The 55015-nt window shown below is 63.5% G+C and carries 55 protein-coding genes, 2 tRNA genes and 1 pseudogene (1 of these 58 cut by a window edge); 30 read left to right on the top strand and 28 right to left on the bottom strand.

Features of this window, described 5'->3' with window-relative positions; translation table 11 throughout:
• The 3 genes from NKI41_RS21685 to NKI41_RS21675 form a co-directional block, all read right to left on the bottom strand.
• Positions 1–9, bottom strand: the 5' portion of a protein-coding gene (locus NKI41_RS21685; protein WP_352454571.1) for an ABC transporter permease. Its footprint begins 879 nt before the window's first position; the window shows 9 of its 888 coding nt (coding positions 1–9); its start codon is at positions 7–9; the stop codon falls past the left edge of the window.
• Complete coding sequence (locus tag NKI41_RS21680) at positions 6–1043, bottom strand: ABC transporter ATP-binding protein (protein ID WP_352454570.1); 1038 nt, start codon at positions 1041–1043, stop codon at positions 6–8. The genes NKI41_RS21685 and NKI41_RS21680 overlap by 4 nt, the downstream gene beginning before the upstream one ends.
• Positions 1044–1168: 125 nt before the next feature.
• Positions 1169–2209, bottom strand: a complete 1041-nt coding sequence (locus tag NKI41_RS21675; RefSeq protein WP_352685097.1) for an ABC transporter substrate-binding protein — start codon at positions 2207–2209, stop codon at positions 1169–1171.
• A 147-nt stretch (positions 2210–2356) separates the two neighbouring features.
• On the opposite strand from NKI41_RS21675, the gene NKI41_RS21670 reads away from it, so the two are divergent.
• The gene (locus NKI41_RS21670; RefSeq protein ID WP_352470336.1) at positions 2357–3406 is read left to right on the top strand and encodes a LacI family DNA-binding transcriptional regulator; all 1050 of its coding nucleotides are present in this window, start codon (positions 2357–2359) and stop codon (positions 3404–3406) included.
• A 12-nt stretch (positions 3407–3418) separates the two neighbouring features.
• On the opposite strand, the gene NKI41_RS21665 is transcribed toward NKI41_RS21670, so the two are convergent.
• Positions 3419–4003, bottom strand: a complete 585-nt coding sequence (locus NKI41_RS21665; protein ID WP_352685094.1) for a TetR/AcrR family transcriptional regulator — start codon at positions 4001–4003, stop codon at positions 3419–3421.
• Positions 4004–4109: 106 nt separating this feature from the next.
• Between NKI41_RS21665 and NKI41_RS21660 the strand changes: the two genes are divergently transcribed.
• The 3 genes from NKI41_RS21660 to NKI41_RS21650 all read left to right on the top strand — a co-directional run bounded on the left by NKI41_RS21660 (position 4110) and on the right by NKI41_RS21650 (position 6966).
• Positions 4110–4925, top strand: coding sequence for an oxidoreductase (locus tag NKI41_RS21660; RefSeq protein WP_352685092.1), 816 nt, complete (start codon positions 4110–4112; stop codon positions 4923–4925).
• Positions 4926–5011: 86 nt separating this feature from the next.
• Positions 5012–5959 (top strand): alpha/beta fold hydrolase, encoded by a 948-nt coding sequence (locus NKI41_RS21655; protein ID WP_352685090.1) that lies wholly within the window; start codon positions 5012–5014, stop codon positions 5957–5959.
• 5 nt (positions 5960–5964) lie between these two features.
• Positions 5965–6966: an NADP-dependent oxidoreductase gene (locus NKI41_RS21650; protein ID WP_352685087.1), complete on the top strand. Its 1002-nt coding sequence runs from the start codon at positions 5965–5967 to the stop codon at positions 6964–6966.
• Here the strand turns inward: NKI41_RS21650 and NKI41_RS21645 are convergent.
• Entirely contained in the window at positions 6959–7888 is a 930-nt protein-coding gene (locus NKI41_RS21645) for a sugar kinase (protein WP_352685085.1), read from the bottom strand. The two genes, NKI41_RS21650 and NKI41_RS21645, sit on opposite strands and share 8 nt — an antisense overlap.
• A gap of 157 nt (positions 7889–8045) precedes the next feature.
• On the opposite strand from NKI41_RS21645, the gene NKI41_RS21640 reads away from it, so the two are divergent.
• Together NKI41_RS21640 and NKI41_RS21635 are read left to right on the top strand one after the other, a co-directional pair.
• Positions 8046–8492 carry a FixH family protein gene (locus NKI41_RS21640; RefSeq protein WP_352470464.1) on the top strand — a complete coding sequence of 149 codons (447 nt, stop codon included), beginning with the start codon at positions 8046–8048 and terminating at the stop codon, positions 8490–8492.
• Between the two features lie 7 nt (positions 8493–8499).
• Positions 8500–9699 (top strand): cytochrome-c peroxidase, encoded by a 1200-nt coding sequence (locus NKI41_RS21635; RefSeq protein ID WP_352685083.1) that lies wholly within the window; start codon positions 8500–8502, stop codon positions 9697–9699.
• Between the two features lie 24 nt (positions 9700–9723).
• Here NKI41_RS21635 and NKI41_RS21630 read toward each other — a convergent pair whose 3' ends face one another.
• The gene (locus NKI41_RS21630; RefSeq protein ID WP_023676441.1) at positions 9724–10176 is read right to left on the bottom strand and encodes an Lrp/AsnC family transcriptional regulator; all 453 of its coding nucleotides are present in this window, start codon (positions 10174–10176) and stop codon (positions 9724–9726) included.
• A 162-nt stretch (positions 10177–10338) separates the two neighbouring features.
• Between NKI41_RS21630 and putA the strand changes: the two genes are divergently transcribed.
• Positions 10339–13947: a bifunctional proline dehydrogenase/L-glutamate gamma-semialdehyde dehydrogenase PutA gene (putA, locus tag NKI41_RS21625; RefSeq protein WP_352685081.1), complete on the top strand. Its 3609-nt coding sequence runs from the start codon at positions 10339–10341 to the stop codon at positions 13945–13947.
• 69 nt (positions 13948–14016) lie between these two features.
• Here the strand turns inward: putA and NKI41_RS21620 are convergent, their stop codons facing one another.
• The 3 genes from NKI41_RS21620 to NKI41_RS21610 are packed head-to-tail and all read right to left on the bottom strand — an operon-like array spanning position 14017 to position 17993.
• Entirely contained in the window at positions 14017–15306 is a 1290-nt protein-coding gene (locus NKI41_RS21620; protein WP_352685078.1) for an energy transducer TonB family protein, read from the bottom strand.
• Positions 15307–15342: 36 nt separating this feature from the next.
• Positions 15343–15774 (bottom strand): hypothetical protein, encoded by a 432-nt coding sequence (locus NKI41_RS21615; RefSeq protein ID WP_352470344.1) that lies wholly within the window; start codon positions 15772–15774, stop codon positions 15343–15345.
• 5 nt (positions 15775–15779) lie between these two features.
• Positions 15780–17993: a TonB-dependent hemoglobin/transferrin/lactoferrin family receptor gene (locus tag NKI41_RS21610; protein WP_502901227.1), complete on the bottom strand. Its 2214-nt coding sequence runs from the start codon at positions 17991–17993 to the stop codon at positions 15780–15782.
• Positions 17994–18194: 201 nt separating this feature from the next.
• On the opposite strand from NKI41_RS21610, the gene hemP reads away from it, so the two are divergent.
• The 5 genes from hemP to NKI41_RS21585 are packed head-to-tail and all read left to right on the top strand — an operon-like array spanning position 18195 to position 22339.
• Positions 18195–18401 (top strand): hemin uptake protein HemP, encoded by a 207-nt coding sequence (hemP, locus tag NKI41_RS21605; RefSeq protein WP_352451949.1) that lies wholly within the window; start codon positions 18195–18197, stop codon positions 18399–18401.
• 9 nt (positions 18402–18410) lie between these two features.
• Positions 18411–19469 (top strand): hemin-degrading factor, encoded by a 1059-nt coding sequence (locus tag NKI41_RS21600; protein ID WP_352685073.1) that lies wholly within the window; start codon positions 18411–18413, stop codon positions 19467–19469.
• Between the two features lie 11 nt (positions 19470–19480).
• Positions 19481–20389, top strand: coding sequence for a heme/hemin ABC transporter substrate-binding protein (locus NKI41_RS21595; protein WP_352685070.1), 909 nt, complete (start codon positions 19481–19483; stop codon positions 20387–20389).
• Positions 20390–20394: 5 nt separating this feature from the next.
• Positions 20395–21492, top strand: coding sequence for a FecCD family ABC transporter permease (locus NKI41_RS21590; RefSeq protein WP_352685068.1), 1098 nt, complete (start codon positions 20395–20397; stop codon positions 21490–21492).
• A gap of 10 nt (positions 21493–21502) precedes the next feature.
• Entirely contained in the window at positions 21503–22339 is an 837-nt protein-coding gene (locus tag NKI41_RS21585) for a heme ABC transporter ATP-binding protein (RefSeq protein WP_352685065.1), read from the top strand.
• Positions 22340–22512: 173 nt separating this feature from the next.
• On the opposite strand, the gene rirA is transcribed toward NKI41_RS21585, so the two are convergent.
• Positions 22513–22974, bottom strand: a complete 462-nt coding sequence (gene rirA / locus NKI41_RS21580; protein WP_023676431.1) for an iron-responsive transcriptional regulator RirA — start codon at positions 22972–22974, stop codon at positions 22513–22515.
• A gap of 191 nt (positions 22975–23165) precedes the next feature.
• Here rirA and NKI41_RS21575 point away from each other — a divergent pair, with 191 nt between their 5' ends.
• The 3 genes from NKI41_RS21575 to NKI41_RS21565 all read left to right on the top strand — a co-directional run bounded on the left by NKI41_RS21575 (position 23166) and on the right by NKI41_RS21565 (position 25617).
• Positions 23166–24470, top strand: a complete 1305-nt coding sequence (locus NKI41_RS21575; RefSeq protein WP_352685063.1) for a DUF445 domain-containing protein — start codon at positions 23166–23168, stop codon at positions 24468–24470.
• 82 nt (positions 24471–24552) lie between these two features.
• On the top strand, positions 24553–24981 hold the full coding sequence (locus NKI41_RS21570) for a phasin family protein (RefSeq protein WP_352685061.1): 429 nt from the start codon (positions 24553–24555) through the stop codon (positions 24979–24981).
• A 138-nt stretch (positions 24982–25119) separates the two neighbouring features.
• Positions 25120–25617, top strand: a complete 498-nt coding sequence (locus tag NKI41_RS21565; protein ID WP_023676428.1) for a MaoC family dehydratase — start codon at positions 25120–25122, stop codon at positions 25615–25617.
• Between the two features lie 30 nt (positions 25618–25647).
• Here the strand turns inward: NKI41_RS21565 and NKI41_RS21560 are convergent, their stop codons facing one another.
• Positions 25648–27051, bottom strand: a complete 1404-nt coding sequence (locus tag NKI41_RS21560; protein WP_352685059.1) for an aminotransferase-like domain-containing protein — start codon at positions 27049–27051, stop codon at positions 25648–25650.
• 106 nt (positions 27052–27157) lie between these two features.
• On the opposite strand from NKI41_RS21560, the gene NKI41_RS21555 reads away from it, so the two are divergent.
• The gene (locus tag NKI41_RS21555) at positions 27158–28066 is read left to right on the top strand and encodes a DMT family transporter (RefSeq protein WP_352685057.1); all 909 of its coding nucleotides are present in this window, start codon (positions 27158–27160) and stop codon (positions 28064–28066) included.
• A gap of 43 nt (positions 28067–28109) precedes the next feature.
• On the opposite strand, the gene NKI41_RS21550 is transcribed toward NKI41_RS21555, so the two are convergent.
• Complete coding sequence (locus NKI41_RS21550; protein ID WP_502901226.1) at positions 28110–29561, bottom strand: MFS transporter; 1452 nt, start codon at positions 29559–29561, stop codon at positions 28110–28112.
• A 139-nt stretch (positions 29562–29700) separates the two neighbouring features.
• On the opposite strand from NKI41_RS21550, the gene NKI41_RS21545 reads away from it, so the two are divergent.
• On the top strand, positions 29701–30594 hold the full coding sequence (locus tag NKI41_RS21545; RefSeq protein ID WP_352685131.1) for a LysR family transcriptional regulator: 894 nt from the start codon (positions 29701–29703) through the stop codon (positions 30592–30594).
• A gap of 19 nt (positions 30595–30613) precedes the next feature.
• On the opposite strand, the gene NKI41_RS21540 is transcribed toward NKI41_RS21545, so the two are convergent.
• The 3 genes from NKI41_RS21540 to NKI41_RS21530 are packed head-to-tail and all read right to left on the bottom strand — an operon-like array spanning position 30614 to position 33045.
• On the bottom strand, positions 30614–31654 hold the full coding sequence (locus NKI41_RS21540) for a zinc-dependent alcohol dehydrogenase family protein (RefSeq protein WP_352685055.1): 1041 nt from the start codon (positions 31652–31654) through the stop codon (positions 30614–30616).
• Positions 31655–31687: 33 nt separating this feature from the next.
• Complete coding sequence (gene maiA / locus NKI41_RS21535) at positions 31688–32338, bottom strand: maleylacetoacetate isomerase (protein ID WP_352500892.1); 651 nt, start codon at positions 32336–32338, stop codon at positions 31688–31690.
• On the bottom strand, positions 32335–33045 hold the full coding sequence (locus tag NKI41_RS21530; protein ID WP_352614016.1) for a fumarylacetoacetate hydrolase family protein: 711 nt from the start codon (positions 33043–33045) through the stop codon (positions 32335–32337). Before NKI41_RS21530 ends, maiA begins: the two co-directional genes overlap by 4 nt.
• Before the next feature lie 372 nt (positions 33046–33417).
• Here NKI41_RS21530 and NKI41_RS21525 point away from each other — a divergent pair, with 372 nt between their 5' ends.
• Complete coding sequence (locus tag NKI41_RS21525) at positions 33418–34440, top strand: acyltransferase family protein (RefSeq protein WP_352685053.1); 1023 nt, start codon at positions 33418–33420, stop codon at positions 34438–34440.
• Between the two features lie 19 nt (positions 34441–34459).
• Here NKI41_RS21525 and NKI41_RS21520 read toward each other — a convergent pair whose 3' ends face one another.
• Complete coding sequence (locus NKI41_RS21520) at positions 34460–34957, bottom strand: GNAT family N-acetyltransferase (protein WP_352685051.1); 498 nt, start codon at positions 34955–34957, stop codon at positions 34460–34462.
• Positions 34958–34976: 19 nt separating this feature from the next.
• Entirely contained in the window at positions 34977–35741 is a 765-nt protein-coding gene (locus NKI41_RS21515) for a copper homeostasis protein CutC (protein WP_352685049.1), read from the bottom strand.
• Between the two features lie 241 nt (positions 35742–35982).
• Here NKI41_RS21515 and NKI41_RS21510 point away from each other — a divergent pair, with 241 nt between their 5' ends.
• Positions 35983–36438: a carboxymuconolactone decarboxylase family protein gene (locus NKI41_RS21510; protein WP_352470362.1), complete on the top strand. Its 456-nt coding sequence runs from the start codon at positions 35983–35985 to the stop codon at positions 36436–36438.
• Between the two features lie 27 nt (positions 36439–36465).
• Here NKI41_RS21510 and NKI41_RS21505 read toward each other — a convergent pair whose 3' ends face one another.
• On the bottom strand, positions 36466–37374 hold the full coding sequence (locus NKI41_RS21505; protein WP_352685047.1) for a LysR family transcriptional regulator: 909 nt from the start codon (positions 37372–37374) through the stop codon (positions 36466–36468).
• 128 nt (positions 37375–37502) lie between these two features.
• Here NKI41_RS21505 and NKI41_RS21500 point away from each other — a divergent pair, with 128 nt between their 5' ends.
• The 4 genes from NKI41_RS21500 to NKI41_RS21485 all read left to right on the top strand — a co-directional run bounded on the left by NKI41_RS21500 (position 37503) and on the right by NKI41_RS21485 (position 40177).
• Positions 37503–38006 (top strand): nuclear transport factor 2 family protein, encoded by a 504-nt coding sequence (locus NKI41_RS21500; protein ID WP_352614021.1) that lies wholly within the window; start codon positions 37503–37505, stop codon positions 38004–38006.
• Between the two features lie 59 nt (positions 38007–38065).
• The gene (locus NKI41_RS21495; protein ID WP_352685045.1) at positions 38066–39049 is read left to right on the top strand and encodes an alpha/beta hydrolase; all 984 of its coding nucleotides are present in this window, start codon (positions 38066–38068) and stop codon (positions 39047–39049) included.
• Positions 39046–39600 (top strand): nuclear transport factor 2 family protein, encoded by a 555-nt coding sequence (locus tag NKI41_RS21490; RefSeq protein WP_352685043.1) that lies wholly within the window; start codon positions 39046–39048, stop codon positions 39598–39600. The genes NKI41_RS21495 and NKI41_RS21490 overlap by 4 nt, the downstream gene beginning before the upstream one ends.
• Before the next feature lie 130 nt (positions 39601–39730).
• Positions 39731–40177 (top strand): nuclear transport factor 2 family protein, encoded by a 447-nt coding sequence (locus NKI41_RS21485; protein WP_352685041.1) that lies wholly within the window; start codon positions 39731–39733, stop codon positions 40175–40177.
• Between the two features lie 56 nt (positions 40178–40233).
• On the opposite strand, the gene NKI41_RS21480 is transcribed toward NKI41_RS21485, so the two are convergent.
• On the bottom strand, positions 40234–40665 hold the full coding sequence (locus NKI41_RS21480; RefSeq protein WP_352539722.1) for a cupin domain-containing protein: 432 nt from the start codon (positions 40663–40665) through the stop codon (positions 40234–40236).
• Between the two features lie 69 nt (positions 40666–40734).
• A complete protein-coding gene (locus tag NKI41_RS21475; protein WP_352685039.1) occupies positions 40735–41565 on the bottom strand; it encodes an AraC family transcriptional regulator in 831 nt (276 codons plus the stop codon).
• 84 nt (positions 41566–41649) lie between these two features.
• On the opposite strand from NKI41_RS21475, the gene NKI41_RS21470 reads away from it, so the two are divergent.
• A complete protein-coding gene (locus NKI41_RS21470) occupies positions 41650–42849 on the top strand; it encodes an amidohydrolase (protein ID WP_352685037.1) in 1200 nt (399 codons plus the stop codon).
• Here NKI41_RS21470 and NKI41_RS21465 read toward each other — a convergent pair.
• The 7 genes and pseudogenes from NKI41_RS21465 to NKI41_RS21435 all read right to left on the bottom strand — a co-directional run bounded on the left by NKI41_RS21465 (position 42788) and on the right by NKI41_RS21435 (position 48990).
• Positions 42788–44794, bottom strand: a complete 2007-nt coding sequence (locus NKI41_RS21465; protein WP_352685035.1) for a xanthine dehydrogenase family protein molybdopterin-binding subunit — start codon at positions 44792–44794, stop codon at positions 42788–42790. The genes NKI41_RS21470 and NKI41_RS21465 overlap by 62 nt on opposite strands.
• A gap of 53 nt (positions 44795–44847) precedes the next feature.
• A pseudogene (locus tag NKI41_RS21460) lies at positions 44848–45045 on the bottom strand (hypothetical protein); the annotation flags it as partial.
• Complete coding sequence (locus tag NKI41_RS21455; protein WP_352685033.1) at positions 45045–46034, bottom strand: FAD binding domain-containing protein; 990 nt, start codon at positions 46032–46034, stop codon at positions 45045–45047. The gene NKI41_RS21455 and the pseudogene NKI41_RS21460, both read right to left, overlap by 1 nt.
• A complete protein-coding gene (locus NKI41_RS21450) occupies positions 46031–46516 on the bottom strand; it encodes a (2Fe-2S)-binding protein (RefSeq protein WP_352685032.1) in 486 nt (161 codons plus the stop codon). The genes NKI41_RS21455 and NKI41_RS21450 overlap by 4 nt, the downstream gene beginning before the upstream one ends.
• 879 nt (positions 46517–47395) lie before the next feature.
• Positions 47396–47599: a cyclophilin-like fold protein gene (locus tag NKI41_RS21445; protein WP_352470375.1), complete on the bottom strand. Its 204-nt coding sequence runs from the start codon at positions 47597–47599 to the stop codon at positions 47396–47398.
• 66 nt (positions 47600–47665) lie between these two features.
• Positions 47666–48712 carry an alpha/beta hydrolase gene (locus NKI41_RS21440; RefSeq protein WP_352685030.1) on the bottom strand — a complete coding sequence of 349 codons (1047 nt, stop codon included), beginning with the start codon at positions 48710–48712 and terminating at the stop codon, positions 47666–47668.
• Positions 48713–48762: 50 nt separating this feature from the next.
• Positions 48763–48990, bottom strand: coding sequence for a hypothetical protein (locus NKI41_RS21435; protein ID WP_352685028.1), 228 nt, complete (start codon positions 48988–48990; stop codon positions 48763–48765).
• A gap of 186 nt (positions 48991–49176) precedes the next feature.
• On the opposite strand from NKI41_RS21435, the gene NKI41_RS21430 reads away from it, so the two are divergent.
• Positions 49177–50082 (top strand): LysR family transcriptional regulator, encoded by a 906-nt coding sequence (locus tag NKI41_RS21430; protein WP_352539727.1) that lies wholly within the window; start codon positions 49177–49179, stop codon positions 50080–50082.
• A 257-nt stretch (positions 50083–50339) separates the two neighbouring features.
• Here NKI41_RS21430 and NKI41_RS21425 read toward each other — a convergent pair.
• Positions 50340–50414: transfer RNA gene (locus NKI41_RS21425), tRNA-Asn, on the bottom strand.
• Positions 50415–50634: 220 nt separating this feature from the next.
• On the opposite strand from NKI41_RS21425, the gene NKI41_RS21420 reads away from it, so the two are divergent.
• The 5 genes from NKI41_RS21420 to NKI41_RS21400 all read left to right on the top strand — a co-directional run bounded on the left by NKI41_RS21420 (position 50635) and on the right by NKI41_RS21400 (position 54847).
• Positions 50635–50895, top strand: coding sequence for a hypothetical protein (locus NKI41_RS21420; RefSeq protein WP_023676401.1), 261 nt, complete (start codon positions 50635–50637; stop codon positions 50893–50895).
• Positions 50896–51376: 481 nt separating this feature from the next.
• Positions 51377–51450: transfer RNA gene (locus NKI41_RS21415), tRNA-Cys, on the top strand.
• A gap of 89 nt (positions 51451–51539) precedes the next feature.
• Complete coding sequence (locus tag NKI41_RS21410) at positions 51540–52208, top strand: protein-L-isoaspartate O-methyltransferase family protein (RefSeq protein ID WP_352685026.1); 669 nt, start codon at positions 51540–51542, stop codon at positions 52206–52208.
• Positions 52209–52395: 187 nt separating this feature from the next.
• Positions 52396–53787: a TolC family outer membrane protein gene (locus NKI41_RS21405; protein WP_352470406.1), complete on the top strand. Its 1392-nt coding sequence runs from the start codon at positions 52396–52398 to the stop codon at positions 53785–53787.
• 199 nt (positions 53788–53986) lie between these two features.
• On the top strand, positions 53987–54847 hold the full coding sequence (locus NKI41_RS21400; protein ID WP_352685024.1) for a DUF2497 domain-containing protein: 861 nt from the start codon (positions 53987–53989) through the stop codon (positions 54845–54847).
• Positions 54848–55015: the final 168 nt, after the last annotated feature.

Raw genomic sequence — 55015 nt, 5'->3', positions numbered from 1 at the left:
GACGGTCACGCCATCGCTCCCGGTATCGCGTGAACCTTCGCTGCTGGTGCATATGCGGTCATCCGCTGACCGGCGGCAAGCTCGGCGCAGCCGCCGGCCAGCGCTGCCGGAATGCAGACAAGAACCTCTTGCCCGCCGTCAAGCGCCAGCGTCAAAAGCCAGTTCTCGCCGCGGAACGCTTTGGCGCGCAGTATTCCTTCGAGAGCCACTCCGTCTCCCCCGACGAGCTTCGCATCAAGATGGAAGCTTTCGGCGCGGATCATCAGGGTTTCGCGTGATGCTTCGGCGCCGTCGATTCTGCGCGCCGAGCCCGGGGCCACAATGTTGGCCTCGCCCATGAACTCCGCGACGAAGCGGGTCGATGGACGATCATAAATCCGCTGCGGCGTATCTATCTGCTGGATGCGGCCAGAATTCATCACCGCAATCCGGTCAGACATAATCAGCGCTTCGCGCTGGTCGTGGGTTACATAGATCGTGGTGATCCGTAGATGATCATGCAGACGCCGGATCTCATACTGCATGGTCTCGCGCAGGTTCTTGTCGAGCGCCGACAGCGGCTCGTCCATCAACATCACGCGCGGTTCGAAGACGATAGCCCGCGCCAATGCCACCCGTTGACGTTGGCCGCCGGATAATGCGGCAATATTGCGCTCCGCCAGACCATCCAGCTTCACGCGGGCCAAGGTATCAAGCGCCCGCTGACGCGCCTCCGCTCTCGGTACCTTGCGCAGCACCAGCGGATACGCGACGTTCGCCAGGACATTCATGTGGGGAAACAAGGCGTAATTCTGGAATACTATGCCGATGTCTCGTTTATTGGGCGGCAGGCGGGTGATGTCTCGATCGCCCAAGAAAAGTTTACCGGAATCCGGCCGGACAAAACCGGCCAGAGCCATGAGTAACGTGGTCTTGCCCGATCCCGATGGTCCTAACAGCGTGAGGAATTCGCCAGCCTGAATGTCGAGCGAAACATCATCCAGTGCGACGTAGGACCCATAAGCCTTGTGCACGCTTTCGATGGTGATCGCGAGCGACTTCATCATGTGCTCCAGCCTTGAAGCGCATCGCGTTCGACCGGCTTCACGCGACGCGCTTTAGGTTCTTGTTTTCATGCATGTCGTTGTCGCGCTGCACATTTTTGCGCGACATGCGTCAGAGCTGAGAGTCAGCGAGCCATCATTTCATCGAAGGCTCTTTGGGCAGCCTCGCCATTCTTGACCCACCATTCTGAATTGGAAAACACCGAAGTGCCAGCATTTTCAGGCGCGGTCGCAAGGGTCTTCAGACGGTCCTCGGGAATAAGGCCACCCTCATATGCCGCAGGATTGACTGGGCCGTAGGCAATGAAATCGGTCAGCTTGGCAACCCGCGCGGGCCGCGTCATCGCTGCGATGAGCTTCATCGCGGCTTCCTTGTTCGGCGCTCCCTTCGGCACCCCAAGACAGTCCGTGCCGATGACCGAACCCTTGAACGTGTAGTCAGCCGCGCCGCCATCTGCTTTCACGGTTTGGGCGCGTCCGTTCCAGGTAATGACCAAATCCGCCTCGCCGTCTTTCAGCAACTGCGCCGACTGGGCGCCCGAGGTCCACCACACGGCGACATCTGGTTTGATCGCTTCAAGCCGCTTGATGGCGCGCTCTAGCCCTTCCGGGGTGCTGAGCACGGAATAGACGTCCGCCGGTGCCACGCCATCGGAGAGAAGCGCGATCTCGATCGAGTCTTGCGCATTGGCGCGCAACGCGCGACGGCCAGAAAATTTGGCAACATCCCAGAATTCCGCCCACGTCTTCGGCGGGTTCTCGCCATAGGTCTTGGTGTTCCACGACATGACGGTGCCATAGGAGTCAAACGGATAGCAGTAGTCGGACTTCGCACCCTCCGGCACGGATTTCGGATCGATGATCTTGTAGTCGAGTGGCTCCAGCAGCGATTGTGCGGCCGCCTGGGCACCTTCCGGTGAGCCCAGGTGAATGACGTCGGTCGTGACCGCACCCGAGGTGACCTGCATCTTCAAGGCGGCCAGGCCGTCGCTTAGGGTCTCCTCGCGGACATCATAGCCAAGCTCTTTTGCAGCAGGGGCCCACATGGCCTCCTTCATGGCGTTGCCATAGTCGCCACCCGCGGTCGTGATTGTGACCGTCTGCGCATGCACGGGCAGGGCAGCCGAGATTGCGAATGCTGTTAAGGAAATGCGTAGCCAGGACATAGGTTCTCCTCCCCAACTTTTATGGAATATCGCTTGAAAGAGCCATTATTTTGTAATCGTAACGTTACGATTACATCTGAATGCGCCGGAGTCAAGCTGCTTCCTGCGGGAGTTTGGATTGACCGGGATGTCGAATTCGGTAACGTTATGGCGGTCAGCAAATCAGCCGGCGCTTTCGCAAATGAAGTCGGGCGAACAATGGCCAATCTAAAGCAGATCGCCGCTGAACTTTCCCTGTCGGTGACCACGGTATCCCGCGCTCTGAAGGATGGGCCGGAGGTGCAGCCCTCGACCATAGCCCGCGTCAAGGAGGCGGCCAAGCGGGTCGGCTATCTACCAAATCATCATGGTCGCGCGCTCAAAACCGGTCGAACGCAGACGCTGACGGCAGTACTCCCGATGGAAACACGAGACCATCTGTCCGATCTATTAAAGCTTCCTTTAATCGAAGGCATGACGCTGGCGGCGCGGCAAGCCGGTTATAGTCTGTCCATCTATTCCACCACTCCCGACGACGATCCCGTTGAGAGTGTGCAGCGGCAGCTTCAGGCGCACAGCGCAGACGGCCTGGTCATCACGCGCCTGGTGTCGGCTGATCCGCGCGTCAAGCTGCTGCTGGATAAACGCATGCCGTTCGTCGCGTTTGGAAGAACCGACCTGGATATCGCGTATCCTTACGTCGATGTCGACAATGAACAGATTGCCTATGAGGCGACCCGGCGGCTCATGGATAAGGGCTGTCGACGTATTGCGCTGCAACTTCTCGTTCCGGAGGACCAGGCGAGTGCCACGCGTCTTTCCGGGTATGGAAGGGCAATGGCCGAGGCTGGCATTCCGATCGACCCATCGTTGATCGGTCATGGCATGTTCACCATGGAATCGAGCGCAGGCTGGTTCGATCGCTTGCTGGCGTCATCAGATCCGCCAACGGGCTTGGCGTGCGCCAACGAACTGGGCCTTCTGGGAGCGTTGCACGCTCTCGGCAAGCGGGGTCTCACACCAGGCCGCGACGTCCACATCGTCACCCGTGACAGCACGCGGCTGGCACGCTTCCTGCCGGCAAAGATCGGAGTTCATTCCGTGGATATGGCGGGTGTTGGACGCAAACTTATCGAAGTCCTGGAGAGCCGGATCATCAATCCGCTTGGGCCGGTGGAGACAGTCTTGGTGCAAGGCAGATTCGAGCCGGCCGAATAATCCGGGCTGCCCTCAGGAGGCCGCCTCGTCTTGAACCGGCCGGATCAGCGCCTTTGCGGCAGCTGCTCCCGCCGCTAGGATACGATCCGATAATTCCGTTCCTTCCACTGCGCGCGCGAGTTGAAGCGCGCCGATGAGCGTTGCAAACATGCCCAACGCAGCGCCCTCGGGATCGTTCGTCTGCGGCAGAGCTTCAGCTATCTGGCGCACCAGGGATTGAGCGCGCTTGGCATAGAGGGCTCGCGTTTCAGGCGGCTGCCGCGCGATTTCCGGCAACAACGCGGCCGAAGCGCAACCCTTTCCAGGATTGTCCCGGTGCTCGGCCGATAGATACGTCTCTATGGCCATTTCCGGACCGCCGGCGGCCAATGCTTCCTGCACTTCATGCGACTGCGCGTCCAAGGCCGCCGCCACGCTTTCACGGACGAGCTCCGCCTTCGACTGGAAGTGCGGATAGAAGGCGCCGTTCGTCAGCCCGGCGTCGCTCATGATGGTTGCCAGCCCGGACGCCGCGATGCCGTCAGATCGAAAACGTTCGGCGGCGACCTCCATGATCCGGCTGCGTGACGCGTCTTTTCGGCCCTTTTCGTAGCGCATGGTCTTTCTTTCCTGTCCTGCTATTGCATTATGCTCATAATCTGATATTATGATCATAATTCAATTCGCGGAAATAAGCTAGACCTCTCGAACCTGGAACATCAAAATGAATGGGAATTCTGAAAAGACCGCAATCGTGACCGGAGCCTCCTCGGGCATCGGCCGTGCCAGCGCCGAGGCCTTGGCGCGGGCGGGTTTCATTGTCTTCGGGACAAGTCGCCGCAAGACCAGTAATGGTCCGGGCGGAGTGACCATGCTGGCATGCGACGTGACCGATGATGCGGCCGTCAATGCGCTCGTTGCCAACGTGCTCGCGCAGACCGGCCGGATCGATCTCCTGGTCAACAATGCCGGTGTCGGTCTGCTAGGAGGCGCCGAGGAATCCTCGGTCGCACAGGTACAAGCCCTGTTCGACGTCAATCTGTTCGGCGTCATGCGGATGACCAATGCGGTGTTGCCGTCGATGCGGCGGCGCGGCGAAGGGCGCATCATCAATATCGGCTCCATTCTGGGACTGGTACCCGCGCCATACTCAGCTCATTACTCGGCGGTCAAGCACGCGCTCGAAGGCTATTCGGAATCGCTCGACCACGAGGTGCGCGCCTTCAACGTCCGCGTTTCCGTCATCGAGCCGGCATTCGTCCGCACCGTCTTCGACCAGAACGGCATCGAGCCGGATTCGCTGTTGAAGGAATACGATCGGGCTCGAGCCGGGCTCAAGGCGCTGCTGGGCGATGTGATGCCCAAAGCCGATCGGCCGGAAGTGGTGGCGGATGTGGTTGTCAAGGCAGCGACCGATGCCCGCCCGCGACGGCGCTATACCGCTGGCAACGCAGCGCGCCAGGTCAGCCTGCTGCGCCGCTTTGCCCCCGCGGGGATTTTCGACAAGAGCCTGCGCAAGCAGTTCCGACTGCCGGTCTGAACAACGGCGAGCCAGAGGATTTCACGCACATGCGACTAGCAACCACAACACATTTGGCCAGGCCCTACGAAACGGAGACGCCAAGCATGACACATAGATCCAATCGGTCGCCGCGTTCACCGGCATTGTTCCAGGACGCGCCAACGCTCTCGATCGATGTCGGGGGCATAGCTTTTGCGTACAGGGAACTCGGGCCCAGGACGGGCGTGCCAGTGATCCTGCTCAACCATCTGGCTGCTCAGCTGGACAATTTTGATCCGCGCATCGTCGATGGCCTCGCTGCGACCCGGCGGGTAATTGCCTTCGACAATCGCGGAATCGGTGCTTCGGGTGGCAAAACTCCGTCGACCATTTCCGGCATGGCGCGGGATGCGGTCGCCTTTGTCCGGGCGCTGGGGTTCGAAGAAGTCGATCTCTTCGGCTTTTCACTCGGCGGCTTCGTGGCGCAAGAGATTGTGCTGACCGAGCCCAAGCTTGTGCGCAAACTCATCCTGGCTGGCACGGGGCCGGCCGGTGGGCAAGGCATCGACAAGGTGACGCCGCTGACGATCGTGGACATGATCAAGGGCGCGCTGACTTTTCGGGATCCGAAGTACTATCTCTTCTTCACAAGAACGCCGAATGGGCGCCGCGCCGCAAACGCATTTCTGCAACGGCTGAAAGAGCGCCGGAATAACCGGGACAAGGCGATATCGCTGAGCGCGTTCGGCGCGCAACTCAAGGCGATCAAGGCCTACGGACTCCAGGCGCCACAAGACCTGAGCACCATCCGCATTCCCACTTTGGTTGCGAATGGCGACCAGGACAGGATGGTGCCGAGCAGCAATACCTACGATCTCGCCGGGCGTATCCCGGGGGCGCATCTGGTCATCTATCCGGATGCCGGGCATGGCGGGGTATTTCAGAACCACGCCGGTTTTGTCCCGAAGGCGCTGTCCTTCCTCGAGGCTGAGGCCTTGCCGCAGGGCGGCCATGCAGCTGAAAACGTTCGGCTTGTTTCGTCCCGAACAGCAACAGACATTCTTGGAAAGTAACTGCCATGAAGGCATTCGTTGTCGATAAGTATAATAAAAAGGGCGCCCTGCGGCTGGCCGAAATGCCGGAGCCGGAGCTCCAGGACAGCGATGTCTTGGTCGAGGTCCATGCCGCAGGGGTGAACCTGCTCGATTCCAAGGTCAAAACCGGAGAATTCAAGCTCATCCTGCCCTACCGCCGGCCCTTCATCCTGGGCCACGACGTGGCTGGGAAGGTTATCCGCGTAGGATCGCAAGTCAGCAAGTTCAAGGCCGGCGACGAGGTCTATGCGCGGCCGCGCGACGGCCGGATTGGGACATTCGCCGAATTCATTGCCGTGAATGAGGCCGACGTAGCCTTGAAGCCCGAGAATCTCAGTATGGAAGAGGCGGCGTCGATTCCCCTGGTCGGTCTCACCGCCTGGCAGACGCTCATCGAACGGGCAAACCTGAAGAAGGGACAGAAGGTCTTCATTCAGGCTGGTTCCGGCGGCGTCGGGACATTTGCTATTCAGTTGGCCAAGCACCTCGGCGCGACCGTTGCGACAACCGCGAGCGCGGCAAGTGCCGATCTGGTCAAAAGTCTCGGCGCCGATGTCGTCGTCGACTACAGGAAAGACGACTTCGAGAAAGTTCTGTCGGGCTACGATGTCGTTTTGAACAGCCAGGACGCCAAGACACTGGAAAAATCCCTGAGGGTGCTGAAACCGGGTGGCAAGCTCATCTCCATCTCCGGTCCACCGGATGCCGAATTTGCCAGGGAAAAGGGACTGAACTTGATGCTGAGGCTGGTGCTGCGCTTCCTGAGTCGCGGAATTCGGGCCAAAGCCAAGCGCCGCGGCGTGCAGTTTTCGTTCCTGTTCATGTGGGCGCAGGGCGATCAGCTGAGCAAAATCACCGCTCTCATCGAAGCCGGCGCGATCCGCCCGGTTGTGGATCGGGTCTTTCCATTCGAAGCGACCAATGACGCCCTGGCCTATGTCGAAACAGGACGCGCCAAGGGCAAGGTCGTCATCAAGGTCAGATAGCGGGTGCCTCGAACGCACCCTTGAGCGTCTCGAACGGCGCCAGGGCGCCGCGCACCTGCACGACGGCGGCGGCGACGCGATGAGCGCGCAGCACGGCTTCTGCCGGGGCATGGCCGGCAAGGCGGGCGGCGAGGTAGGCGCCGTTGAAGGAGTCGCCGGCGCCGGTGGTGTCGACCGGGGTGGCGACGTGCACCGCCGGAACCGATTGCAAGGTTCCGTTTTGCGCGATCAGCGCCGGTTCCTCACCGTTCTTGACGACGACTTCGCCGGCCAGCTTTCGCAGCCGTTCGGCTGTTTTCTGCGGTGTCGTATCACCAAACAGCATCTGCTCGTCGGGAAAGGTCGGGAGCGCGATGTCGGCGACGGCAAGTGCCTCGAGGATCGCGGCCTGCGCGTCCTCGCGCCGGTGCCACAGCCGCGGCCGGTAATTGGGATCGAAGGCAATCAGCGAGCCGGCCGCGCGCGCCGTGGCCACGGCCGTCAGCAGTACCTTGCGTGGAGCCTCGTCGAGAATTGCCAAAGTTATACCGGAAAAATAGACAAGCGCCTGGTTTTCAAGGCTTTTCTGCAAAGCGGCTGGGTCCGAAGCCAACTGCCTTGCGGCCGCATCGGCCCGCCAATAGGTGAAAGAACGTTCGGCGCCGGTCAGCGTGATCGCATAGAGGCCGGGGCGGGCGCCCGCTATCACCGGGCTGGCGCCGATGCCGATGCCGCTCTCGGCCAGGAACTTGATCTGGTCGCGCGAGAACGGGTCGTCGCCGAAGGCCGACACATAGGTCGCCGGCCGCTCGCCGCTCAAGGCATGCAGCGCCCATAACGTGTTGAACGTGTCGCCGGCAAAGCCCATGCGCCAGTTCGGCCCGGCCTGGCCCGAAAGCTCGAGCATGCACTCGCCGATCGAGGCGATGCCGTTTCCTGCCATGAAGCACTCCTCCATCCTGCAATTGCGGTGCTGTAGCTTTTTGCAGCCGGCAGCGCCATGCTTGGCGACGGCGGATTCTTGCACTGGGCTCGATTTCCCACAGGGGCGTGGGACGCGATCTGCCCAGCGAAACGTTATCCGCAGAACAGGAATGGGTTTGGCATCGTTATGGCGTTATCTTCTTGGAGGCCTCGGCCTGGCTGCCTTGCTCGCCGGAGTGCTGGCAATCGTCTATCTGACGGCGCCGCATGCACCCCAACCAAGTTCGGACGTCGGCCGTTCCAAGACGACGGCGAACAAGCTGTTCGTGGCGACTTTCGAGCCCGAGAAAGGCGTCATCCGGCAGGGCGAACTGGAATCCTGGCTGCTCACGCTCAAAACCGTCGAGGGTGCGCCGGTGGAAGGTGCTGCGATAACGATTTCCGGCGGCATGCCGCAGCACAAGCACGGTCTGCCGACGAGCCCGCAGGCGACCGATTACCTCGGCGCGGGGCGCTATCGCATCGACGGCGTCAAATTCACGATGAGCGGGTGGTGGCAATTGCATTTTGCCATTTCCGCTGCGGCCGGTTCGGACACTGTCGTCTTCAATGTGGTGCTGTGAGCCACTGATGAGCCAGTTTCCCAGTCTTCTCGCGTTGGTGGTGGTGGCCCTGCTTGCCGGCTGCGGCAGACCGGAGTTTTCCGATGCCGAAAAGCAGACCATCGCCTCGCTGGCACTATCCAAGCTGCCGCCGCTGAAGCCCGACACCACCAATCGCTTCGCCGATGTGCCGGCCGCCGCGGCACTCGGCTCGACGCTGTTCTTCGACACCGGGATGAGCGGCGACGGCACGGTATCGTGCTCGACCTGCCACAAGATCGACCGCCAATTCCAGGACGACTTGCCGCAAGCGGTCGCCGTCGGCCGCACCAACCGTCGTACCATGCCGTTGGCCGGCGTCGCGCATGATTCCTGGTTCTTCTGGGACGGGCGGCGCGACAGCCTGTGGGCGCAAGCGCTGACACCGCTCGAAAATCCGCTGGAGCAGGCCGGCAACCGCGCCGCCTTCGCGCATTACATCAAGGCCCGCTTCGGCGAGCGCTACGAGCGCATCTTCGGGCCGCTGCCGGACCTTTCGGGCGTGCCGGCCAATGCCGGCCCGCTCGGCACCGATGCCGAGAAGGCGGCCTGGAACGCCATGCCCGCCAGTCAAGCCGAGGAGGTCAACCGCGTCTTTGCCAACATCGGCAAGGCGATCGCCGCCTTCGAGCGCTCGATCGCGCCGCCGCAGACACGCTTCGACCGCTTCGCCATCGACCTGGCTGCGGGCGCCGAGCCGAAAGGCGACGCCGCCTTTTCGCCGGAGGAAATCCTCGGCCTGAAATTGTTCATCGGCAAGGCCAATTGCGTGACCTGCCACAACGGCCCGCGTTTTACCGACGGCAGCTTCCACAACACCGGCGTGCCGCCGGTCGCGGGCCTGCCACCGGATCGCGGCCGCGTCGAGGCGGTGGCGCAGGTCGAGGCCGATCCGTTCAACTGTTTCGGCGCCTTTCGCGACGGCGATGCCAGCGCCTGCCGCGAGTTGCGCTTCATGGTCAAGACCGGGCCGGAACTCGTCCGCGCCTACAAGACGCCGTCGCTGCGGGGTGCCGCCACCCGGCCGCCCTACATGCACGCCGGGCAGTTTTCCTCCCTCGACGAGGTGGTGGCGCATTATTCGAAGGCACCGGCAAGCGTCGAGGGCACATCCGAGATCCACCCGCTGCAGCTTTCGGACCGCGAACGCGCGGCGCTGGTGGCGTTTTTGAAGACACTGGCGGAGTGAGGGCGGGACAACAACAGCGCTCTCCTACCGATCCTTCACCGTCTCCATCGCGACAAACGTCGAGGTCTGGGCAACGTGCGGCAGGGCGGAGATGCGCTCGCCAAGCACACGGCGGTAGGCGGCGATGTCGGTAGTGCGGACCTTCAGCAGATAGTCGAAGCTCGATGCCATCATGTGGCACTGCTCGATCTCCGGCACCGCCTGCACGGCGCGGTTGAAGGCGTCGAGCGCGGCCGAGCGGGTGTCGGACAGTTTCACCTGGACGAAGGCGACATGGCCTTCGCCCATGCGCTCACGGTCGATGATTGCCTGGTAGCCCCTGATGAAGCCGTCCTTCTCCAGCCGTTTGACTCGTGCCTGCACCGGCGTCTTCGACAGACCGACTTTCGCCGCCAGTTCCGACATGGAAAGCCGGCCATTGCTGCCCAGAGCCGACAGGATGTTCCTGTCGATGCGGTCCAATTGGTCTTCCGTCACTGAATTCCTGGTCGAATTGGAGGTGATCAGTCCTAATGATAGATCGATCGATCTGTTCTGTCGACTTCTTTGGACCGACTGCAATCCCTACTTATGTTAGCTTGCGCCGTTCGGTCCGGTGACCGTCGGCCCGCTCCCTTATGCTCGCTCTACAGGACCGCCATGCCAGCGCTCGACACCATCCGCCAGCAGATCCGTGCCAATTATTTGCCCGACGAAGACCAGGCGGTGAAGCGGCTGGCCGAGGCGGCCGGGCTGTCCGCGCAAGACCGCAAGGCGATTTCGGCGCGTGCCGCCGATCTAGTGCGGGCGGTGCGCGGCTCGTCCGATCCGCGGCTGATGGAGGTCTTCCTGTCCGCCTATGGCCTGTCGACCAAGGAGGGCGTGGCGCTGATGTGCCTGGCCGAGGCGCTGCTGCGGGTGCCAGACACCGAGACGATGGACGACCTTATCGCCGACAAGATCGCGCCGCACGACTGGTCGGCGCATGCGGGCGGCTCGAGCTCGATCTTCATCAATGCGTCGACCTGGGCGCTGATGCTGACCGGCCGCGTGCTCGACGAGGGCGAGGGCGGCATCGAAGGCACGCTGCGCGCCATGGTGCGCCGGCTTGGCGAGCCGGTCATCCGCAAGGCCGTCGCCGCCGCCATGCGCGAAATGGGCGAGCAGTTCGTGCTCGGCCGCACCATTGCCGAGGCGGTCAGGCGCGGCCGACCGATGACGCAGAAGGGCTATCTCTATTCTTTCGACATGCTGGGCGAGGCGGCCCGCACCGAGGCCGACGCGCTGCGCTACCTCAAGGCATATGCCGATGCCATCTCTTCGCTCGATGCCGGCGCCAACGGCCCCGACATCCGCCAGAACCACGGCATCTCGGTAAAACTGTCTGCGCTGCATCCGCGTTATGAAGTGACGCAGAAGGAAAAGATGCTGCCCGTCATGGCCGAGCGGCTGTTGTCGCTGGCGCTGGCGGCGCGCCATTCACGCATGGGCCTCAACATCGACGCCGAGGAAGCCGACCGCCTCGATTTGTCGCTCGACGTCATCGAGCGGGTGCTGGCCGAACCGGAGCTTGCCGGCTGGAACGGTTTTGGCGTCGTCGTGCAGGCCTATGGCCCGCGCGCGGCCTTCGTCATCGACTGGCTCTACGAGCTGGCGAGGAAATACGACCGCAGCATCATGGTGCGGCTGGTCAAGGGTGCCTATTGGGACACCGAGATCAAGCGGGCGCAGACGCTCGGGCTCGACGGCTATCCGGTTTTTACCCGCAAGGCCAACACCGACGTCTCCTACCTGGCCTGCGCCAAGAAGCTGTTGGCGATGACCGACCGCATCTACCCGCAATTTGCCACCCACAACGCCCACACCGTCGCCGCGATTCTGTCGATGACGGAGCGCGATACGTTCGAATTCCAGCGGCTGCATGGCATGGGCGAGGCGCTGCATGAGACGGTGCGGCGGGCCGAAGGCACTCGCTGCCGCATCTATGCGCCGGTCGGTGCTCATTCCGACCTGCTCGCCTATCTGGTCCGCCGGCTGCTCGAAAACGGCGCCAATTCCTCCTTTGTCCACCAGCTCACCGACGAGGAAGTCGAGCCCGAGGACATTGCCCGCGACCCGCTCGAAACGGTGGAGAAACAAGGTCCCGCCGCCAATCCAGCGATCGTGCCGCCGTCGGCAATCTTCGGTCCAGGCCGGCGCAATTCCAAGGGCTTCGATATCACCGACACGCTGACGCTGGCTGCGATCGACAAGGCGAGGGCCGAGTTCGCCGGGCCGGAGCGCTGGCACGCCAAGCCGGTCAGCCGCGCGGCCGGCTACGGCAAGCAGCGTCCGGTCGTCAATCCGGCAAAACCTTCGGAAGTGGTCGGCACGGTCAGCGAGGCCGGCGCCAAGCAGGTCGAGACCGCCGTGCGCATCGCCGTCGAGGCACAACCGGCATGGGCAAGACGGCCGGTCGCCGAGCGCGCTGCCATCCTCAACCGGGCGGCCGATCTCTACGAAGCAAACGCCGTCGAGTTCTTTGCACTCTCCGCCCGCGAGGCCGGCAAATCGCTCGCCGACGGCGTCGCCGAAGTGCGCGAGGCGGTCGATTTCCTGCGCTACTATGCGGCTGAGGCCGCCAATGCCGAGGCGGGCACCGAGGCGCGCGGCGCCATCGCCTGCATCTCGCCGTGGAATTTTCCGCTCGCCATCTTCACCGGGCAGATCGCGGCGGCACTCGTCACCGGTAATTCGGTGATCGCCAAGCCGGCCGAACAGACGCCGCTGATCGCCTTCCGCGCTGTCCAGTTGCTGCGCGAGGCCGGCGTGCCGGAGGATGTCATCCAGCTTCTGCCCGGCGACGGCCCCTCGGTCGGCGGCCCGCTGACCGCTGACCCGCGCATTGCCGGCGTCTGCTTCACCGGCTCGACCGAGGTCGCCAAGCTGATCGAAAAGCAGCTCGCCGACACCGCCGCGCCCGACGCCATGCTGATCGCCGAGACCGGCGGCCTGAACGCCATGATTGTCGATTCCACTGCGCTGCCCGAACAGGCGGTGCGCGACATCCTGGCCTCCGCCTTCCAGAGTGCCGGCCAGCGCTGCTCGGCATTGCGCATTCTCTACGTGCAGAAGGACGTCGAGAAGAAGATGCTTGAGATGCTGAAAGGCGCGATGGAAGCGCTCAGCCTCGGCGACCCGTGGCGGATATCGACCGATGTCGGTCCGGTCATCGATGACGAGGCGCAAGCGTCGATCCGTGACTATTGCACCAAAATGGGCCTGCAGGGCCGGCTGATCGCCAAGCTCGAAGCGCCGAAGGACGGCCGCTTCGTTGCGCCGCACGTCTTTCGGGTCAAGGGCATCGAGGAGTTGGAGCGCGAGGTGTTCGGGCCGGTGCTGCATGTCGCCACCTTCGATGCCGACGAGATTGATGCGGTGATCGCGGCGATCAACCGCAAGGGCTATGGCCTGACCTTCGGCCTGCACACCCGCATCGAAGGCCGCGCCCAGCATTTCGTCGATGGCATCCATGCCGGCAACATCTACGTCAACCGTAACCAGATCGGCGCCGTCGTCGGCGCGCAGCCGTTCGGCGGCGAGAGCCTTTCCGGCACCGGGCCGAAGGCCGGCGGCCCACATTATCTTCGACGCTTCCGCAAGGGACCGGAGGCCGGCACCCATCTTGCCGAAGGCCGCAAGGTGACTGCGACCGAGCTCGCCGACAATCTGCCGGACCCGGCGCTTGGCGGCTGGTCGACGCGTCCGGATCGTGTCGCCATCCTGAGGAAACATCTGCGCGGCAAGGGTGCCGCCGCCATCGGCACCGCCGCCGCCATCGATTTCGGCCAGGTCGACCTGCCCGGGCCGACCGGCGAGGCCAACACGCTGTCGCTGTCGCCGCGCGGGCGCGTGCTGTGCCTCGGTCCCGACGCGGATACGCTGCTTGCGCAGACGATCCAGGCGCTGGCCGCCGGCAATGCCGTGCTCGCCGTCGCACCCGGCGCGCCGGCAGCGCTGTCGGCGCTGACCGGCAAGGGCCTGCCGCTGGCGGCCATCGACGGCCGGCCGGACCCGGTCGAAGCGCGCTCGCTGCGGGTCGATGTCGTGGCCTTTTCCGGCACGCCCGAGGCCGCGCGCATCGTGCGCAAGGTCATCGCCGAGCGCGCCGGCCCGATCGTGCCGCTGATCAGCGAAGTCTATTATCCGGCCGCCTACGCCCACGAGCGCGCCGTCTGCGTCGACACCACGGCGGCGGGCGGCAATGCCAGCCTGCTGGCCGCTGCGTAGGTTTCGCCAGGGTTCGCGCATCGCGGGGCAGGGGTGGCGCCGACTTTGGTATCCGCATGAGGACGATCGTTACCTGATACCGAGCGGCACTTCGAACTGCCAAGCCGAGCGACCGGCTCCTTCCGGAATAGGAGGAAACGGAGAAGCCCGGCGGACTGCGTCGAGTGCGGCTTTGTCCAGCGCGGCAACACCCGAACTGCCCGTCAGCCTGGCTGACCGGACGCTGCCGTTCGAGCCGACGGTAAAGGCAACGGTTGCTGTGCCGGTGGCGCGCGTGCGTGTCGAATTGAAGGCCCGCACCAGTTTTGACCTGATCTTGCCGGGATAGTTCGTGACGGCTGCATTGCCGATGCCTGATTTGCCGCCTCTGCTGGCGGTCAGGATCTTGCCGTCCTTCCTGCCGTCGGCCATGCCGCGCGCGACATCCGTTTCGTCACGGCCGCCGGAGCCGGCTTCTTTCTTCTTGGTGTCGGCTTTTGCCGCAGCCTTGCCCGCCTTCCTGCGCAGGGGCGGCTTTTCGGTTTCAGTCGGTTCGGCTTTTTTGACCGGCTTGTTCTTTGCGGTTGCCTTCTTCGGCTGCTTGGGCTCCGGCCTGTCCGGCTTCGGTTCTTCCGCCGCGCCGACTGTCTCGGTCGTCTGAACCGTTTCGGCCGGCGCCGGGTCGGCTGGTGCCGGCGCACTCGTCTCGGCAGGTTCGGCCGTTTCGACCGCGCTGACTGGCGGCGGCACGGCATTGTCGTCGGCAGGCACCAGCCTGTCGGTTGCAAGAACGTCGGGCGATGGGTCCTGGCGCGCCGGCTGCGCAGGTGCTGGCTCGGTGCGATCGGCAGGCACAGCGATTTCCGTGGCGGCCTCGTTGACCGGCTCAACCACTTCTTTGTCCGATGTCTCCGCCGCATCGGTGACCGGCTGGAGCGTCTCCTCTGCCGCGGCCGCCTGCGCCTCGAGCGTTTCGACCGGCTTGGCGTCCAGCATGGTCACCATCGTCACGTTGGCCACTTCCGGATCGTCTCCGACATCGCCGGCCGCCTGCTGCGGGTCGGCGCCGAGCAGCATTTCGCCTTGCTGGTCGGCACCTTCGATGCTTGGCCGATCGTCCGGCAGCGTGAGAAAGGCCAGCGCCACGGCTACGTGGAATGCGCAAGAGCAGGCGATCGCCACCGTCCAGTTGCGGCGCCGCCGCGTCTGTCGTGCCTGCCGCAATGGCTCCGCAGGCACCGTCGGCAAGTCGCCGTCGGCATCGGCGATGTAACTGTCTTCCGGCCTGTCGCGCAGCGAAACACGCAGCGCCTCGCGCGGGATGGCGAAGTCCGGATCGTCCGGCTCCGGCGGCAGGAAACCGGCTAGTGGCCACGCCACGGCGTTTCGCGCGAATGCGGGTTCCGGTCCCAAAATTCAGACCCCGAAGGCGATGCCGGTCCTGGTCTGCGTCTTCAGCCCGCGCATGCAGGCATTCGGCTCGGCGCCGGCGCATTCCGTGGCGCTGTTGATCAACACGCGGCTGACCTTGCCGCAATCCGTGCCGGCAAGATCGAAACGCGTCACCTTGGTCTTGCCTGCCGGCAGCTCCTTGAAGTCGAGCACGGTCAGCCGGTCGACGACGCCGGCCTCGTTGAACAATGCGATCTCGAATGCCGCCTTGGAAAGGTCGGCGCCGAGATTGTTGGTGACCACGAAGGTCAGGCGGCAGCCCTTGTCGGAAGGCTGCGCGCCGTTGAGCTCGAGGATCAGCGCCGGTGCTTGCTGTTGTGTCCACGCCGGAGCCGCAACAAGCGACATTGCCAGCACCGCGGCGAACAGACGAAGGGATGCTGTGATGCCTGTCATTGTTGTCAGCCTCCAAACCTCATCGTCGCCGCCAGCTTCAGGGTGACGCCTGGCTCGTAGACAACACTGGTGGTTGATGCGTTCAGCGGGTTGGCGTATTTGACGTCGAACAGATTGTCGGCGCGGAAATCGACCTTGAAATTGTCGGTTGCCTGGTAGCTGGCGAAGGCATTAACCAGCGTGTAGTCCTTGGCGACGGCGTTGCCCTGCGGCTTGCCGTTGTATTGCACCTCGCCGCCGACGGTCAGCCTGTCCTCGAGGAAGCGAAAGCCGAGTTGCCCGGTGACCTGGGAGGAAGGGACGGTGACAAGGTCCGCCCGTTCGCCTTCATAGGAAATCGTATGGCCGTCGGTGAACGACGCCGAAAGCCCGGCAAAGCCCCAGGCGGCATCATAGACGCCCTCCATCTCGAAACCGTGGATCTTGGCCTTGGCGAAGTTCTGATACTGGAAGCAGATCGGGATGCCCGGGCCGAACGGGCAGCCGCTGGTCGGGTCGAACGGTGATAGCGTTACGCCATCAATGTAGTCGTCGACGTTGTTGTTGAAATAGGCCGCCTTCAGCCGCAGCGCGTCATCAGCCTCGATGACGCCGTTGGTGCTGTAATTGACGCCAAACTCCACGGTCTTGCCGGTTTCGGGCTTGAGATTGGGATTGGGGAGGAACGGGAAGCTGACGCCGGCTGGATGGTTGCCGCTGATCAGGGTCTCCGACAGCGACGGAGAACGATAGCCTTCAGCGTAGGTGCCGTAGAATTGCAGCCCGGAAAGGCTGGCGCTCTCGAAGGGCGAAATGCCCACTGTGATGCGTGGCGACAGCCGGTCGCCAGAGGTTTCGCCGACATCGCTGTCAAGCTTGTAGCTGTCGTAGCGCAGCCCGGCGATGATCTCGAGCCAGTCCCAGGTGAGCTTGTCCTGAACGTAAGCGCCGGAGACGTTCCTGTTGCCCGAGGGCGTATAGAAGCTGTCGCCGCCCGCCGTGCCGCCTGTCTCGACATCGTCGCCAACCCAGTCGCCGCCATAGGTCAGCTCATGCGCAATGCCGACGGTCTCGAATCTCGACGTGTTCCAAATGTCGATGCCGGAGGTGCCGATGTCGAACGTCGATTTCGAACCCGCCGGCAAAACCACGGGCAGACCGGTGACCGGATCAAACCGGTTTTGCGCCACAAGGGTCGTCAGATCGAGCTTGGTCTTGTTGTAGGATGCGTTGATGTGGAGGTCGAGCCAGCTCTTGTCTTCGTCGGTGATGTTGTAGCGGGCCGTGAACGTATTCGCCTTCAGGTCGGCGTCGTTCACCGGCGCGCTGCCGCTGGTCTCGGTCCATCCGTCGTTCGAGCCGATCCAGCCCAGCTTCAGCTCGCTGTTTTCGCTGGGGCGGATGGTCGTCTTGAGGAGGCCGCTCAAGACGTCGAAGCCAGTGCCCGCCACAGTGTCGCCGCCGCCATGCTTGTAGTCGTCATAGTCGCGGTAGACGATATTGCCGAGCACGTCCCAGTTCTCGTTGATCCGATAGGCGCCGGTGGCGCTGGTGGTCCAGCCTTCGCCGTTGGTTTCGTAGCGCCCGGTCGCGGATGCCGCCCAGGTCTCGTCAGGCTTGAGGAAATCCTGCGCATCCTTGGTGTCGAAAAATACGACGCCGCCGATCGCCCCGGAGCCATAGGTGTTGGCGACCGGGCCGCGGATCACATCGACGGATTTGATCAGTTCGGGATCGATGTAGAAGGTCGATTGCGTACCGTGATCCGAGCGCTGAAAATTCTGACGGGCGCCGTCGACGATGACGGAGACGCGGCCGAAATCCTGCAGGCCGCGGATGTTGATGCTGGAGCTGACACGCCTTGCGTCGGCCTGGACGGCGACACCGGGCACACCGAACAGCATTTCGTTCGGCGTGGTCGCCATGCGGTGCTCAAGTTGTTCCTCGTCGACATGGCTGGCTGAAGCAAGCGACTCGATCGCCGTCTCGCCGGTACGGCTGAGGATCAGGATCTTGTCGAGCAGTGTGGTACCCGCCGGGGCCGGCTTTACCTTTTCGGGCTGTTGAGACGGGTCAGTCTGCTGCTGGTCGGCTGCCGCTTGGGCGGCCTGCTGGGCGCCGGCCGGTATGGCGAGCAGCGGGATCGCCGCCGCGCCGGCCAGCAACGCGGCCATTTTGCTTGTCATAGAACAATGTGTCAGGCCGCTGCCCGCCAGCCGTCCCCAATTCGCCAACCCCATGCTGCAACTCCAAGAATCCATGTTCGATGCTGGCTGGCTTGGAGCTCGCTGGCATTTTTCATCGCGTCCGGCGTCTTAAATGTTGACTCATTTACTCCGGTATTGCACTGCTAGATAACATGATCATTCGAGTCAAGAATTGAATCGGCATTTCACGCAGGCGCCGCGCCAGATGCCCGGCACAGGAAAGGGATCGAACCAATGAACACGCACAATCCCAGCGACTTTCGCTATCGCGTCCGCCGTTCCGACGAAAATTCCGTCCGTTTCGATCGGGTCCAATCGGCCGTGAGAACGCTGTCCAGCAACACGCTGTTCCAGGGCGAGCACGAGATCGGCATCGAGCATCATGGTGCGCTGTACCGGCTGAAGATCACCCGGCAGGGCAAGCTCATCCTCAACAAGTAGGTGGCAGAAATGGACCAGCGCGTAAAACCCGCCCCGCACGAGATCCGGCGGGCACGGGCAGACAATCCGAAAATGCGCGAGCGCGACCTCGCCGCCCAGCTCGGTATTTCGGAGGCCGAACTGGTCGCCGCGCATTGCGGCGACGGCGTCGTGCGCGTCGAGCCGCGTGTCAACGACCTTTTGACTGGCCTCGAAGCTGTCGGTGAGGTGATGGCGCTGACCCGCAACGAAAGCGCGGTGCACGAGAAGATCGGCGTCTACGACAAGGTTGTCACCGGTAATCACAATGCCATGGTGCTCGGCGAAAATATCGACCTGCGTATTTTCCCAAAAGTTTGGGCGCACGGCTTTGCCGTGGAAAAGCGCGATGGCGCCGACATCCGCCGCAGCCTGCAGTTCTTCGACACCGCAGGCGAGGGGGTACACAAGGTGCATCTCAGGCCAGCCTCCAACCTCTACGCCTATCAGAAACTGGTGGCCGGGCTGGAATCGCCGAACCAGGAGCCGACGGTGGCGATTTCAGCGGGCACGGCTGACGAGACCGAGACTGCGGACAATTCGGCGAGCATCGACGATCTGCGCGACCGCTGGAGCCGGCTGACCGACGTGCACCAGTTCTTCGGCATGCTGAAGACACTGAAGATCAGCCGCCGACAGGCGGTGCGCATGGTCGGCCAGGACTACGCCTGGCTGGTCGACAAGGATGCAGTGAACGCCATGTTCAACCACGCCGCTGCCGGCGCCATGCCGATCATGTGCTTTGTCGGCAATCGCGGCTGCATCCAGATCCATTCCGGCCCCGTCGCCTCGATCAAGCCGATGGGACCATGGCTCAACGTGCTCGACGAGACCTTCCATCTGCACCTGCGGACCGACCACATCGATGAGGTCTGGGCCGTGCGCAAGCCGACCGGGGACGGCCATGTCACGTCGCTCGAAATCTATGGCGCCGACGGCAAGATGATCATCCAGTTCTTCGGTAAGCGGCATGAAGGCGAAAGCGAGCGCGACGACTGGCGCTTTCTGGCCGAAAACCTGCCGCGTATCCCAAGCCCGACCGCAGCCTGAGGAAAACGACGATGGTTCTTTTCTCCAGGCTGGCATCGGTCTCCAGGTCGGCGCTTGGTCCTGCGGCCGCCGTTTTCCTGGCCTTCGCCGCGCTGATAACGGCTCAAGCCGCTGAGGGCATCGCGACTTTCGCCGATCGCTCGAGGATCGTGGCTATTGGTGGCTCGATCACCGAGATCGTCTACGCGCTCGGTGAACAGGATCGTCTTGTCGCACGCGATTCGACCAGCCGCTATCCGCAAGCGGCGGTGGAACTGCCGGATATCGGCTACATGCGCCAGCTGTCGCCGGAGGGTGTGCTGTCGGTCAAGCCGTCGGGCATATTGGCCCTGCGCGGCAGCGGACCGAAGGAAGCCGTCGACGTCTTGAAGAAATCAAGCATCCCGTTCATCGAGGTGACCGAGCGCTATGATAATCAAGGCATTCTCGAAAAGATCCACATCGTCGGCAAGGCGCTTGGCACCGAGGCCAAGGCCGATGCGCTGGCGGCCCAGATAGACGCCAAGCTGAAGGCAGCCGAAAAGCAGACCGCCTCGATCAAGGAGCGCAGGCGCATCCTGTTCGTGCTGTCGATGCAGGGCGGCAAGCTGCTTGCTGCCGGCAGCGACACCGCCGCCGACGGCATCATCAAGCTTTCGGGCGGCATCAACGCCATCGACGGCTTTGCCGGCTACAAGCAATTGTCGGACGAGGCAGTCATCACCGCCAGGCCCGACGTGATCCTGATGATGAACAACGCCGGGCCGGCCACCGCGGATGACGAATTGTTTTCGAACCCTGCCGTGGCTTCGACGCCGGCGGGTGCAGCCCGCAGGCTGATCCGCATGGACGGCGGCTACCTGCTCGGCTTCGGTCCGCGCACGGCCGACGCCATCCACGATCTCGCCGTCTCGCTCTATGGCAGCCAGGTCGCGGATTGAGCGCGATGGCCGAACATTCGATCGCCGGTACGGCGGGCATTATGGCGACGGCAGGTGACCGTTCGCGGCGTGCCCGCCTCGTCATCGTGCTGCTCTGCGTCGGGCTGGTTATCGCCGTGCTGTTGTCGCTGACCTCCGGCGCGTCCGATGCCTCGGCCATTGGCGTCATACGCAACTGGCTGTTCGGCGCGTTGCCCGGCGACGCGGCGTTGAGCGCCCGCGACCGCCTGATCATCCATGACATCCGTCTGCCGCGCATCATTCTGGGCGTGCTGATCGGCGCATCGCTTGCCGTCTCCGGTGCCGTCATGCAGGGGCTGTTCCGCAATCCCCTGGCCGACCCCGGCTTGATCGGCGTTTCGGCCGGATCGAGCCTCGGTGCGGTCACCGTCATCGTGCTTGGCTCGACCATGCTGGCGCCGCTGACTTCGGCGCTCGGCACGTTGGCTTTGCCGCTGGCTGCGTTCTGCGGCGGGCTGGCTACGACATTGCTGCTCTATCTGGTCGCGACACGGCAAGGCCGGACCTCGGTCGCCACCATGCTGCTCGCCGGCATCGCGCTGGCGGCGCTTGCCATGGCGCTGACCGGCATCCTGATCTTCATGGCCGACGATCGGCAATTGCGCGACCTGACCTTCTGGCAGCTCGGCTCGCTGGGCGGCGCAACCTGGCAGAAGATCGGCTCGGTCGGGCCGGTCATCGTGCTGGCGCTGGCGGCAATGCCGTTCCTGGCGCGCGGCCTCAACGCGCTGGCGCTCGGCGAGGCCACGGCCGGCCATCTCGGCATTCCGGTGCAGCGGCTGAAATACACCGCGATTGTCGGCGTCTCGGCAGCGGTCGGCGCGTCGGTCGCGGTCAGCGGCGGCATCGGCTTCGTCGGCATCGTCGTGCCGCATTTGCTGCGCCTGCTGATCGGCCCCGACAACCGCTATTTGCTGCCGGCATCGGCACTGCTTGGTGCCGCGCTGCTGCTGTTGGCCGACGCCGTCGCCCGCACCATCGTGGCCCCGGCCGAATTGCCGATCGGCATCGTCACCGCGGTCGCCGGTGCGCCGTTCTTCCTGTGGATCCTGCTGCGCAAGCGCGGCGTCATCGACTTGTGAGGGTTTGCCTATGATCGAAGCGCGCGATGTCTCGGTGGCGATTGGCGGCAAGCGCATTGTCACCAATGTCGATTTCGAGGCGCGGCCCGGCGAAATCGCGGCCATCGTCGGCCCCAACGGTTCGGGCAAGACGACCTTCCTCAGAGCACTGTCCGGCGATCTTGGCTATTCGGGAGAGGTCACCGTCAACGGCCGCAATCTATCCGCGATGAAGCCTCTCGAAGCGGCGACGCTGCGCGCCGTGCTGCCGCAGGCGACGACGCTGTCCTTCCCGTTCACAGTGCGTGAGATCGTCAGGCTGGGCCTGGTCGGCGGGCGCTCCGGCGCGCTGTCCGGCGAGGACCAGCGCCTGCCCGAACGGGCGCTGGCTCGCGTCGACCTCGACGGTTTCGCCGGCCGCTTCTACCAGGAGCTGTCCGGCGGCGAACAGCAGCGCGTGCAGCTTGCTCGCGTACTCTGCCAGGTCTGGGCGCCGGTGCTCGACGGCAAGCCGCGCTATTTGTTCCTCGACGAGCCGGTGTCCAGCCTCGACATCAAACACCAGCTGATCATCATGGACATCGCCCGCGATTTCGCCAGACGCGGCGGCGGCGTGGTCGCCATCCTGCACGACCTCAATTTGACGGCGATGTATGCCGACCGGATTTTCGTCATGCATCGCGGCAGGCTCGCCGCTACAGGTTCGCCGCAACAGGTGCTCAGCGACGAGCTGATCGAAAAGGTCTTCGATTGCCGGCTGAAGGTCGGCGTGTTGCCGGCGGCAAACATGCCGTTCGTATTGCCGCAGTCGGGCCTGCAAATGGCGGTTTCCTGCGCTTCCGGCCTTCGCCGGCCGAAGCATTCATGAGAGGTGCGGCAGTTAAGGCTATGGCCGGCGCAGGCCGGTACTCACGTACCCAAACGTACGCTCGGTTCCGGTTCTCGGAACCCACCATTTTGGTCGCTTCGCGCCCGTCTTCGACTCCGGCTCGGCCTGACCTGAATCTCAACAGACCTCACCAATTGAGATGCGACCAAAAATCAGGCGGCCGGCGCCCTTTGCACCAGCATGTCGATGCCGAGCAGGTGGCGCACATTCGGGCGCGCCGCCACCAGATCGGCGATCGTGTAGCGCGACAGCACGGCGAAGAAGGCGTTGAGCGCTTCGCGCAATGCCGAATTCAGCGCGCAGCTGTCGACCAGCGGACATTCGGCGGCGTCGTTCTCGAAGCACTCGGCCATGGCAAAGCTTTCCTCTGTCACCCGCACGACATCGAACAGGCTGATTGATTCGGCCGCGCGGCCGAGCCTGACGCCGCCATTCCTGCCGCGCACCGTTTCGATCAGGCCGTTTTCGACCAGCGGCTGCAGGATCTTGAACAGGAAAAGTTCCGATACCGAATAGGCGGCGGCGATCTCGGGGATGCGGCTCAACCGCTCTGTGTTGGCGGCGCAATACATCAGAATGCGCATGGCGTAGTTGGTCTGACGGGTAAGCCGCATTGTGTCCTCACATAACAGTGGTTGGCGTCAATATGGCCTATAGTTTGGAACAATTCCAGACTGGCGCTGCATAATAGATGAATTCCGGCGTCAAGTTTGCGTGCACGATTGCGCGCACCGGAACCAGCGGCGCGCTTTCTAGGGCAGGCGGCACTAGATAAGTTCGCATACACGATCAGGAGCGGCCCATCATGTCACGACCAGCCCCGGCATTTGCATCCGTCGCGTCCGTCCGGTTCGACGCCGATGCCGACGCCAAGCTTTCGGCGCTCAGGCGCACCAAGTTCGTCGCCGCCGCAGCACTCGCGTTTTGCCTGCTGATCTTCGCGGTGGCGAAATCGCTCGAGAGCCGGCATGCATGGCTGGGCTTCGTCGCCGCTTTCGCCGAGGCGGCGACGATCGGCGGGCTGGCCGACTGGTATGCGGTGGTGGCGCTGTTTCGGCGGCCGCTTGGCCTGCCGATCCCGCATACGGCCATCATCCCGGAAAACCAGAATCGCATCGCCGACAATCTCGGCCGCTTCATCGAGGTGAATTTCCTGGCGCCGGAACCGGTGCGCGAAAAGCTCGCCGAGGTCGACTTTTCCGCGCTGGTCGCGGACTGGCTGGCCGACCCGAACCGCGCCGCCGATTTGTCGCGCTTCGTCGGCCGGCTGGTGCCGCAGACGCTGGCGGCGGTCGAGCAATCCGGACTGCGCGGCTTCGTCACCAGCCGTATGCTGGAGCAGATCGAAAAGGTGCCGCTGGCGCCGCTCGCCGCCGAGCTGCTGTCGGCGCTGACTGATGATCGTCGCCACCAGAAACTGTTCGACGAGTTCACCAAGGTGGTCGGCCGCTTCCTGAGCGACGAGCAGGCGCTGGCGACGATGCGCGAGAAGATCCGCGAGGAACTGCCGTCGCTGTTCAACCTGTTTCGCGCCGACGCCTATCTGTTGAAGAAGATCATTGCGTCGGCCGGCTCGCTGCTCGATGAGGTGCGGGCCGATCCGCACCATCCGATGCGAGTCGAATTCGACCTTTTCGTCGAAACCTTCGTCGAGCGGCTGAGGACATCCAAACAATATGCCAGGCGCGCCGAAAAGCTGAAGCGCGATTTCCTTGCCCGGCCGGAGCTCAGCGCGCTGGCCGGCGATATGTGGGACAGCCTGCGGCTGTTCATCGAACAGGACGCCAAGGCGCCGAATTCGATGATCCGCGACCATCTCGCCACCATGTTCGTCGAGGTCGGCCGCCATCTTGCCGACGACGCGCAGATCAGGGCCGACATGAACCAGGGGTTCATCGTGGCGCTGGCCTCCTTCGTCGAAAGCCAGAAGAGCGGCGTGTCGAAGTTCATCGCCGACCAGGTCAAGCGCTGGGACCTCGCGCAACTGACAAGGCTTATCGAAATGAACATCGGCAAGGACCTGCAATATATCCGCTTCAACGGCATGATCATCGGTGGCCTTGCCGGCCTCGTGCTCTACACTGCCGAACGGGTGTTTCTTGTCGGCTGACTAGTCCGAATGGACCGCTGAGCTTCGCTGCACTATCTTCCGTGCAGTGGCGGCGTTCGCGGCAACAGGGGAGAGAACCAGCATGGCAAAACGACCGGAGTCCGAGTCCTTCATCGACATGTTCGGCAAATTCGGCCGCGACCTGAAGCTGCCGAATGTCGATGTCGAGGCGATCCTCGCCCACCACGCCAGGAACCTGGAAGCGCTGGAGAAGTCGGCACGGGCGAGCGCCGCCGGAGCGTCGGCGCTGTTGTCAAGGCAACGCGAGATGCTGCAGGACACGCTGCGCGAAATCACCCACATGGCACAAAGCTACAGAGCACCCGGCAATCCGCAGGAAATGATGCAGAAGCAGGCGGCGTTCGCCAGGAAATCCTTCGAGACCGCGCTGAAGAATGCCGGCGAGATGGCCGAACTGGCAAGGGCGTCCGGCACCGAATCAATTGAAATCCTGCGCAGCCGCATCAAGGAGGCGATGGAGGAGATCCGCGCCGGCCACGACAAGAGGTAAGCTGTTCCCCGGCAGCACGCTTGCCGGCAGCGAAGACCGGCGGTTCGCGGCCGAAGATTATGGGCTGGAATCGCACTGGCGAATTGACAGGGGCGGCCCGTCGTGGTCCGGAACAGGCAAGCGATCGGGAAAGCAGGAATGACGCAGATACGGCCGAGGACGCCGCCGACCTTCGAGCAACTCAGGGCGATGGCCGGGCAGGAGTTGGGCGTTTCGGACTGGACGCTGGTCGATCAGCACCGCATCGACCAGTTTGCCGAATGCACGGGCGATCATCAATGGATCCATGTCGATCCCGAGCGGGCGAAGCGGCAAAGCCCGTTCCGCACCACGATCGCGCATGGCTATCTGACTCTGTCGATCATCGGCGCGCTGGCGCTCGAGATGGGGATCGTACCTGAAAACACGCAGGCCGCGTTCAACTACGGTTTCGACAAAGTGCGCTTCGTGGCGCCGGTCAGGGTCGGCTCGCGAATCAGGCTGCGCACCACGCTGTTGTCGATGGAAGACAAAGGTCCGGGGCAATATCTGATGAAGGCCGCCAATACGGTCGAGATCGAAGGCGAGCAGAGGCCGGCGCTGACCGCCGAGACGCTCGTCATGCTTTATGCACGCCGCAAGCGGGCAGGGGCCTGAGAGTTCAGCCTCAGTTTTGCGGCAGCGCAATCAACGCGACATCGCCTGTTCAAGCGCCCTGAAAACCCGGTCGTCTCCCGATTGGGCGACGTTGAAGCGCATGTAACGGCTGGCCGAACGGGACAGGCTGAACGCATTGCCGGGCGCAAGCACGACATTGGCCGACAGAGCATGGCGGGCGACGTCCGCGGCATCTATCCCCTCCGGCAGCCTGCACCATAGAAACATGCCGGCGGGCTGATCTATCCATGGCACGATGCCGATCGCCCTGAGGCGGGTGCCGGTTTCTTCCATGGCGCGCGAGAGCCGCGCGCGCAGCAGATCGACGTGCTTGCGATAGAGGCCGTCCTTCAGCAGCGTCAGTACCAGTTCGGATGCAAGCCGACCGCTGCCAAACGACGTGGCGATCTTGAGATCGGTCAATCCTTCCATCCAGTCGCGAGGAGCGGCGATGAACCCGCAGCGCACCGATGCCGACAGCGTCTTGGAAAAGCTTCCGATATAAATGACCCGGCTGAGGCCGTCGAAGGCAGCCAGCCTGGGCGCCGGTGTGTGTTCGAAATCGGCGAAGATATCGTCCTCGATGATCGTCAGCCCCGACTGGTCGGCGAGCTTCAGCAGCCGATGGGCAACGACCGGGGACAATATCGCGCCGGTCGGATTGTGGAGCGCCGAATTGGTGATGTAGAGGCGCGGCCGGTGCTCGTTCAGCGCTTGCGCGAACCGTTCGATGTCCGGACCCGAGCGCGTGTAGGGGACGCTGATCACCTTGGCCCGATGGGCGCGCAACAGGGCATGGAAGTTGAAGTAGCAGGGATCGTCGACCAACACCGTGTCACCCGGTTCGAGCAGGAACCGGCACAGCAGGTCGATCGCCTGGGTGCCCGATTCCGTCAGCATGATCTGGTCCGGAGAGGCTTCGATGCCGTGCTCGGCCATGCGCCGCGCCAGCAGGTGTCGCAACGCCGGCAGCCCGAGCGGCGTGCCGTAATCGGTCAGCGCTGCGTCGTCGGCGCGGGCCATCGTCCGCAGCGCGCGACGCAATCCGGCCTCGGGCATCCACGACGCCGGCAACCAGCCGCAACCCGGTTTCAGGACGCCGTCGCCGGCTTCCAGCGATTGGCGCGAGACCCAGAGCGGGTCGACAGCACGGTCAAGCCTGGGGCCGATCTCGGCCAGCGACAGCGGAGCCAGCGGTCCGGCGGCATAGAAGCCCGAGCCCGGCCGCGAGCGGATCATGCCTTCCGCCGCAAGACGCTCATAGGCTTCGACCACGGTGGATTTGGAAACCTGCATGGCCTTGGCGAACGCCCGGATCGAAGGCAGCCGCATTCCCGGTGTGAGGCTGCGCGCGGCGATCCTGTGCCTGATCGTCGCCATGACGCTTTCGACAAGCGTCCGGCTGCCCTCATCTGTTGTCGTCTGCTCATCCATCCGTACTGCTCGCCCTACCATGACGGTTTTGTCAAACTGTACCTGATTGTCTCTGGCGGAGCCAGACCGCCCGGCCCGATAGAGGGCGAAAACGAGCGGGGCATCGATGAACAAGGCGATGAGTAGTTGGGCGGCGAGTAGTTGGGCGGCGAGTGGTTGGGCGGCGAGTGGCTGGGTCAACGGGTTCATAGGCGTGCTGATCTTCAGCGGTTCGCTTCCGGCGACGCGCGTGGCGGTGATGGATTTCGATCCGGTGTTCGTAACGGTCGCCCGTGCGGCTTCGGCGGGCATCCTCGGCCTGGCGCTGCTGCTCATTTTTCGTCAGAAGCGTCCGGAGCGGCGAGATCTGTTCCCGCTGGCGATCGTGGCGCTTGGCGTCGTGGTCGGCTTTCCCCTGCTGACGGCGCTGGCGCTCAAGCACATCACGTCGGCTCACTCCATCATTTTCGTCGGCCTGTTGCCGTTGGCGACCGCGATCTTCGGTGTGGTTCGAGGCGGTGATCGCCCGAAGCCGGCGTTCTGGCTGTTCTCGTGCCTCGGCAGCGCCCTTGTCGCCGGTTTCGCAGTCACCCAAGGCCTGTCGGTCTCGCCGCTCGGCGACATCTTGATGCTGGCCGCCATCATCGTGTGTGGATTGGGCTATGCCGAAGGAGCGGCGCTGTCGCGCAAACTCGGCGGTTGGCAGGTGATTTCGTGGGCGCTGGTGCTGTCGCTGCCCCTCATGCTGGCGCTGACGTTCATCACTTTGCCGCCGTCGCTCGAAAGTGCCGGCAGGGGCGCCTGGATCGGCTTGGCCTATGTTTCGCTGTTCAGCATGCTGATCGGTTTCGTGTTCTGGTATCGCGGCCTGGCGCAAGGCGGCATCGCCGCCGTCGGGCAGTTGCAACTGCTGCAGCCCTTCTTCGGCCTCGGGCTGGCGGCAGCGCTGCTGCATGAGCAGGTCAGTCCCGCCATGATCGCCGTCGCCGCCGCCGTCGTACTTTGCGTCGTCGGTGCCAAGAGATATGCGAGATAGGTGCGCCAGTTGCCGGAGTTGCATGCGAACCGGGTGGAAACCCTCAAGGATGCTTGGCAACGATATCAGTTCGCCCGGCCGTGGCGCGGGCTGAAAATACCGCAAGGATCAGCGCCATCAGCACCAGGCCCGTCGCCAGCTGGAAAGTGACCTGCATCCCTCGTGCCGCTGCCGCAGGTGCCAACACTGCCAAGCCAGTGCCTTCCCCAGCCGATGCGAAGGCGAACACCGCGCCCATCACCGACGCACCGGTGATCAGGCCGAGATTGCGCGACAGATTGAGCAGGCCGGAGACGACGCCACGCTGGTCGGATGCGACGCCCGTCATCCCGGCCGAATTGTTGGAGGTCTGAAACAGGCTGTAGCCGGTGCAGACGATGATGATTGGTACGACATAGCCGGCAATGCCGAATTCCGCCCGCGACAGACCAAAGGCGCCAATAGCGAGATCGAACAGGCCGACGATCATCATCCGGTTCGCCCCGAAACGATCGACCAGGCGTCCGGCCGGCAGCGCCGCCAATGCGGTAACCAGAGGGCCGGTCGACAGAACCAGCCCGACCATGGCCGCGTCTAGCCCAAGCGCGCGCGACAGATAGAATGGTGCGACCACCAGCGTCGCCATCATCACCGTGGCGACGATCAGGTTCATGGCGAGGCTTGCGTTCAACGCCTGGTCGCGGAACCTCGCAGGTTGAATCAAAGGGTTCTGGACCCTTGTCTGCGCAATGACAAACAGCAGGCCAGCCACGGTTGCGGCAATCAGCAAGCCGACATTGAGAGAACCAAAACTGCCACGCCCAAGGGTCATGGCGAGCGCATAGGCGGCTAGCGTCAGCGCGAGCAAAGCCGTGCCGATCCCGTCGAAACCGCGCCGACCTGGCGTCTTTTTTCCGGCCGGCAGGAAGCGCCAGGCAAGCGCAAAGGCCAGCATCCCCAATGGCAGATTGATGAGGAAGATCGTGCGCCAGCCGAGGCCGGCGATCAATTGTCCGCCAAGGGAGGGGCCAAGCGTGGTGCCGATCGCCGACATGGCGCCGAGCAGGCCCATGGCGCTGCCGGTTTTATCCCGGGGAACCGCGTCAGCGACAAAGGCCAGCGTCAGAGCCATCATGACGGCCGCGCCGAGCCCCTGTGCCGCTCGTGCGGCGATCAGCAGCCAGAGCGTCGGCGCGAACCCGCAAAGCACCGATGCGAAGGTGAACAGGGCAATGCCGCCGAGCAATAGCGGTCGGCGGCCGAATATGTCGGCGAGCCGCCCGACGCTGACGATCAAGGTGGTGATGGCGAGCAGATAGGCCAGGACGACCCATTGCACGAGCTGGAACGATGCGTCGAACGCCTGCATCAGCGATGGCAGCCCGACACTGGCGATGCTGGTGGCGAGCGACGACAGCAGCGTTGAAAGCGACAGGCTTGCCAATGCCCATCGGGTCGAGCGTGCGCCGCTCACCGGGGCAACTTCGTCCCAGGTCTTTTCAGCGGTCGATGCCAAGGTGAACTCCTTTGCCGGCAGCCCCCAATCGGAGCTGTCGGACGCTATTCCCTCGCCTGATGTGGCGGAAGGCGCAGTATTTGCATCTTATTCGTGCATGAAACGCCACATCGCGGCCGAGCTGTGCTACGGTCCGTCGATGTCGTCGCCAGATCTCAATCTGCTTGTCGCCCTCGATGTGCTGCTGACCGAGGGCAGTGTGGCGCGCGCGGCCGGGCGGCTGCGCCTCAGTCCCTCGGCGATGAGCCGGACGTTGGCGCGGTTGCGCCAGGCGACAGGCGACCCATTGTTGGTCCGGGCCGGCCGTGGCCTGGTTGCGACGCCGCGCGCGCTCGAATTGCAGCAACAGGTAGGCCGCGTCGTTCAGGATGCGGAAGCGCTGCTGCGCCCGGCCAAGCTCCTCGACCTCTTTGCTCTCGACAGGGTCTTCACGCTGCGCGCCAACGAAAGTTTCGTCGAGGAGTTCGCACCGCGTCTTCTGACCCGAGTCGAAGCGGATGCGCCTGGCGTGCGACTGCGTTTTGCGCCGAAATCCGACAAGAACGACATGTCGTTGCGTGACGCGGCGGTTGATCTCGAAATCGGGGTTGCCAGTGAAACGAGCCCTGAAATGCGCATTCAGGCGCTATTTCGCGACCGCTTCATCGGAGCGGTGCGAGAGGGTCACAGCCTGGGCGAGGGCCCAATGACGCCGGAATGCTATGCGGCCGGCCGCCACATCAGCGTTTCGCGGCGCGGCCGCGAAAGGGGCCCGATCGACGAGGCCTTGAAGCGGCTGGGACTCGAACGGACGATCGTGTGCATGGTTTCCAGCTTCTCGGCCACGCTCGCCATGGCGCGCGCCTCCGATCTGATCGCCAGCGTCCCCGAACGGCACACGCTGGGCGCGCGCACGGGCATGTACAGCTTCCCGTTGCCGGTCGATATCGAGGAGGTTACCATTTCGATGCTGTGGCATCCGCGACTTGATGCCGATCCGGCACAACGCTGGCTGCGAGCCTGCGTGCGGGAGGTCTGCGCGTCGTTTCGCTGATCCAGACTCAGGGCGTGATCTAGAATCTGGTCACCACGCCGATGCCTATGCCTTCGAAGCCGCCCATCGCCATCAATGCGGCCGGGGCCTCTTCGAGGCTGATCTTCTTGCCGACCAGCAGTTCGGGTTTCAGCTTGCCGGTACGGATCATCTCCATCATCGCCTGGTAGCGAAACGCCTGCATGCCGTGGCTGCCGCGGATTTCGAGCTCGAATGCGATCACCTTGTCCATCGGTATCTGCGGCCTGGCATGGTCGCCGAGCATCAGGCCGACCTGCACGTGGCGGCCGCGACGGCGCAGGTTCGCGATCGAGTTGAAAGAGGTTGTGGGGTGGCCGAGCGCGTCCATCGACATATGCGCGCCGCCATTGGTGATCTGCTTGACCGCCTTGACCACGTTCGGCGTCTTTGCCGCGTTGATCGTCGCCACCGCGCCGATCTTTTTGGCAAAGTCCAGCTTCTCGTCCGTGAGGTCGATGGCGACGACATTGGCGCCCATGGCGCTGGCGATCATGATCGCCGACAGGCCGACGCCGCCGCAGCCGTGCACCGCCACCCATTCGCCGGGCGTCACCCGGCCCTGGTCGACGATGGCGCGGAACGAGGTGACGAAGCGGCAGCCGAGGCTGGCGGCGGTGGCGAATTCCATCTCGTCGGGCAAGCGCACGAGATTGGTATCGGCATGGTCGATGGCGACATATTCGGCGAACGAACCCCAGGCGCTGAAGCCGGGCTGGAACTGATGTTCGCACACCTGGTGGTTGCCCGAGGTGCATTCGAAGCAGCGGCCGCAGCCGACGGCAAACGGCACGGTGACGCGCTCGCCGCCCCTCCAGCGGGTCACCTGGTTTCCTGCGGAGACCACGACGCCGGCAAGCTCGTGGCCGGGCACATGCGGCAGGCGGATGCCGTCGTCGTGCCCCATCCAGCCATGCCAGTCGCTGCGGCAGAGGCCGGTGGCCTCAACCTTGATGACGACGCCTTCCGGCGCCGGCGTCGGATCCGGCACGGTCTGGATCGTCGGCGCCTCGCCGAATTTTTCGAAGACGACGGCTTTCATCGGCTGTTCCTCATGACTTCTGCGATTTGCGGTCTATTCGGCATCGATCTGGTTCTCAGGCGCGGCCTTCTGGAACGCCGGCAGCGCCGTGCAGGCGGCATTGATGCGCGAGATCGTCGGGTAGGGCGTCATGTCGACGCCGAAGCGGGCATTGCTGGTGACCTGTGCGACCAGGCAGATGTCGGCCAGCCCCGGCGTGTCGCCATGGCAGAATGTCTTGGTCTCGGGCGAGGAAGCCAGAATCTTTTCAAGCGGCTGGAAGCCTTCGTTGACCCAGTGCCGGAACCAGTTGACGACATCCTGGTCGCCGGCGCCGAACAGTGTGCGCAGCGAGGTCAGCACGCGCAGATTGTTCACCGGATGGATGTCGCAGGCGATCATCTGCGCCAGCATCCTGACGCGGGCGCGGCCAGGCGCATCCGTGGGCAGCAGCGGTGGCTCAGGCGTGGTCTCGTCGAGATATTCGATGATCGCCAGCGATTGCGTCAGTAGCCTGCCGTCGTCTAGGACCAGTGCCGGCACCAGCCCTTGCGGATTGACCGCGAGGTAGGCGGGTTCGAGATGCTCGCCGTGGCGCAAATGATGCGGCACGTAGTCGTAGGACAGGCCCTTCATCTCCAGCGCGATCCGCACCCGGTAAGAGGTCGAGGAGCGGTAGTAGTTATGGAGGACGATGTCGCTCATCGGATCGGTTGGCCGATGGTCAGTTCGATTTCGCCGATGCCGTCGACGCCACCGGTGATCTTTTCGCCCGGCCCGACGGCGCCGACGCCAGCCGGTGTTCCGGTGAAGATCAGGTCGCCGGGCTTAAGCTCTAGCGCCTCGCTGCAAATCGAGACGATGTCGGGAACCGGCCAGATCAGTTCGGCGAGGTCGCCGTCCTGCCTGATCTCGCCGTCGACCGCGAGCCAGATGCGGCCCTTGTCGGGATGACCGGATTTTTGCGCCGGAACCAGCGGGCCGCAGGGCGCTGAACGGTCGAAGGCTTTCGACCAGTCCCACGGCCTTGCCGCCTTTTTTGCCTCGTCCTGAAGGTCGCGGCGAGTCAGGTCGACGCCGACGCCGTAGCCCCAGACATGGTCCAGCGCGCGCTCGCGCCGGATGCGGAAGCCGGCTCCGCCGATCGCGACGACCAGCTCGATTTCGTGATGCAGGTTTTGGGTCAGCGGCGGGTAGGGGATAATCGTGCCCGAACCGACCGCCGCATCGACCACTGCGTCGCCTGGCTTGGTGAAGAAGAAGGGCGGGTCGCGCTCGTCATTGCCGAGCTCGCGGGCATGAGCGGCGTAGTTGCGGCCGACGCAGAAGATCCGGCGCACCGCAAAACGCTCCGGCGAGCCGGCCACGGCCACCGACGAGGTTGCGGGCAGGGGAAGGACGAAGCCGGTCATGCACTGTCTCTGTTCAGTGGATCTGTCCGCGGCACATTCGGCCGATTTGGGCAAACGGGCAAGGCATTGGATGGCGGAAGAGCAGGCCTGCCGCACGGTGCCGCGGAAATCGCCGGTACATTTTGCTCTGCCGGCCAAGATGGAGATGTACCATTTGCCGTTAGGCTGGCCATGGCGCGCAGCGCCTGCCGCCAACGCCTGAGACTGTCGACCGTTGGTTTCGAGTAACGGACGTGAGAGCCCCTTTTCGGTCCGTCCTGTACTTCGGGCGTGTCGTTATCTCGCACTTGCACAAAGCTCTGGTGCGCTGCAATATAGCTGGAGGAATGCGGCCTTCCGCCCGCCTTTCGCAGGTTCAATGAAGGGACCGGCATGACGGACATCTCCGCGACGCGTCTTGTCGTGTCCAGGCCTGTGGCCGATAGCTCGGCAAGAACCAGGCTTGCCTATCTCGACGGCTGGCGCGGCCTGTCGATCGCGCTGGTGCTGATCGGCCATTTCTTCCCCGTTCCCGGCATCAATCTCGGCGTCCTGGGCGTCGAATTCTTCTTCGTGCTCAGCGGCCGGCTGATGGCCGAGATCCTGTTTGTCGAATACTATCCGCTGAAGAAATTCTTCAAGCGCCGGTTCTCCCGCATCTACCCGGCACTGCTGATTTTTGTCGTCGCCGCGATGGTTGCCTTGTCCGGCACATTCATCGCCTTCAAGTGGAAGGCGGCGCTGACGGCGCTGACGTTCACCTACAACTATGCCGGAATTCTCGTCACCCGCGCCGGCGCGCTCGACCATATCTGGTCGCTCTGCGTCGAAGAGCATGCCTATATCATCCTGGCGCTGATCAGCGTCGTCGTCTCGGGGCGATCCCGGGTCATCATGTTGCTCGGCGCGTTGTCGGTGCTGGCCATGGCAAACGGCGCCATCTCCTACCGGGTGCTCGCAATAGGCTACGAGGGCACCTATTGGCGCACCGACGTGCACATCGCCTCGATCCTGCTGTCGGCGGTGTTATGCCTGCTCAAGGCCGACGACAGGCTGCCGGCGCTGCTCAAGGGGCCGCATGTTGCCCTGGCGGCCTCAGTAGTGGCTGTGCTCCTTTTCATGGCTGCCGTGCCAACCCCCATCCACTATCTGGTCGCGGTGCCGCTGTTGGCGCTCGCCGTCAATTCGCTCGACTTCAGCAGCCGGTATCTGACCGGGTTTCTATCGTCCCTGCCGATGACGATGCTGGGGCTGTGGTCGTATTCGCTCTATCTTTGGCAGCAGCCCTTTTATCAATTCGTCGACATAAAAGGCAGTTCGCCGTGGTTGATGCTTGCGGCGGCGTTCGCTTGCGCGCTGTGCAGCTACTACATCATCGAAAAGCCGGCCCGCTCCTGGCTGAACCGCAATTGGTAGGGCGAACGGTGCCCGCCGTTCAGCCGGCGATCCGTCTTGCATAATACCGCACGACTTTCCTGCCGCCGTGGATTACCGCGTCGCCGACTTCCGCAAAGCCGAGTGCGGCATGGAAGGCGTCTGAAGCCGGATTGGGTGGCTCGGCATTGACTTCGCAGGTGACGATCGCCTGGCCCGCGCGTGACGCCTGCTCGAACAGATCCTCATACAGCCGGCGGGCATGGCCGCGCCCGCGCGCTGCGGCGGCGACCACGACGCGATCGACATAGACGAACCGCGGGTAATGCTGGCGAAACCACAGGAAGTTCGGGCTGTCGTAGCTGGCGTCCTGGTCGAAGGTCATGATGAAGGCTTCGAGCGTGCCGATGCGGCGCGTGTAAAACGCTTCGCCGAGCAGGAAGGACAGGCGCTCGGGTTCGAGCCACGACAATTCGGCGGCATACTCGTTGTTGAGCGCGAGGATGGCGGGCTCATCCTGCGGCGAAACCCGTTCGATCGGCAAACGCACTTCGATCATGTTGTTCGATCTTCCAGGATCATGTCCGGGCAGCGGCGATGGTCGCCGCCACCAGCGCCTCGTCGGTCACGGTGTTGCGGTATTCGCGGTCGAGGTCGGTGCCGCCCATGCCGACCTTCGGGTTGCGGTAACGCATGGCACTCCGGACGTCCTTGAGCGCGGCGAAGTGCATTTCGCTCAACCCGGTTCTCCTCCGCACCTTGCCGATGTTCTCGGGATCAAGCCCGCCGCAGCCGAGGATGATGATGCGGTCGCCGGCCTGCCCGACAAGATCGGCGAGCAGGTCAGCGCCCTCGAGCGCCGTGTCGCGCTGGCCGCTGGTCAGCACGCGGCCGACCTTGCAGCGGATCAGCGCTTCCAGCGCCTCTGTCGGATCGCGGGTCATGTCGAAAGCGCGGTGGCAGGTGACGTTCAAGCTTCCCGCCGCCTTAACCAATTCGCTCATGCGCTGTTCGTCGATGGTGCCGTCGGCAGTGAGGCAACCGACGACGACACCGGCGACGCCGAGCTCGGCAAGCGCGCCGACATCGGCGAGCATCGAACGATATTCGGCTTCGCCATAGAGAAAATCGCCGCCGCGCGGCCGCACGATGACGTGGAAGGGGATCGTCGCCAGCTCGAGCGCCGTGCGCACCGTGCCGAAGCTCGGTGTGATGCCGCCCTCGATCAGGCTGGCACAGAGCTCGACACGGTCGGCGCCTGCGGCTTGCGCGGCCAGCAGGCCGTCCATGCCTTCGACGCAGATCTCGATCAGCGGCAGGCGAGGGCGTTCGGTCTCGATCATAGGCGATCCGTCGATGATTTCAGCTGCCCAGCGGTAGCATCGGGTATGCTGCGATGAAAGCCGGAACTGTTGGCTCAACACGCGACAGGGCGGCCGGCGGTGCTCCAATTTTGCCGCTTGACATATCCATAACCGTTCAGCTATATGTCGATTCATAGCTAGCGAGTTATTGATTGATTAACAGCATAGCCGACCGAAAGCTAAATGTGCGGCCGGCAAAAACACGCCTAAGGAGACCACCATGCAAGCACGGTTGAAAAACCCGGTGATGCTCATTCCCGGCGCCTTGCAGGCACTGCTCGCGCTGGACAAGTCGACGGAGACGGCCGACCTGTCCTATGTGACGCGCAAGCTCGTCCATTTACGCGCGAGCCAGATCAACGGATGCAGCCTCTGCGTCGATATGCATGCGCGCGAATTGAAGAAGGCCGGCGAAAAGGACGAGCGCATCTTTGCCGTGTCCGCATGGCGGGAGACACCCTACTTCACCGACGCCGAACGCGCCGCGCTGGCACTGACCGAGGCGGCAACCCGGTTGGCCGATCGGCCGGATCCGGTGCCGGATGCAGTCTGGGACGAGGCCGCCCGGCACTATGACGAAAAGGCGCTTGCCGCCCTGGTCGTCCAGATTGCCCTGATCAACGCATTCAACCGGCTCAACGCGACCACCAGGCAGATGGTCGGCGCCTGGGGCTGAACGGGGCCGGGTTCTCGAAAAGCCACTTCAGATCCGCAGCTTGTACGAATTCGCGCGGACGAAGTCGATGAAGGCTCGCAGCTTCGGCGGTACCAGGCGGCGGCTCGGATAATAGAGGTGGAGCGGCTCGTAAGCGGGACAGAAAGGCTCCAGCACCTTGACCAGCGCGCCTGAGGCGAGAAGCGGCGCGGCGAGGCCCTCGACGGCGAAGGCGAGGCCCAGCCCTTGCGCGGCGGCGGTAATGCACAGCGGAAGTGTGTTCACGACCAGACATGCGTCCGGCGTAAATGCGACTTCGCGTCCCTCCACAATGAATTCCCAGGGTGAAATCGTGCGGGTGCGGGTGAGGGCGAATGCGATGCAGCGATGGGCGGCGAGGTCTGCCGGCCGCTTCGGCGTACCGTTGCGCGCCAGATAATCGGGGCTGCCCACCACGACCATCTGCAGGGGCCCGCCCAGGCGCGCGCCGATCATATCTCTCTCGAGAAGTTCGCCGATGCGCAGGCCGGCATCGAAGCCCTCGGCGGCGATGTCGACGAAGCTGTCGTCGAAAATCAGACTAAGCCGCACTTCGGGATAAGCATCCATGAACGGCCGCATCAGTGGCTCTATCAGCAGCGGCGCGGCGATCCAGGGCAGGCTGAGGCGCAGCGTGCCGGCGGGACGGTCGCGAGCTTCGCGCAGTGCCGCGCCAGCCGCCCAGATATCTTCGGCTGCCGGGCGCACGTGGTCGAGGTATTCAGCGCCAGCTTCGGTCAAGCCAACGCTGCGGGTCGTCCGGTTGAGCAGCCGCACCCGCAGGCGCTCCTCGAGCCCCTTGATCGCCTCGCTTAACGAGGCCGGAGCGACGCCGAGCTCGGCGGCGGCGCGGGTGAAGCTTTTGGCCTCGGCGACTTTGACGAAGGCGACGATGCCGCTGAACTGGTCGAGGCGCATTGTAAGGATTTTCCAAATAGCCCTGTCGAATTCTACCGGTTTTTCCGGCGAACGAAAGGCGTCATGTTGGGTCTGACGAACGGGCCTCGGTGTTGGGAACGGCTCGAACAGGCAAGGAGACAGGACCGATGACCAGGCTTGCTTTACTCGCCGCCGGCACTCTTCTGGCGGTGTCTGCCGCCCCGGCGCACAGCGGGCCACTGGAAGACCGCAATATCCAGCTCATCAAAGGCTATTACGCAGCTTACGCGACCGGTAATCCCGAGGCCGTGCGGCCCTTCCTCGCGCCTGATATCGTGTGGCGCATTCCCGGCCATCATCCGCTCGCCGGCGACAAGCGCGGGCCGGACGAGGTGGTCGCCTTCTTCCGCGGCCTGGCCGACGGCAAGTTCAAGGCCGAGCCGATCTTCTTCCAGGCGCAGGGCGACCTCGTTGTCGACGTCCATCGCGGCTGGTCGAATGTCGGCTCAGGTCCCGAGATCGACCAGTTCTACGCGCTGATGTTCCGCATCAAGGACGGCAAGATCGCCGAGGCACAGAATTTTTTGACCGACATGTACCAGTCGGACGCTTTCTACTGGGCGCATTACCCGCTGAAGCCGCTGCCCGGCCGACTGGCTGGCGAGCGCTGAGACGGCGGTCTTTCTCGCAACGCGCAGCGCTTCTCACTCCAAGCCAAAGGAGACTTGCGATGTTTAAAACCCTGACACTTGCCGTAGCAACCACCGCCGCGCTCGCCGTCACCAATGCCGTCGCCGCACCGCGCGTCGAGCACGTCACATTCTCCTCGCATGGTGAGCAGCTTGTCGGCGAGCTCTATCTGCCGGAGGATATGGACGTGGCAAAACCTCGGCCGGCGCTGGTCGTGACCGGCGCCTGGATGACGGTGAAGGAACAGATGCCGGCCCGCTACGCCCGCGAGATGGCCGATCGTGGCTTCGTCGCCTTGACCTTCGATTTTCGCGGTTGGGGCGAAAGCGGCGGCCTACGCCGCCAGTACGAGGATCCTAGGGCCAAGATCGCCGACATCGAAGCGGCGGTCGCCTATCTCTCGAGCCGGCCCGAAGCCGATCAGGACCGCATCGGCGGGCTCGGCATTTGCGCCAGCTCCGGCTATATGGTCACCGCCGCCGCCGAAAACGCGGCGATCAAATCGGTCGCCCTCGTTGCGCCCTGGTTACAGGATGCCGAAGTGGTCGAGCAGGCCTATGGCGGCAGGCATGGCGTCGCCAGGCTTGAAGCCACGAGCGATGCGGCAGAGGCGGAATATCGCCGCACCGGCAGACAGGCATTCCTTCCGGCCGCGAGCCTGACCGACGAGCGCGCGATCATGTTCAAGGTGCCTTACTACACCGAACCCGATCGCGGCATGATCCCGGCCTGGCGCAACGAGGCCGATCCGGCGTTCTGGCGCGGCTGGCTGACGTTCGACGCCATCCAGGCTGCTCCGCGCCTGCGCCAGCCTTTTTTGATGGTGCACAGCGAGGCGGCTGCCATTCCGAAGGGGGCGCACAAATTCTACACGCGGCTGAACAGTTCCAGGCGGGAGCTGTGGCTCGACAACGTCACCCAATTCGATTTCTACGATCGTGCCGCGCCGGTGGAGGCCGCAAGCGATGCCGTCGCCGCGCACTTCCGCGCGACGCTGGGCAGTGCGGGGGAGGCGGGACAATGAGCCTCGTCACGCGCCGGCATGTCCTGGCCTCGGCGGTTTCCGCTGCGATGATTTCCGCCGTCTCGGCGCCCGCCTCGAGCGCTCCGGGAGATGCGCTGACGGTCAAAGACAGGATCGCAATCGCCGAGGCGATTGCCGGGATCGGCCTCTATGCCGATCTGCGTGAATGGAACCGGGTCAGATCCTATCTCGCGGCCCGTGTCACGACCGACTACACCAGCCTGTTCGGCGGCGAGGTCACGACTAGCGGCCGCGACGCGTTGATCGCGCAGTGGCAAGGGCTGCTGCCGGGCTTCGACGCCACCCAGCACCTCATAACCAACATCACCGTCGAGGGCGCGGGCAATGACGCGGTCGCACGCAGCCATGTCCGCGCAACCCACTGGATCGGCGGGCGGTTCTGGACGGTCGGTGGCAGCTATCTCCACCGGCTGGTGCGGACGCCGGAAGGTTGGCGCGTCAAGGCAATCTCCATCCGCCGCTTGTACGAAGAGGGGGATCGCGCCGTGCTGGCCGCTGCGGCCGACCGGGTTAAGGCGAAGGCCAAATGAGTGTTCGGGTTTGCGCAGTCCCAATCGCGCGGCGAGGTTGCTCGGAGCATCGGCAACGTGAATATTGATCGAAATGTCGGGGCAGGCTTGGCGCATGCGGCATTAGTGCCGCCAACCGCGGAGACAGGACATGACCCTTTCATTGCAGGAGGTTTCCGATAGGCTTGAGATCGAACAGCTGCTTGTTCGCTATTGCTATGCGGTGGACGATCGCGACTGGGAAGCCTATCGCAAAATATTCACACCCGATGCCTTGCTTGACGACACTGTAACAGGTGGAATCAGGAGCGGTGTGGATGAGCATGTTGCTTACATGAAAGGCGCCCTTTCCAAGATATTGATCTCGCAGCACGCCATTTCGACAATCCTTCTGGATCTCCGAGGGGACCAGGCCAGCGCGCGCGTGCATTGTTCATGCCCGATGGTGGTAGACCTCGGCGAAGGCAAAAGGCAGGTCTTCTTCCAGGGGCTTTGGTATCGAGACCGCGTCGTACGCACGTCCGAGGGCTGGCGCATAAGTGAACTGGTCGAGGAAGGCTATTGGAATCACAATTTGCCGGAGGGGTTCGCGTTCTGACGTCTGTTACGCGCTGTGCTGGATCCGCCCCGGACGCCGTTTCTCAGACCTGGCAGCTACTGGCGCAACACGGTGTTCTTGGTGCCTTCTTCGACCTGGTCGATGACCAGCAGCTTGACCGGGTCGGCGCCGACATTGGTCGCCTGATGCCATTGCCCGATCATCTCGATGATGAAATCACCTGTTTGATAGGTGTTGCTCTTGCCGGTCTCGACATTGGTGACCTGAAGCGTGCCGGCCTCGACATAGGCATAGCGCGGAAACGGATGCTTGTGGACCGGCAAGGTCGCGCCCGGCGCGATCTGATAGGCCGAGACCAGGACCTGGACGTTGTTCTGCGGCAGCGTGATCGGCTGGCCGGACGCGGTCTCGGTGCGAGAGGCAAGCGGGGTCACGACAACCGGCGTCCCGCCGGCATCCAGCGCCTGGGCGTTGTTTGCAAACAGTGCAGCCGCGAGCAGCAGCGTCGGCGCCAAGATTTTTCGCATGATTCCCCCAGGCTGCGTCAGCATCGCGCAGCACGCATTGGTGCGCAAGCTTGTCTGTTGGGGAGCGCCTTATCCCGCTCTTCTGAACATGCCTGGCGTCATGCCATGCATAGCCCGGAATGTACGGGACAGATGGCTCTGGTCCGCGAAACCTGCTGCGATAGCGGCGTCGGCGAGGCCAGATCCCTGTTCGATCAGCGCGCTCGCCCGGCGCAATCGCCGGTCCCGGATATAGGCCGCCGGCGTCAGGCCGATCGCCTTGTTGAAGTCGCGGATGACCTGGAACCGGGTCACGCCTGCCACGCCGGCAAGCCGCTTGAGGTCGAGCTGCGAACCAAGTTCGCTTTCGATAAGGTCGCGACAGAGCGAAAACCTCCGCTGCGATCCTGAGCTTTCGATCTCTTCGGCCTGTCCGCTCGAGCCGCCATGCCGAACGATCAGCCGTCGCAGCGCCACGAGCAGGGACGTCTCGGCCGTCATTGTTTCCGGGGATGTCGAGCCCTGGTGTGCTGCCATCAATGCCGCGGCGAGACTGCTGTCTTCGATCGTCGCGCGCGAAAACATTGGAGCGCCGTCCCGGCCGAGTTCGCGGGCAAGCGCGGTCATCAGCGGCACCGAAGGATAAAACGTCCGGTAGGCCCAGCCTTCGTCCGCGCCGCGTTCGCCGTCATGCCACTCCTCGGGATTGACGACGGCAATGGTGCCTGCCGGAGCGAGAACGCTTTTGCGGCCGATGCGAATGCGCTCGCAGCCAGAGGTGATCAGGGCGATCACATAGGTCGGGTGCGTGTGCAGGTCGTAACGGTGCCGGGTGAAGCGCGCCTCGAACAGGCCCAGGTCGGGAAAACACGGATGGCGCCAGTATTTCCCGGTCTCTGCCGCTTCGTTTGTCCTTGCCATGGTCAATCCGGTTCAAGACGCCTCTCGCCGGGCCTTCTATGGCTGGCAAACCAAGCCGCTTTTTGTCGGCGGAAAGGAGGCATCATGTTGCATAATGACCCCGTCGCCGCGCTGACACCAGAGGTTATAGGCTGGCGGCACCATCTCCATGCCAATCCGGAGCTCGCATTCAATGAATACGAAACGGCGCGTTTCGTTGCAGAGAAGCTGCGCTCCTTCGGCGTCGACGAGGTGCATGAAGGGATCGGCGGCACCGGCGTCGTCGGTGTCCTGCGCAGCGGTGGCGGCGCACGCGCCATCGGCCTTCGCGCCGAGCTCGACGCGCTTCCGGTGCTGGAGAAAACCGGCTTGCCCTATGCTTCGAGGAGAGAGGGCGTGATGCACGCCTGTGGCCATGACGGCCACACCGCCATGCTGCTCGGCGCCGCCAAACTGCTCAGTCAATCGCGCGCCTTCGACGGCACCGTCACTTTCATCTTTCAGCCGGCCGAGGAAAACGAGGGCGGCAGCATGCGCATGATCGAGGACGGCCTGTTCAAGCGCTTTCGGGTCGAAGCGGTCTATGCGGTCCACAACTGGCCGGGCATCAGGCTGGGGACGATCGCCGCCCGCGTCGGGCCGCAAATGGCGGCCGTCGATAATTTCGAGCTGACCTTCGAGGGTCTTGGCGCGCATGCCGCGATGCCGCAGCTCGGCGACGACCCGATCCTGGCCGCCAGCGCCTTCGTGCAAGCCGTCCAGCGCATCGTCAGCCGCTCGGTCGACCCGCAGAGCGCGCTTGTCGTCAGCATCACGCAGATCCATGGCGGCAATGTCGGCAACATCGTGCCGGGCAAGGTCTGGCTGCAAGGCACCTGCCGCTTCTTCGAGCACGGCCTTTCCGACCATTGCGAGAGGCTGATCGGCGAGATCGCACAAGGTATTGCCGCCGCGCATTCGCTCAAGGCCAGGCTCGACTACAGGAAGGGCTATCCGCCGCTGATCAATACGGCGGATGCGACGGCCCGCGCCGTCGAGGCCGCCGCCCCCGTCGTCGGCCGGGAGAATGTCTTGACCGAGTTCAGCCCCAGTCTCGGCTGCGAGGATTTCGCTTTCATGATCCGCGACGCCGGCGGCTGCTATGCCTGGATCGGCGCCGGCGAGGCTGGCCCGGGCAAAGGCCTGCATGGCGACCGCTACGTTTTCAACGACGAGATCGTGCCGACGGTGATGCGCTATTACGTCAACCTGGTCGAGCAGACGCTTCCGCGGGCCGATCCTTCGACAGCAGTTTTTCCGGCGTGATCGGCAACTCCCGGATCCGCTTGCCTGTGGCGTCGAAGACGGCGTTGGCAACAGCAGCGGCAACGCCGGTGGCGCCGAGTTCGCCGATGCCTTTGCCGCCGATCGGGCTGGCATGCTCGTCCACCTCATCGACGAAGTGGATTATGATGTCGCCGGGAATGTCGGCGTTGACCGGAATGGCGACCCCGGAAAGGTTCTTCGACAGGAACCGCCCAAGCACCGGTTCGTGCCTGCTCTGCTCCATGGCCGCCATGCCCCAGCCCCAGATGATGCCGCCCGTCATCTGGCTGCGTGCGGTGCGGGGATTGACGATGCGGCCGGCGCTGTAGCTGCCGACGGCGCGACGGAGCCTGAGCAGGCCGAGCCCCGGATCGACGCCGACCTCCATGAAAATCGCGCCGAAAGTGCGCATGGCGAGGCCTTTGCCATGCTGCGCCGGATCGAACGAGCCGGAGCCGACGATCTCGCCGATGTCGGTATGGCTCATCACATCGGCGATCGTCTGACCGCCGGCAGCGCCCCTGCGGCGAATCTTGCCGTCCTGCATCTCCACCTCGTCCGGCAGCAGATTGGCAAGACGGGCAAGCTGCGAACGCGCATCTTCGGCGGCGGCAAGCACCGCCGCGCCCACCCCCATGGTCGATGACGAGCCATAGGTCGGTCCCGCCTCCGGCAGCTGCGTATCGCCCATTTCCAACTCGATCTTCTCCATCGGCAGGCCCAGCACGTCGGCTGCGATCTGCGGAAAGATGGTGAGTGTTCCGGTCCCTATGTCCTGCGTGCCGGTGCGGATGAGCACCGTGCCGTCCCTGTGCAGCCTGACCTCGGCTGCAGGTGTCGGGTGGCGGAAACAACCCATGGTACAGGTCGCCATGCCGTAGCCGATCAGCCAATCGCCGTCGCGTTGCGGCTTGCGCGGGCGCTCGCGCCAGCCGAACAGGCGGGCGCCTTCCTCATAGGCCTCGCGCAGCTTCTTCGATGACCAGGGCTGGCCGGTGGCCGGATCCGTGTCCGCATGGTTGATCAGACGCAGGTCGAGTGGATCGACGCCCAGGCGGTGGGCGAGCTCGTCCATCGCGCTTTCGAGGGCCCAGGTGCCGGGACCCTCGACCGGCGCGCGCAGCGCCGTCGGCATGGCGACGTTCGCGCGCTCGACGCGCTGGCTGAGACGCATCGCCGGCGTGGCGTAGAGACCCTTCGAGGCTTCGGTGGCGAACTCGACGAAATCGTCGCTCACGGTGGTCAGGTTGATCACGTCCTGTTGCACGGCGGTCAGCTTGCCCGAGCTGTCCGCCGCCAGCACGATCTTCTGCGCCATGCGCGGCTGATAGCCGAGGCAGGAATAGGCGTTGGCGCGGCTTAGCGCCAGCCTGACCGGGCGCTGCATGATGCGCGCAGCGGCGGCGGCCAGCACCTGATGCGGCCAGATCCAACCCTTGCCGCCGAAGCCGCCGCCGGTATGGCGGGAAATCACGCGGACCTTCTCGGCCGGGACATTCATGCGGGCGGCAAGCACCTGGCGGACACCGTAGACGTGCTGCGTGGCATCGTGCAGCGTCAGCTCTCCGTCATTCCACTCAGCGAGCGTCGCCGAGGGCTCCATCGCGTTGTGATGGCGCGACGGCTGCAAATAGACGGCTTCGACCGTGGCGGCGGCGTCAGCAAGCCCGCGGTCGACCTCGCCCTTCGTAAACGTCGGCTCCAGGAACAGGAAGCCGCTCTCCCTCGGCGAGACTGCAGCCTTGTCGATGGCGGTCCACTCCGGCGGTGCCGGCAACTCCGGCTCGGCGAACTCGTAGCGCAACGCGACGCGGCGAGCGCCGGCTTCCGCCGCCTCCAGCGTCTCGCCCAGCACAATGGCAAGCGGCTGGCCCTCGTGACGTATTTCGTCGCTCTGCATGGGCATGAAGCTCTGCGCGGCCGGCGGGCCTTCGGCTTGCTGCATCTGCGTATCCGGCTCGGCCCTTGGCGATGCGAACCGGCGAATTTTGGCATGTCCTCATGCGTGAGCACACGCACGACGCCCTTCTCGGCGAGCGCGTCGTCGACCATGATCGACGTCACGCGGCCGGCCGGAACGGGCGCGGTCACGAGTACCGCATAGAGCAGGTCGGGGGCGAAATAGTCGGCCGCATAGCGGGCGCGGCCGGTCACCTTGACGCCGCCGTCAGGGCGGGCAACAGGCTGGCTGATCATCATGACGGCATCCTCGCTGCTCTTTCGATCGCCCGCAAAGTGGCGGTCTTGGCCAGTTCGATCTTGTAGGCGTTCTGCGACAAGGGACGCGCTTCGGCGAAGGATTGCTCGATAGTGGTGCTCAACGCCTCGCGATCGCCGATTTCGGCACCGGCGAGCTGCTCCTCGGCGGCGCTCAGCCGCCACGGCCGCAGCGCGACGGACCCCAGCGCCAGGGCCGCCCGACGGATGGTTTGGCCGTCCATCTCCAGCACAGCGGCGGCAGAGACGATGGCGTATTCGTAGGATTCGCGCTCGCGCACCTTGAGGTAAGCCGATCGCGGCGCCGGCGCCGGCAGCTCGATTGCCGTGATCAGTTCGCCTTGCTGCAACACATTGTCCGCCTCGGGCCGCGTGTCGGGAAGCAGGTGGAATTCCGTTGCCGGAATGCGCCGGCCGCCGCTGCGGTGCGCGGTGACGATGACCGCATCAAGTGCTGCCAGCGCCACGGCCGGGTCGGATGGCTGGGTGGCGACGCAATCCTTGGTCCAGCCGAAGATTGCGTGATTGTCGTTGATGCCATGCAATGCCGAGCAGCCGGAGCCGAGCTCACGTTTATTGCATGGCAGCTGCTCTTCGGCACGGAAATAGGCGCAGCGCGTCTTCTGCAGCAGATTGCCGCCTATCGTTGCGAGGTTTCTCAGCTGCGGCGACGCTGCGTTGAGGATCGCCTGGCTCAACACCGGATAATCGCGCATGACCAGCGCATGCTGCGCGACATCGTTGAGATGCATCAGCGCGCCGATCGTCAAGCCGCCGCCGGGCAGTGCCTCGATCTGATCCAGCCCGTCGAGGCGGGAGATGTCGATGATCCGCACCGGCTCGGCAATGCCAAGGCGCAGCCAGTTGAGCAATTCGGTGCCGCCGGCGAGAAAGGCGCTGTCCGGCGCGGCACCGGCCGCGATCGTGTCGCCCAGGCTATCGGCGCGCGCGTAGACGAATGGGGTCATTGGCTCACCCTCCAGGCCGCCGCCCGCACCGCCTCGGCGATTTGCGGATAGGCGGAGCAGCGGCACAGATTGCCGCTCATCCATTCGCGGATCTCGGCATCGGAGCCGGTGTGTCCCTCCTCGATCAGCGCCGCCGCCGACATCACCTGGCCGGGCGTGCAGAATCCGCACTGGAAACCATCATGATCGATGAACGCCTGCTGCACGGGATGAAGCGCGTCGCCGTCTGCCAGCCCTTCGATCGTCGTGACCTCGCGTCCCTCGCAGGACACGGCAAGTATCATGCAGGCATTCACACGCCGTTCGTCGAGATGCACGGTGCAGGCGCCGCACTCGCCGAAATTGCATCCCTTTTTCGTTCCGGTCAGATGCAGCCGCTCGCGCAGCAGGTCGAGTAGCGTGACGCGGGGATCGAGATCGGAAAGGCTGTGATCCTCTCCGTTCACCCGCAACCTCAATACGTGCCGATCGTGGAAGTCCATTGGAGGTTACCTCGAAGCACATGCCGTACTCGTCGCAGGGACTCGTCCAGCAAGCAGCCACCCACCTGTCGAGGCGAAATAGGGCGGTCAATTCCGGTGAAAAGGCGCTGCCGGTCAGGGAAGGCTAAAAAACGCGCATTTGAGATTTGCGGCGGAAAGGCCCTGAATGCCGCCGCAAAAAGTGTCACCGTAATTCCGTAATTCCCGTCATTCAGGTTGGCTTGGGCGGCCTACATTGGGAACATTGCCGCGCCGCTGTCCAATCTAGGGCAGGCGGCTTTCCAGGGCAGGGCGGCCTTGCGACTGGCAATGTCGTCCGGCAAATGAAAGATGAAGCTGAGAACTACGAGTTCGCGATCGGACGACGCCAGGATTCGCCGCAAGCGCACAGGAAACGAAACGTGACCGTGATCGCACTGAGGCGCTACTCGTTGCCGGCGGGCCGAGGAGGATTGCTCGTGAAGGTCGGCTAGGGACGGTATCGCGCGGCAGTGTTGAACGCGGCCTGGGGATCAGTACGATCACGAGGGAAATCAGGGAGCGGGTCGCCGCGGTGGCAAGGAGGTGCTCCATGCCGGTCGTGGCGTCTGTGACCGCAGGGGCAGGCGCTGTCGAAATCCGCACCCGGCTCATGCCGCTGTTTCCCGTGATGCCACCGCGCTGCACACGCCTCAGCCAGCACGTTCAATTCTCACCGTGACGGAACCGGGACGATCAAAGGTCGAAACATCGCCGGCGACCTTCCCGAGCACACGATGCCGGGCGACGGGACGCGACCATTCCGATAGCAGATCACGAAATGATCGGAACTCCACAGCCCGAGCGTGCCGACCGAGAAGTCGCGCTGCCGTGTCTGTTCCGGAAATGGAGCCGGTAGATTTACCGGTCTTCTTCCTGGCGAAGGTGGTCGCTCATCTCAATGGTAAGCGGCAACATCTGAGCAAGAGATTTTGCGGCTTCGTTATCGGCAAGATCGGCCGTGACCTCGCCCCAGTCTGATGAAATGCGAATACGTTCTTGAGCCATCCTGGGTCCAACCATTCCAAATGCAATAACGCCAGCGCTCAGCAGTGATTTCAGCACGGGTCATTCCTCCGTTTTCTAGGCAGATGGAGCCCGCCCCAGCAAACACAGGCTCCATCTCGTCAGTCACGCGGAGAGGTGCTGATTGAAGAAGCTGGTAAGCCTGTCGAACGGAATCAGGTCCACACGGTCGTAGAGATCGACGTGACCGGCGCCCTGGACCCAAACCAGTTCCTTGGGCTCGGCTGCCAGTCTGTAGGCTTCCTCGCTGAATTCCCTCGAATGCGCCTGATCGCCGCTGATGAACAGCATTGGGCGCGGCGAGATCGTCTCGATGTCATTGAACGGGTAGAAGTTCATGAATTTGACGTTGCTGGTCAGCGTCGGCTTAGTCGTTATCTGGTCGGAGACACCCGCCGGGGTAAACTCTCCGCGGGGTGTCCGATAGAAATCGTAGAACTCGCGCTGGATGGGATGCGTCGACGCGGTCAGTTCGAGATCAGTGCCGCCCGTATACTGGACTTGGCCGCCTTCGAATTCGGAGTAGCGCTGTTCGGCGGCCGCTGCGATGATCTGCTTCCGTTGCTCGACGCTTAGCGAGTGATTGAGTGCGTTTCGGTTCGCCGCGCCCATGTCATACATGCTGACCGTGGCGATGGCGCGCATGCGCGGGTCGATCTTGGCGGCGCTGATGACGAAGCTGCCGCTGCCGCAGACACCAATCGCGCCAATGCGGTTGCGGTCCACGAACGCGTGTGTCCCGAGGAAGTCCACCGCCGCGCTGAACGCCTCGGCGTAGACATCCGGCGAAACGATCTGTCGGGCTTCGCCCTCGCTCTCGCCCCAGAATGGCAGGTCGATCGCCATGGCGATGAAGCCCTGCTCGGCCATCTTGGTGGCATAGAGGGTCGCGCTTTGCTCTTTCACCGCGCCCATTGGATGGCCGACGACGATGGCCGGATGACGTGCATTGCGGTCGAGGTTCTTGGGAACGAGCAGATTTCCCGCAATATTCATCTGGTATTGGCTTTTGAAGGTCACTTTCTCCAGCGTCACCTGACCGCTTGTATAGAAATTGTTTGCACCGTTTGACATGTCTTGAGCCTTTGCGAAGGGAAAGTTGAAGAGTGACGCCCCACTGAAGGCGGCGATGCCGGAGCCGGTCAGCTTCAAAAGCTCCCGCCGGTGGATTTCACGCGCTGGTATTTTCGTATCAGGGGTATTCAAAGGCATTTCCGATCTCCTGTAAGTTTGGGTTGGAATTGAACCACTCGCCACTTTGGCCAGTCCTCTTCGAGTTTGAGCAGACGCCGACCGTTGCCGATCAGCGCGATTGCGAAGCCGGCCAGAACCAAGCTGCCGATGAAGATCGCGGGGATCGTCAGACCATACAGCAGCACCCCTCCGACTACCGCGCCCAGAAGGATCGAAGCCTGGATCGCCGCGACCATCAGGCCTGCCGGCGGCCTCGGCCGCATTTTGCGACATCCATGTCATCCAAATCACCGACATCGCGGTAATGCATTGTTGCAGTGCAAACCTAATGGTTTTGCCATAAAGCGATTACCCCTATAAATCGGCATGAACCTATCGACCATATCGAATAATCTGCTGCAAGCGACGGAGAGAGAAACTTCATGGCCAGAACCGATCTCAACCAATTGACGTGGTTTCAGGCTGTCGCAGAAGAGCGCAGCTTCACCAAGGCGGCGGCAAAGCTCGGCGTCGCGCAATCGACGCTCAGTCACACGATCAAGCAGCTCGAAACACGCATGGGCATACGCCTTCTGACCCGCACGACGCGTAATGTCGCGACGACCTTTGCGGGCGAAAGGCTGCTACAGACGATCACCCCGCGCATTGGTGAAATCGAAGACGAGATCACAGCGCTGATGGCGCTCCGCGAAAAGCCGTCAGGCTCGATCAGGTTGACCCTGTCCGACCACGCGCTCGAAAGCGTCGTCTGGCCGAAGCTTAAGCCGGTCCTCAGCGGCTATCCCGACATCGGCGTCGAACTGATCCTGGACAGCACCTTCCGCAACATTGTCGAGGAAGGTTTTGATGCCGGTGTCCGGCTTGGAGAGAGCGTCGAGAAAGACATGATCGCGGTCCGCATCGGCCCGGACTGGCGCTTAGTCGCCGTGGCTTCGCCGCGATACTTCGCGGCGCACAGCGTGCCTGTGCATCCGCAGGATCTGGTCCGGCACGTCTGCATCAACATGCGTCACGAAACCGCCGGTGGTCTGTACGCATGGGAGTTCGAGAAGGATGGACAGGCGCTGCGTGTCCGTGTGGACGGTCAACTTACCTTCAACAACTCCTACGCCATGATCGACGCTGCAGTGAGTGGCTATGGCATCGCCTATGTTCCCGAGAACATCGTGGAGCGGCACGTCGTCTCAGGATTGCTGGTGAAGGTCCTCGACAACTGGTCACCCTTCTTCGATGGCTATTTTCTCTATTATCCGAGCCGCCGCCAAAACCTTCCTGCGTTCAAGATCATTGTCGACGCGTTGCGGCATCGGGATCCGTCGGGATCGTGATGTTCCCTTCGTCATATTGTACTCAGGGGCGTGGTCGATAGCGGCTCATTCCTGAATCTCGATAGGCGCAGCAGGAAAGGCATAGGTCGAGGTCCGGTATCCAACTCGAAGCGTTAGTTATAACCAGAACATCGCGTCGATGCTTGCGCGAAGGTTGGCCACAACTTTCTTCCCCATCGCGCCGGCTGGAGCGAAGCGCATGATCCTACAGGGAAATTGAATAGGTCCGCGGCCGCATCGCACCGCAGCGTAGATGTTGGCTCCCCGGGCCGGATTCGAACCAGCGACCAACCGGTTAACAGCCGGTTGCTCTACCACTGAGCTACCGGGGAACAGAGGCTCTTGCGTGAGTGGGGCAGCCTATAGCAAACCCGTTTCGGCTTTGCAAAGAAGCATTTCGCATTTTTTCGATGCTTTTTGGCGCGAGGCTTGCTGGCAATGGCCGGCGAGCGCCCTCATATGAGCTGTCTCTCGCCTGTCAAGGAACAGAAAAGGCCGTTGCGGCTTTCTCCGGCTGATGGTGCTACTGATGCAAACGGATCGACATTTCACATGACGGCAATGAGCGACGAACAGCCACCGGCCCGGAAAATCTCGGTCTTCGGCCGCCAGTTCACCATGCCGCGCTCGCGCGGCCTCAGGATTGCGATCGGCGTCGTGCTGATCATCGGCGGCATTCTCGGCTTCCTGCCGATCCTGGGTTTCTGGATGGTACCGATCGGACTGCTGGTGCTCTCCTACGAATTTGCCCTGGTGCGTCGTCATCGGCGCCGCTTCGTCGTCTGGTGGGAGCGACGGCGCCGGCCTGACTGAGATTGCCCGCTGACGGCCGCCAGCCTGCCATATGTCGGCGAGCGGCGTCGTCCGCCCATACGTTTACCGAGGTTGGTCGAAACAGCTCTCCAGGCGTTCGCAAAGCTCCTTGAGAACGGCGGTAGCCGATGCCAGCCGCGCCCGGTCGCGCGGCGGAAGGCTGTTTGCGCCTTCTATGCTGAGGCGGTCGATGGCATAGCGCACAAGCTCTGCAGACTGCGACAATCCGCGCGACGTGCCGTCCTTCCTAGCTGCTCGACGCATGGCGGAGCCTCCTCTTTGCCCAACGTGGCCGCCGGTTTCGGGTTCCCGTCGCCCAGAATCATGCTTAACGATAAGCTAATATGTTATTGCTAACATAGGCATTGCGTTGATAAGGCAGGGCATGGAATGTCGAGGAACCGTTGGGAATGCATGGTGGCCGCTTGACGGCATTTTCGCCGCAACCTATTGGAGCCGGGTGGAACGCCGGGAGCAATGAGGCCTCGTGGCGGAGTGGTTACGCAGAGGACTGCAAATCCTTGCACCCCGGTTCGATTCCGGGCGAGGCCTCCAATGCCCGAGCTCCCGCGCGTCAGCGCCGGGGGGCTTCAGTTCCGGTCGAAACAGCCGCGGCCTTTGCGCGGCAAGCGGATGGTTGGAACATGAGCGCTGATTTTGCCGAACGCCGGGTGAAGATGGTCGACGGCCAGATCCGCACCACCGACGTGACCAGCGCGCCGTTGCTCGAGGCGATGCTTGTGGTGCCGCGCGAGGCCTTTGTTGCCCCCGGCCAGCGCGATCTTGCCTATATCGACGAGGATATCCGAATTGCCGACACGGCCGATGGCCCGCGCTATCTGATGGAGCCGTCGCCATTGGCCAAGCTGATGCAGCTGGCCGATATCGGCCCAAGCGATTCGGCACTCGATGTCGGCTGCGGCACCGGCTATGCGGCGGCGATCCTGTCGCGGCTGGCAAGGTCCGTGGTGGCGCTGGAAAGCGATGCGGCGCTGGCTGAGACCGCCACTTCGACGCTTGCGGCGCTGGGTTGCGGCAATGTCACCGTGATCCAGGGGCCGCTGCCGCAAGGCCACGCAGATAAGGCGCCTTACGACGTGATCCTGATCGGCGGCAGCGTCGGCGAGGTGCCGGCGGCGCTGTTCGACCAGCTTGCCGAAGGCGGCCGACTCGTCGCCGTTGAAGGGCAGGGCAATTCGGGCGTAGCCCGGCTTTTTTTTAAGACTGGAGGGGTTGTAACGGGAAGACGCGCATTTAATGCGGCAATTAAGCCACTACCGGGATTCGAACGCATTCCCGCCTTCGAATTCTGAGTGATTTTGCCTTGCAGCGAAGGCGCTGTCATGATCGCTTGCGTTTGAACAATCGTTGCTGATCTGCATAACCGGGTGTTTCTTGGGGGCTTTCAGCGGGGGAACGATAAAAAACGCGGCGCCGGCTGATCAGAAGGAGAAGCCAGCGTGGCGCAGTTCCCGTGCAAAACGAATGAGGGAATATAACGTGCCGTCTGTACGCAAGTTGCTTTTTACCGCTGTCCTCGTTTCGGCGACCGCGCTTTCTCCAATGGCCGCCTCGGCCGAAACCATTCTCGGGGCACTTTCAAAGGCCTATCAGAACAATTCCTCTCTCAATTCTTCACGCGCCGGCGTTCGCGTCACCGACGAGGGCGTTGCCATCGCCAAATCCGGCTGGCGCCCGACCATCACCGGTTCCGGAAGTATTGATTATACCGCCAGCCACAGCAACCTGTTGCACCGAAACATCTCGTTGACCACCGGCAACTTCGGCGTCGAGATCGACCAGACGCTGTTTGACGGTTTTCAGACCAGGAACAATGTGGCGGCCGCCGAATCGCGGGTCCGCGCTTCGTTCGAAAGCCTGCGCAACGCCGAAGAAAACACTCTTTTCAACGCGGCAAGCGCCTATATGGATGTTATCCGCGACCGTCAGGTCGCCGTGCTGACCGAACAGAACCTGCAATTCCTGACCGAGCAGGCGCGTGCGGCGCGTTCGCGCTTCGAGGTCGGCGAAGGTACGCGCACCGACGTCGCGCAAGCCGACGCCCAGCGTGCCTCCGCGGTGGCGCAGTTGAGCGCCGCCCGCGCCACGGCGCTGGCAAGCGCCGCGACCTATCGCCAGATCGTCGGCGACGAGCCGGGCAGGCTCAGGCCGGCTTCGCCGGTGTCGAAGCTGTTGCCGTCGAGCCTCGATGCAGCGATCGCGATCGCATCGGCCGAGCATCCGGCCATCCTCGCCACCGCGCATCTGGTCGACGCGGCGGCGTTTTCGGTGAAGTCTGCCGAAGGCGCGCTGCTGCCGCAACTCTCGGCGTCGGCGGGTGTTTCGAGCGCCTATCGCGGCACCGCGCCCGGCTCGCTCTCCTCGACACAGGATGGCGTAACCAATTCGGCGAACATCGGTGCGACATTGACGATACCGATCTATTCCGGCGGCCGGACCTCGGCATTGGTTCGCCAATCAAAGGAATCACTTAGCCAGGCCCGTATCGAGGTCGATGTCAGCCGCGACACCGTGCGCCAGGCGGTGACCTCGGCATGGTCGCAATACACCGCCGCGCAGCAAAGCGTCACGGCCAACCGGCAGGTGGTCGCCGCCGCGCAGCTTGCCCTGAACGGCGTCATCGAAGAGCGCAATGTCGGCCAGCGCACCACGCTCGACGTGCTCAACGCGCAGGCGACCCTCATCACCGCCAAGATCAATCTTGTCAGCGCCGAACGCGACGTGGTGGTGGCGAGCTATGCCATCCTCTCGGCGGTTGGCCATTTGTCGGCAGACCGCCTTGCGCTCAACGTGACGAAGTACAGGCCCGAAGAGCATTACAACGCCGTCAAGGACAAGTGGATCGGTCTGCGCACGCCGGACGGCCGCTGATCGCCAGGCCGTGTTTTCAGCCCGCGCTCGAACGACGCGCGGGCTTTCAACTCCCGACCCTAATCTGTTGAAATCCGAGATGTCGCCAGATTGGGGATTCTCGCAAGCCGTTCCGTCGGTTACGCTGTTGCCATGATTCGAATCCGGCATTGCCGGACAGGAAATCTGGGAACGAGTCACAAGGGCGGCGGATGTGACGATGGCGACGGCAAGCAGCGTACAGCGCGAACCTTCCATGGAAGAAATACTAGCTTCCATCAGAAGGATCATCGAGGACAGCGATACCGGCCGCAAGCAGCCGGGCGACGCCGACGAGCTGCGCCAGGATCTGCAACCGGCGCCGGCAGCCGGACGGGCAGCGGAGGGGGATGCGTTCCGCTCCGAACTGCGCGGCGGGCTGGAGATCGCCAAGCCGGCGACGCGCGCCGAGGTGCAGCCAACGGCCGCGCCGGTCATTGAGCCCCTGGAAACGCCGCTGCGCGCCGGCCCGGAAAAGGCAGCGGTGACGCTGGCTGAGGTGAACACCGCTCCCGCAAAGCCGGATCGGCCTGCGACAGCCAAGGCTGCCGAGACGACCGACACCATCATCGCCGATTGGCGGCGCGAGATCGCGGCGGTCGGCGACGCGATGGCCAAGCCGGAGCGCGCCGAGCCACGCCGGACGCCGGACGCCGAGCCGAAAGCCGAGGTTTTCGAGAACGAGGCGACTGCTGAACCTGTGCCGGAGCCTTCGGAAATTGGGCCGGAGCCTTCGGAAAGCGGCCCGGAACGTTCTAAAATCGGCCCGGAATCTTCTAGAATCGGATTGGCGCGTCCGGCGGCCAGCGAGGCGCCGTCCCTTCGGCCGGCGATCCTTTCGGAGCATACGGGCCGGCAGGTTGCCGCCGCCTTCGGTGAGCTTTCAGACGCGTTTGCCAGCCGCAGCAAGAAGACCTTCGACGAGATGGCCGAGGAGATGCTGCGGCCGATGCTGCAGGACTGGCTGGACAACAACCTGCCGACGCTGGTCGAGCGGCTGGTGCGCGAGGAAATCGAGCGCGTCGCGCGCGGCGCGCAGTAGCAATTCGGAGAGCCGCCAATGGGCGGCGCTCGACCGGCGAATTGTCGAAGTCGGCGCTGCCCCTTATCCGCCTGCCGGCACCTTTGTAACTTGTTTCTTGCCGACTCTGCTATGAAGGCAGGTGCGGTGGCGGACGGGAGACCGGAGCATCTTTGGGTGATCGAGCCC

The organism is Mesorhizobium sp. M0601 (genome assembly GCF_040320845.1).
Classification (GTDB): Bacteria; Pseudomonadota; Alphaproteobacteria; order Rhizobiales; family Rhizobiaceae; genus Mesorhizobium.
This window is presented reverse-complemented; position numbering and strand designations above follow the sequence as displayed.

What these genes read in the sequence shown, in the direction of transcription:
- NKI41_RS21475 (WP_352685039.1), bottom strand. Translation starts at nt 41,565, where the DNA reads ATGGCAAGGACAAACGAAGCGGCAGAGACCGGGAAATACTGGCGCCAT.
- NKI41_RS21565 (WP_023676428.1), top strand. Translation starts at nt 25,120, where the DNA reads ATGACGCAGATACGGCCGAGGACGCCGCCGACCTTCGAGCAACTCAGG.
- NKI41_RS21615 (WP_352470344.1), bottom strand. Translation starts at nt 15,774, where the DNA reads ATGACAGGCATCACAGCATCCCTTCGTCTGTTCGCCGCGGTGCTGGCA.
- NKI41_RS21655 (WP_352685090.1), top strand. Translation starts at nt 5,012, where the DNA reads ATGACACATAGATCCAATCGGTCGCCGCGTTCACCGGCATTGTTCCAG.
- NKI41_RS21670 (WP_352470336.1), top strand. Translation starts at nt 2,357, where the DNA reads ATGGCGGTCAGCAAATCAGCCGGCGCTTTCGCAAATGAAGTCGGGCGA.
- NKI41_RS21430 (WP_352539727.1), top strand. Translation starts at nt 49,177, where the DNA reads ATGGCCAGAACCGATCTCAACCAATTGACGTGGTTTCAGGCTGTCGCA.
- NKI41_RS21665 (WP_352685094.1), bottom strand. Translation starts at nt 4,003, where the DNA reads ATGCGCTACGAAAAGGGCCGAAAAGACGCGTCACGCAGCCGGATCATG.
- NKI41_RS21525 (WP_352685053.1), top strand. Translation starts at nt 33,418, where the DNA reads ATGACGGACATCTCCGCGACGCGTCTTGTCGTGTCCAGGCCTGTGGCC.
- maiA (WP_352500892.1), bottom strand. Translation starts at nt 32,338, where the DNA reads ATGAGCGACATCGTCCTCCATAACTACTACCGCTCCTCGACCTCTTAC.
- NKI41_RS21595 (WP_352685070.1), top strand. Translation starts at nt 19,481, where the DNA reads ATGGTTCTTTTCTCCAGGCTGGCATCGGTCTCCAGGTCGGCGCTTGGT.
- NKI41_RS21675 (WP_352685097.1), bottom strand. Translation starts at nt 2,209, where the DNA reads ATGTCCTGGCTACGCATTTCCTTAACAGCATTCGCAATCTCGGCTGCC.
- NKI41_RS21470 (WP_352685037.1), top strand. Translation starts at nt 41,650, where the DNA reads ATGTTGCATAATGACCCCGTCGCCGCGCTGACACCAGAGGTTATAGGC.
- hemP (WP_352451949.1), top strand. Translation starts at nt 18,195, where the DNA reads ATGAACACGCACAATCCCAGCGACTTTCGCTATCGCGTCCGCCGTTCC.
- NKI41_RS21545 (WP_352685131.1), top strand. Translation starts at nt 29,701, where the DNA reads ATGTCGTCGCCAGATCTCAATCTGCTTGTCGCCCTCGATGTGCTGCTG.
- NKI41_RS21450 (WP_352685032.1), bottom strand. Translation starts at nt 46,516, where the DNA reads ATGGACTTCCACGATCGGCACGTATTGAGGTTGCGGGTGAACGGAGAG.
- NKI41_RS21435 (WP_352685028.1), bottom strand. Translation starts at nt 48,990, where the DNA reads ATGGTCGCGGCGATCCAGGCTTCGATCCTTCTGGGCGCGGTAGTCGGA.
- NKI41_RS21465 (WP_352685035.1), bottom strand. Translation starts at nt 44,794, where the DNA reads ATGCAGCAAGCCGAAGGCCCGCCGGCCGCGCAGAGCTTCATGCCCATG.
- NKI41_RS21500 (WP_352614021.1), top strand. Translation starts at nt 37,503, where the DNA reads ATGACCAGGCTTGCTTTACTCGCCGCCGGCACTCTTCTGGCGGTGTCT.
- NKI41_RS21510 (WP_352470362.1), top strand. Translation starts at nt 35,983, where the DNA reads ATGCAAGCACGGTTGAAAAACCCGGTGATGCTCATTCCCGGCGCCTTG.
- NKI41_RS21530 (WP_352614016.1), bottom strand. Translation starts at nt 33,045, where the DNA reads ATGACCGGCTTCGTCCTTCCCCTGCCCGCAACCTCGTCGGTGGCCGTG.
- NKI41_RS21610 (WP_502901227.1), bottom strand. Translation starts at nt 17,993, where the DNA reads ATGGGGTTGGCGAATTGGGGACGGCTGGCGGGCAGCGGCCTGACACAT.
- NKI41_RS21555 (WP_352685057.1), top strand. Translation starts at nt 27,158, where the DNA reads ATGAACAAGGCGATGAGTAGTTGGGCGGCGAGTAGTTGGGCGGCGAGT.
- rirA (WP_023676431.1), bottom strand. Translation starts at nt 22,974, where the DNA reads ATGCGGCTTACCCGTCAGACCAACTACGCCATGCGCATTCTGATGTAT.
- NKI41_RS21495 (WP_352685045.1), top strand. Translation starts at nt 38,066, where the DNA reads ATGTTTAAAACCCTGACACTTGCCGTAGCAACCACCGCCGCGCTCGCC.
- NKI41_RS21420 (WP_023676401.1), top strand. Translation starts at nt 50,635, where the DNA reads ATGACGGCAATGAGCGACGAACAGCCACCGGCCCGGAAAATCTCGGTC.
- NKI41_RS21590 (WP_352685068.1), top strand. Translation starts at nt 20,395, where the DNA reads ATGGCCGAACATTCGATCGCCGGTACGGCGGGCATTATGGCGACGGCA.
- NKI41_RS21570 (WP_352685061.1), top strand. Translation starts at nt 24,553, where the DNA reads ATGGCAAAACGACCGGAGTCCGAGTCCTTCATCGACATGTTCGGCAAA.
- putA (WP_352685081.1), top strand. Translation starts at nt 10,339, where the DNA reads ATGCCAGCGCTCGACACCATCCGCCAGCAGATCCGTGCCAATTATTTG.
- NKI41_RS21645 (WP_352685085.1), bottom strand. Translation starts at nt 7,888, where the DNA reads ATGGCAGGAAACGGCATCGCCTCGATCGGCGAGTGCATGCTCGAGCTT.
- NKI41_RS21600 (WP_352685073.1), top strand. Translation starts at nt 18,411, where the DNA reads ATGGACCAGCGCGTAAAACCCGCCCCGCACGAGATCCGGCGGGCACGG.
- NKI41_RS21515 (WP_352685049.1), bottom strand. Translation starts at nt 35,741, where the DNA reads ATGATCGAGACCGAACGCCCTCGCCTGCCGCTGATCGAGATCTGCGTC.
- NKI41_RS21560 (WP_352685059.1), bottom strand. Translation starts at nt 27,051, where the DNA reads ATGGATGAGCAGACGACAACAGATGAGGGCAGCCGGACGCTTGTCGAA.
- NKI41_RS21650 (WP_352685087.1), top strand. Translation starts at nt 5,965, where the DNA reads ATGAAGGCATTCGTTGTCGATAAGTATAATAAAAAGGGCGCCCTGCGG.
- NKI41_RS21540 (WP_352685055.1), bottom strand. Translation starts at nt 31,654, where the DNA reads ATGAAAGCCGTCGTCTTCGAAAAATTCGGCGAGGCGCCGACGATCCAG.
- NKI41_RS21660 (WP_352685092.1), top strand. Translation starts at nt 4,110, where the DNA reads ATGAATGGGAATTCTGAAAAGACCGCAATCGTGACCGGAGCCTCCTCG.
- NKI41_RS21575 (WP_352685063.1), top strand. Translation starts at nt 23,166, where the DNA reads ATGTCACGACCAGCCCCGGCATTTGCATCCGTCGCGTCCGTCCGGTTC.
- NKI41_RS21490 (WP_352685043.1), top strand. Translation starts at nt 39,046, where the DNA reads ATGAGCCTCGTCACGCGCCGGCATGTCCTGGCCTCGGCGGTTTCCGCT.
- NKI41_RS21680 (WP_352454570.1), bottom strand. Translation starts at nt 1,043, where the DNA reads ATGAAGTCGCTCGCGATCACCATCGAAAGCGTGCACAAGGCTTATGGG.
- NKI41_RS21485 (WP_352685041.1), top strand. Translation starts at nt 39,731, where the DNA reads ATGACCCTTTCATTGCAGGAGGTTTCCGATAGGCTTGAGATCGAACAG.
- NKI41_RS21410 (WP_352685026.1), top strand. Translation starts at nt 51,540, where the DNA reads ATGAGCGCTGATTTTGCCGAACGCCGGGTGAAGATGGTCGACGGCCAG.
- NKI41_RS21585 (WP_352685065.1), top strand. Translation starts at nt 21,503, where the DNA reads ATGATCGAAGCGCGCGATGTCTCGGTGGCGATTGGCGGCAAGCGCATT.
- NKI41_RS21480 (WP_352539722.1), bottom strand. Translation starts at nt 40,665, where the DNA reads ATGCGAAAAATCTTGGCGCCGACGCTGCTGCTCGCGGCTGCACTGTTT.
- NKI41_RS21635 (WP_352685083.1), top strand. Translation starts at nt 8,500, where the DNA reads ATGAGCCAGTTTCCCAGTCTTCTCGCGTTGGTGGTGGTGGCCCTGCTT.
- NKI41_RS21455 (WP_352685033.1), bottom strand. Translation starts at nt 46,034, where the DNA reads ATGACCCCATTCGTCTACGCGCGCGCCGATAGCCTGGGCGACACGATC.
- NKI41_RS21505 (WP_352685047.1), bottom strand. Translation starts at nt 37,374, where the DNA reads ATGCGCCTCGACCAGTTCAGCGGCATCGTCGCCTTCGTCAAAGTCGCC.
- NKI41_RS21400 (WP_352685024.1), top strand. Translation starts at nt 53,987, where the DNA reads ATGGCGACGGCAAGCAGCGTACAGCGCGAACCTTCCATGGAAGAAATA.
- NKI41_RS21520 (WP_352685051.1), bottom strand. Translation starts at nt 34,957, where the DNA reads ATGATCGAAGTGCGTTTGCCGATCGAACGGGTTTCGCCGCAGGATGAG.